The 56522-nt window shown below is 32.0% G+C and carries 66 protein-coding genes, 2 pseudogenes and 1 other annotated feature (2 of these 69 cut by a window edge); of the genes and pseudogenes, 64 read left to right on the top strand and 4 right to left on the bottom strand.

The genetic code is table 11. From position 1 onward, the window contains the following. The 50 genes and pseudogenes from rplC to GEMHA0001_RS09155 all read left to right on the top strand — a co-directional run. Positions 1 to 626, top strand: partial view of a 50S ribosomal protein L3 gene (gene rplC / locus GEMHA0001_RS03010; RefSeq protein ID WP_003144195.1) — the 3' portion only. Its footprint begins 37 nt before the window's first position; the window shows 626 of its 663 coding nt (coding positions 38-663); the start codon falls outside the window, past its left edge; its stop codon occupies positions 624 to 626. Positions 627 to 658: 32 nt separating this feature from the next. Further along, positions 659 to 1282 (top strand): 50S ribosomal protein L4, encoded by a 624-nt coding sequence (gene rplD, locus GEMHA0001_RS03005; RefSeq protein WP_003144388.1) that lies wholly within the window; start codon positions 659 to 661, stop codon positions 1280 to 1282. Next, a complete protein-coding gene (rplW, locus tag GEMHA0001_RS03000) occupies positions 1282 to 1563 on the top strand; it encodes a 50S ribosomal protein L23 (RefSeq protein ID WP_003144216.1) in 282 nt (93 codons plus the stop codon). The genes rplD and rplW overlap by 1 nt, the downstream gene beginning before the upstream one ends. A 35-nt stretch (positions 1564 to 1598) precedes the next feature. Continuing rightward, positions 1599 to 2429, top strand: a complete 831-nt coding sequence (gene rplB, locus GEMHA0001_RS02995) for a 50S ribosomal protein L2 (protein WP_003144367.1) — start codon at positions 1599 to 1601, stop codon at positions 2427 to 2429. A gap of 87 nt (positions 2430 to 2516) precedes the next feature. Continuing rightward, on the top strand, positions 2517 to 2795 hold the full coding sequence (gene rpsS, locus GEMHA0001_RS02990) for a 30S ribosomal protein S19 (protein ID WP_003144310.1): 279 nt from the start codon (positions 2517 to 2519) through the stop codon (positions 2793 to 2795). A gap of 33 nt (positions 2796 to 2828) precedes the next feature. Beyond that, positions 2829 to 3164, top strand: a complete 336-nt coding sequence (gene rplV / locus GEMHA0001_RS02985; protein WP_003144105.1) for a 50S ribosomal protein L22 — start codon at positions 2829 to 2831, stop codon at positions 3162 to 3164. Positions 3165 to 3215: 51 nt separating this feature from the next. Then, positions 3216 to 3869: a 30S ribosomal protein S3 gene (gene rpsC / locus GEMHA0001_RS02980; protein ID WP_003144348.1), complete on the top strand. Its 654-nt coding sequence runs from the start codon at positions 3216 to 3218 to the stop codon at positions 3867 to 3869. A gap of 3 nt (positions 3870 to 3872) precedes the next feature. Beyond that, positions 3873 to 4298 (top strand): 50S ribosomal protein L16, encoded by a 426-nt coding sequence (rplP, locus tag GEMHA0001_RS02975; RefSeq protein WP_003144099.1) that lies wholly within the window; start codon positions 3873 to 3875, stop codon positions 4296 to 4298. Next, positions 4298 to 4507: a 50S ribosomal protein L29 gene (gene rpmC, locus GEMHA0001_RS02970; RefSeq protein WP_003144404.1), complete on the top strand. Its 210-nt coding sequence runs from the start codon at positions 4298 to 4300 to the stop codon at positions 4505 to 4507. Before rplP ends, rpmC begins: the two co-directional genes overlap by 1 nt. Before the next feature lie 14 nt (positions 4508 to 4521). Then, positions 4522 to 4785 (top strand): 30S ribosomal protein S17, encoded by a 264-nt coding sequence (gene rpsQ, locus GEMHA0001_RS02965; RefSeq protein ID WP_003144356.1) that lies wholly within the window; start codon positions 4522 to 4524, stop codon positions 4783 to 4785. Between the two features lie 39 nt (positions 4786 to 4824). Continuing rightward, positions 4825 to 5193 carry a 50S ribosomal protein L14 gene (gene rplN / locus GEMHA0001_RS02960; RefSeq protein WP_003144098.1) on the top strand — a complete coding sequence of 123 codons (369 nt, stop codon included), beginning with the start codon at positions 4825 to 4827 and terminating at the stop codon, positions 5191 to 5193. A 36-nt stretch (positions 5194 to 5229) separates the two neighbouring features. Next, positions 5230 to 5535 (top strand): 50S ribosomal protein L24, encoded by a 306-nt coding sequence (gene rplX / locus GEMHA0001_RS02955; RefSeq protein WP_003144415.1) that lies wholly within the window; start codon positions 5230 to 5232, stop codon positions 5533 to 5535. Positions 5536 to 5566: 31 nt separating this feature from the next. Continuing rightward, entirely contained in the window at positions 5567 to 6106 is a 540-nt protein-coding gene (gene rplE, locus GEMHA0001_RS02950) for a 50S ribosomal protein L5 (RefSeq protein ID WP_003144426.1), read from the top strand. Between the two features lie 21 nt (positions 6107 to 6127). Beyond that, positions 6128 to 6397, top strand: coding sequence for a 30S ribosomal protein S14 (gene rpsN / locus GEMHA0001_RS02945; RefSeq protein WP_003144337.1), 270 nt, complete (start codon positions 6128 to 6130; stop codon positions 6395 to 6397). A 32-nt stretch (positions 6398 to 6429) separates the two neighbouring features. Beyond that, a complete protein-coding gene (gene rpsH / locus GEMHA0001_RS02940; protein WP_003144084.1) occupies positions 6430 to 6825 on the top strand; it encodes a 30S ribosomal protein S8 in 396 nt (131 codons plus the stop codon). Positions 6826 to 6848: 23 nt separating this feature from the next. Further along, positions 6849 to 7385 (top strand): 50S ribosomal protein L6, encoded by a 537-nt coding sequence (gene rplF / locus GEMHA0001_RS02935; RefSeq protein ID WP_003144256.1) that lies wholly within the window; start codon positions 6849 to 6851, stop codon positions 7383 to 7385. 27 nt (positions 7386 to 7412) lie between these two features. After that, positions 7413 to 7769: a 50S ribosomal protein L18 gene (gene rplR / locus GEMHA0001_RS02930; protein WP_003144424.1), complete on the top strand. Its 357-nt coding sequence runs from the start codon at positions 7413 to 7415 to the stop codon at positions 7767 to 7769. 19 nt (positions 7770 to 7788) lie between these two features. Next, on the top strand, positions 7789 to 8286 hold the full coding sequence (rpsE, locus tag GEMHA0001_RS02925) for a 30S ribosomal protein S5 (RefSeq protein ID WP_003144191.1): 498 nt from the start codon (positions 7789 to 7791) through the stop codon (positions 8284 to 8286). Positions 8287 to 8302: 16 nt separating this feature from the next. Beyond that, entirely contained in the window at positions 8303 to 8479 is a 177-nt protein-coding gene (rpmD, locus tag GEMHA0001_RS02920; protein ID WP_003144406.1) for a 50S ribosomal protein L30, read from the top strand. A gap of 31 nt (positions 8480 to 8510) precedes the next feature. After that, positions 8511 to 8951, top strand: a complete 441-nt coding sequence (gene rplO, locus GEMHA0001_RS02915) for a 50S ribosomal protein L15 (RefSeq protein ID WP_003144255.1) — start codon at positions 8511 to 8513, stop codon at positions 8949 to 8951. 3 nt (positions 8952 to 8954) lie between these two features. Beyond that, positions 8955 to 10259 carry a preprotein translocase subunit SecY gene (secY, locus tag GEMHA0001_RS02910; protein WP_003144402.1) on the top strand — a complete coding sequence of 435 codons (1305 nt, stop codon included), beginning with the start codon at positions 8955 to 8957 and terminating at the stop codon, positions 10257 to 10259. Positions 10260 to 10264: 5 nt separating this feature from the next. Then, positions 10265 to 10918: an adenylate kinase gene (locus GEMHA0001_RS02905; RefSeq protein WP_040464342.1), complete on the top strand. Its 654-nt coding sequence runs from the start codon at positions 10265 to 10267 to the stop codon at positions 10916 to 10918. 15 nt (positions 10919 to 10933) lie between these two features. Continuing rightward, positions 10934 to 11149: a translation initiation factor IF-1 gene (infA, locus tag GEMHA0001_RS08920; RefSeq protein ID WP_003144387.1), complete on the top strand. Its 216-nt coding sequence runs from the start codon at positions 10934 to 10936 to the stop codon at positions 11147 to 11149. Between the two features lie 26 nt (positions 11150 to 11175). Beyond that, a complete protein-coding gene (gene rpmJ / locus GEMHA0001_RS02895) occupies positions 11176 to 11289 on the top strand; it encodes a 50S ribosomal protein L36 (RefSeq protein WP_003144208.1) in 114 nt (37 codons plus the stop codon). 22 nt (positions 11290 to 11311) lie between these two features. Beyond that, positions 11312 to 11677, top strand: a complete 366-nt coding sequence (gene rpsM / locus GEMHA0001_RS02890; RefSeq protein ID WP_003144419.1) for a 30S ribosomal protein S13 — start codon at positions 11312 to 11314, stop codon at positions 11675 to 11677. Between the two features lie 25 nt (positions 11678 to 11702). Then, positions 11703 to 12092 carry a 30S ribosomal protein S11 gene (gene rpsK / locus GEMHA0001_RS02885; RefSeq protein WP_003144405.1) on the top strand — a complete coding sequence of 130 codons (390 nt, stop codon included), beginning with the start codon at positions 11703 to 11705 and terminating at the stop codon, positions 12090 to 12092. A gap of 35 nt (positions 12093 to 12127) precedes the next feature. Beyond that, positions 12128 to 13069 (top strand): DNA-directed RNA polymerase subunit alpha, encoded by a 942-nt coding sequence (locus tag GEMHA0001_RS02880; protein ID WP_003144079.1) that lies wholly within the window; start codon positions 12128 to 12130, stop codon positions 13067 to 13069. A gap of 21 nt (positions 13070 to 13090) precedes the next feature. Beyond that, on the top strand, positions 13091 to 13459 hold the full coding sequence (gene rplQ / locus GEMHA0001_RS02875; protein WP_003144119.1) for a 50S ribosomal protein L17: 369 nt from the start codon (positions 13091 to 13093) through the stop codon (positions 13457 to 13459). 777 nt (positions 13460 to 14236) lie between these two features. Continuing rightward, positions 14237 to 14635: a hypothetical protein gene (locus tag GEMHA0001_RS02870; protein ID WP_003144304.1), complete on the top strand. Its 399-nt coding sequence runs from the start codon at positions 14237 to 14239 to the stop codon at positions 14633 to 14635. A gap of 135 nt (positions 14636 to 14770) precedes the next feature. Then, entirely contained in the window at positions 14771 to 15511 is a 741-nt protein-coding gene (locus GEMHA0001_RS02865; RefSeq protein WP_003144140.1) for a hypothetical protein, read from the top strand. Positions 15512 to 16148: 637 nt separating this feature from the next. Further along, the gene (locus GEMHA0001_RS02855; RefSeq protein ID WP_003144319.1) at positions 16149 to 16751 is read left to right on the top strand and encodes an ABC transporter ATP-binding protein; all 603 of its coding nucleotides are present in this window, start codon (positions 16149 to 16151) and stop codon (positions 16749 to 16751) included. 459 nt (positions 16752 to 17210) lie between these two features. Continuing rightward, complete coding sequence (locus GEMHA0001_RS02850) at positions 17211 to 17981, top strand: threonine/serine exporter family protein (RefSeq protein WP_003144103.1); 771 nt, start codon at positions 17211 to 17213, stop codon at positions 17979 to 17981. Then, complete coding sequence (locus tag GEMHA0001_RS02845; protein WP_003144308.1) at positions 17981 to 18454, top strand: threonine/serine exporter family protein; 474 nt, start codon at positions 17981 to 17983, stop codon at positions 18452 to 18454. Before GEMHA0001_RS02850 ends, GEMHA0001_RS02845 begins: the two co-directional genes overlap by 1 nt. A 194-nt stretch (positions 18455 to 18648) precedes the next feature. Continuing rightward, positions 18649 to 19017, top strand: a complete 369-nt coding sequence (locus tag GEMHA0001_RS02840) for a GntR family transcriptional regulator (RefSeq protein ID WP_003144371.1) — start codon at positions 18649 to 18651, stop codon at positions 19015 to 19017. Between the two features lie 2 nt (positions 19018 to 19019). Beyond that, complete coding sequence (locus tag GEMHA0001_RS09055; protein ID WP_003144365.1) at positions 19020 to 19166, top strand: hypothetical protein; 147 nt, start codon at positions 19020 to 19022, stop codon at positions 19164 to 19166. Continuing rightward, the gene (locus GEMHA0001_RS02835; protein ID WP_003144221.1) at positions 19141 to 20007 is read left to right on the top strand and encodes an ATP-binding cassette domain-containing protein; all 867 of its coding nucleotides are present in this window, start codon (positions 19141 to 19143) and stop codon (positions 20005 to 20007) included. The genes GEMHA0001_RS09055 and GEMHA0001_RS02835 overlap by 26 nt, the downstream gene beginning before the upstream one ends. Next, positions 20000 to 21409 (top strand): hypothetical protein, encoded by a 1410-nt coding sequence (locus GEMHA0001_RS02830; RefSeq protein ID WP_003144068.1) that lies wholly within the window; start codon positions 20000 to 20002, stop codon positions 21407 to 21409. The genes GEMHA0001_RS02835 and GEMHA0001_RS02830 overlap by 8 nt, the downstream gene beginning before the upstream one ends. Before the next feature lie 142 nt (positions 21410 to 21551). Further along, positions 21552 to 21803, top strand: a binding site (T-box leader). A 98-nt stretch (positions 21804 to 21901) separates the two neighbouring features. Further along, a complete protein-coding gene (locus GEMHA0001_RS02825) occupies positions 21902 to 22642 on the top strand; it encodes a cyclase family protein (RefSeq protein WP_003144400.1) in 741 nt (246 codons plus the stop codon). A gap of 215 nt (positions 22643 to 22857) precedes the next feature. Further along, positions 22858 to 23229: a GFA family protein gene (locus GEMHA0001_RS02820; RefSeq protein WP_003144271.1), complete on the top strand. Its 372-nt coding sequence runs from the start codon at positions 22858 to 22860 to the stop codon at positions 23227 to 23229. A 52-nt stretch (positions 23230 to 23281) separates the two neighbouring features. Further along, the gene (locus GEMHA0001_RS02815) at positions 23282 to 24445 is read left to right on the top strand and encodes a 5-methyltetrahydropteroyltriglutamate--homocysteine S-methyltransferase (RefSeq protein WP_003144408.1); all 1164 of its coding nucleotides are present in this window, start codon (positions 23282 to 23284) and stop codon (positions 24443 to 24445) included. 320 nt (positions 24446 to 24765) lie between these two features. After that, positions 24766 to 26325 (top strand): ABC transporter substrate-binding protein, encoded by a 1560-nt coding sequence (locus tag GEMHA0001_RS02810; RefSeq protein WP_003144429.1) that lies wholly within the window; start codon positions 24766 to 24768, stop codon positions 26323 to 26325. A 195-nt stretch (positions 26326 to 26520) separates the two neighbouring features. After that, positions 26521 to 27477, top strand: a complete 957-nt coding sequence (locus tag GEMHA0001_RS02805) for an ABC transporter permease (protein ID WP_003144182.1) — start codon at positions 26521 to 26523, stop codon at positions 27475 to 27477. Position 27478: 1 nt separating this feature from the next. Next, complete coding sequence (locus GEMHA0001_RS02800; protein WP_003144238.1) at positions 27479 to 28303, top strand: ABC transporter permease; 825 nt, start codon at positions 27479 to 27481, stop codon at positions 28301 to 28303. Between the two features lies 1 nt (position 28304). After that, positions 28305 to 29171, top strand: coding sequence for an ABC transporter ATP-binding protein (locus GEMHA0001_RS02795; protein ID WP_003144246.1), 867 nt, complete (start codon positions 28305 to 28307; stop codon positions 29169 to 29171). Beyond that, positions 29171 to 30064 (top strand): ATP-binding cassette domain-containing protein, encoded by an 894-nt coding sequence (locus GEMHA0001_RS02790; RefSeq protein ID WP_003144091.1) that lies wholly within the window; start codon positions 29171 to 29173, stop codon positions 30062 to 30064. The genes GEMHA0001_RS02795 and GEMHA0001_RS02790 overlap by 1 nt, the downstream gene beginning before the upstream one ends. 145 nt (positions 30065 to 30209) lie before the next feature. Further along, positions 30210 to 30701, top strand: coding sequence for a Cys-tRNA(Pro) deacylase (gene ybaK / locus GEMHA0001_RS02785; RefSeq protein WP_003144224.1), 492 nt, complete (start codon positions 30210 to 30212; stop codon positions 30699 to 30701). Between the two features lie 157 nt (positions 30702 to 30858). Then, the gene (locus GEMHA0001_RS02780; RefSeq protein ID WP_003144150.1) at positions 30859 to 31236 is read left to right on the top strand and encodes a hypothetical protein; all 378 of its coding nucleotides are present in this window, start codon (positions 30859 to 30861) and stop codon (positions 31234 to 31236) included. A 249-nt stretch (positions 31237 to 31485) separates the two neighbouring features. After that, a complete protein-coding gene (locus GEMHA0001_RS02775; protein WP_003144389.1) occupies positions 31486 to 32274 on the top strand; it encodes a TatD family hydrolase in 789 nt (262 codons plus the stop codon). A 3-nt stretch (positions 32275 to 32277) separates the two neighbouring features. Next, positions 32278 to 32880, top strand: a pseudogene (locus GEMHA0001_RS09160) (resuscitation-promoting factor); the annotation flags it as partial. 105 nt (positions 32881 to 32985) lie between these two features. Continuing rightward, a pseudogene (locus tag GEMHA0001_RS09155) lies at positions 32986 to 33300 on the top strand (transglycosylase SLT domain-containing protein); the annotation flags it as partial. A gap of 402 nt (positions 33301 to 33702) precedes the next feature. On the opposite strand, the gene GEMHA0001_RS02765 reads toward GEMHA0001_RS09155, so the two are convergent. Together GEMHA0001_RS02765 and GEMHA0001_RS02760 are read right to left on the bottom strand one after the other, a co-directional pair. Beyond that, positions 33703 to 34866, bottom strand: a complete 1164-nt coding sequence (locus tag GEMHA0001_RS02765; protein ID WP_003144234.1) for a multidrug effflux MFS transporter — start codon at positions 34864 to 34866, stop codon at positions 33703 to 33705. Positions 34867 to 35093: 227 nt separating this feature from the next. Continuing rightward, the gene (locus GEMHA0001_RS02760; RefSeq protein WP_003144277.1) at positions 35094 to 35354 is read right to left on the bottom strand and encodes a hypothetical protein; all 261 of its coding nucleotides are present in this window, start codon (positions 35352 to 35354) and stop codon (positions 35094 to 35096) included. Between the two features lie 178 nt (positions 35355 to 35532). On the opposite strand from GEMHA0001_RS02760, the gene GEMHA0001_RS02755 reads away from it, so the two are divergent. From GEMHA0001_RS02755 to GEMHA0001_RS02745, 3 genes are read left to right on the top strand one after another with little or no spacing between them, the layout of a single operon-like run. Then, positions 35533 to 36333, top strand: a complete 801-nt coding sequence (locus tag GEMHA0001_RS02755; RefSeq protein ID WP_003144303.1) for a DUF1444 family protein — start codon at positions 35533 to 35535, stop codon at positions 36331 to 36333. A 35-nt stretch (positions 36334 to 36368) separates the two neighbouring features. Next, positions 36369 to 36974: a YtpR family tRNA-binding protein gene (gene ytpR, locus GEMHA0001_RS02750; RefSeq protein WP_003144292.1), complete on the top strand. Its 606-nt coding sequence runs from the start codon at positions 36369 to 36371 to the stop codon at positions 36972 to 36974. A 25-nt stretch (positions 36975 to 36999) separates the two neighbouring features. Continuing rightward, the gene (locus tag GEMHA0001_RS02745) at positions 37000 to 39648 is read left to right on the top strand and encodes a hypothetical protein (RefSeq protein ID WP_003144085.1); all 2649 of its coding nucleotides are present in this window, start codon (positions 37000 to 37002) and stop codon (positions 39646 to 39648) included. 114 nt (positions 39649 to 39762) lie between these two features. Here GEMHA0001_RS02745 and GEMHA0001_RS02740 read toward each other — a convergent pair whose 3' ends face one another. Next, positions 39763 to 40530 carry a MurR/RpiR family transcriptional regulator gene (locus GEMHA0001_RS02740; RefSeq protein ID WP_003144428.1) on the bottom strand — a complete coding sequence of 256 codons (768 nt, stop codon included), beginning with the start codon at positions 40528 to 40530 and terminating at the stop codon, positions 39763 to 39765. Positions 40531 to 40768: 238 nt separating this feature from the next. Here GEMHA0001_RS02740 and GEMHA0001_RS02735 point away from each other — a divergent pair, with 238 nt between their 5' ends. Next, positions 40769 to 42475, top strand: coding sequence for a PTS transporter subunit EIIC (locus GEMHA0001_RS02735; protein WP_003144067.1), 1707 nt, complete (start codon positions 40769 to 40771; stop codon positions 42473 to 42475). Between the two features lie 4 nt (positions 42476 to 42479). Next, entirely contained in the window at positions 42480 to 43238 is a 759-nt protein-coding gene (locus GEMHA0001_RS02730; protein ID WP_003144295.1) for an HAD-IIB family hydrolase, read from the top strand. 42 nt (positions 43239 to 43280) lie between these two features. Here GEMHA0001_RS02730 and GEMHA0001_RS02725 read toward each other — a convergent pair whose 3' ends face one another. Then, positions 43281 to 44714, bottom strand: a complete 1434-nt coding sequence (locus GEMHA0001_RS02725; RefSeq protein WP_003144073.1) for a bifunctional folylpolyglutamate synthase/dihydrofolate synthase — start codon at positions 44712 to 44714, stop codon at positions 43281 to 43283. 928 nt (positions 44715 to 45642) lie between these two features. Between GEMHA0001_RS02725 and GEMHA0001_RS02720 the strand changes: the two genes are divergently transcribed. The 9 genes from GEMHA0001_RS02720 to GEMHA0001_RS02680 form a co-directional block, all read left to right on the top strand. Then, positions 45643 to 47142: an MATE family efflux transporter gene (locus GEMHA0001_RS02720; protein WP_335930859.1), complete on the top strand. Its 1500-nt coding sequence runs from the start codon at positions 45643 to 45645 to the stop codon at positions 47140 to 47142. Between the two features lie 144 nt (positions 47143 to 47286). Continuing rightward, positions 47287 to 48090 (top strand): dihydropteroate synthase, encoded by an 804-nt coding sequence (gene folP, locus GEMHA0001_RS02715; protein WP_003144355.1) that lies wholly within the window; start codon positions 47287 to 47289, stop codon positions 48088 to 48090. A gap of 20 nt (positions 48091 to 48110) precedes the next feature. Next, on the top strand, positions 48111 to 50924 hold the full coding sequence (locus tag GEMHA0001_RS02710; protein WP_003144257.1) for a DEAD/DEAH box helicase: 2814 nt from the start codon (positions 48111 to 48113) through the stop codon (positions 50922 to 50924). Positions 50925 to 51162: 238 nt separating this feature from the next. Beyond that, the gene (locus GEMHA0001_RS02705; protein ID WP_003144363.1) at positions 51163 to 52398 is read left to right on the top strand and encodes an MFS transporter; all 1236 of its coding nucleotides are present in this window, start codon (positions 51163 to 51165) and stop codon (positions 52396 to 52398) included. A 267-nt stretch (positions 52399 to 52665) separates the two neighbouring features. Then, on the top strand, positions 52666 to 52953 hold the full coding sequence (rpsF, locus tag GEMHA0001_RS02700) for a 30S ribosomal protein S6 (protein ID WP_003144346.1): 288 nt from the start codon (positions 52666 to 52668) through the stop codon (positions 52951 to 52953). A 13-nt stretch (positions 52954 to 52966) separates the two neighbouring features. Beyond that, the gene (locus tag GEMHA0001_RS02695) at positions 52967 to 53539 is read left to right on the top strand and encodes a single-stranded DNA-binding protein (RefSeq protein ID WP_003144376.1); all 573 of its coding nucleotides are present in this window, start codon (positions 52967 to 52969) and stop codon (positions 53537 to 53539) included. A gap of 23 nt (positions 53540 to 53562) precedes the next feature. Next, a complete protein-coding gene (gene rpsR, locus GEMHA0001_RS02690; protein ID WP_003144201.1) occupies positions 53563 to 53811 on the top strand; it encodes a 30S ribosomal protein S18 in 249 nt (82 codons plus the stop codon). A 105-nt stretch (positions 53812 to 53916) separates the two neighbouring features. Next, a complete protein-coding gene (locus GEMHA0001_RS02685) occupies positions 53917 to 55134 on the top strand; it encodes an HD domain-containing protein (protein ID WP_003144265.1) in 1218 nt (405 codons plus the stop codon). Between the two features lie 353 nt (positions 55135 to 55487). Continuing rightward, a protein-coding gene (locus GEMHA0001_RS02680; RefSeq protein ID WP_003144369.1) for an iron-containing alcohol dehydrogenase family protein crosses the window boundary here: on the top strand, positions 55488 to 56522 show its 5' portion. It continues 42 nt past the right edge of the window; 1035 of the gene's 1077 nt are visible here — the first part of the coding sequence; it begins with the start codon at positions 55488 to 55490; the stop codon falls past the right edge of the window.

Below are 56522 nucleotides of genomic sequence, written 5' to 3'. Positions count from 1 at the left end.
CTCAAATCTTCGCTGAAAATGGAGAATTAATCCCAGTAACAGTAGTTGAAGCGAAAGGTAACGTCGTATTACAAAAGAAAACAGAAGAAGTTGAAGGATACAACGCAATCCAATTAGGATTCGACGATAAACGTCCTTACGATAAAGAACGTAAAGACCGTTTAGTAAAAGTTGCGAACAAACCTGAACAAGGTCACGCAGATAAAGCTAACACTGCTCCAAAACGTTTCGTACGCGAAATCAGAGATGCAGAAGTTGCTAATTATGAAGTAGGTCAAGAAGTCCAAGTTGATATTTTTGCAGCAGGGGACTTAGTTGACGTAACAGGAGTAAGTAAAGGTAAAGGATTCCAAGGGGCAATCAAGCGTCATGGACAAAGCCGCGGACCAATGGCTCACGGTTCTCGTTACCACCGTCGTCCTGGGTCAATGGGACCTGTAGCACCTAACCGTGTATTCAAAGGTAAAGCATTACCAGGTCAAATGGGTGGAGTTACAGTTACTACTCAAAACTTAGAAATCGTAAGCGTAGATGTAGAAAATGGATTAATCCTAGTTAAAGGATGTATTCCAGGATCTAAGAAAAGCTTCGTAAAAATCCAATCAGCAGTTAAATCTGGTAAATAATCGGAAAATATACGGAAGGAGGAAATTAGATAATGCCACAATTAGATTTATTTAAACAAGACGGTACTAAAGTTGGTGCAGTTGAAGCTAATGAAGCAGTATTCGGAATTGAACCAAATCAACACGTTTTATTCCAAGCTGTAACTTTACAAAGAGCATCACTTCGTCAAGGTACACACAAAACAAAAGGACGTTCTGAAGTTTCAGGTGGTGGTCGCAAACCATGGCGTCAAAAAGGAACAGGTCGTGCTCGTCAAGGATCTATCCGTTCACCACAATGGCGTGGAGGTGGAATCGTATTCGGACCTACACCACGTAGCTACAGCTTCAAAATGCCTCGTAAAATGCGTCGTTTAGCATTACGTTCTGCTTTATCTTCTAAAGTAGCAGCTAACGAAGTATTTGCATTAGAAAGCTTATCATTTGATACAATTAAAACTAAAAACTTTAAAGAAATGTTATCAAACCTTAGCCTAGAGAAAAAAGTATTATTCGTAGTTACTGAACTAGAAGAAAATACTGTTTTATCAGGAAGAAATATTCCAGGAGTTGAATTCGTAGAAACAACTGGTCTTAACGTATTAGACATCTTAAGAAGCAACAAAGTTGTATTTACTAAAGATGCAGTAGAAAAAGTTGGGGAGGTATTAGCATAATGGAAGCACGCGATATTATCAAACGCCCAGTACTAACTGAAAAAAGTTATTTATTAATGCAAGAAAATAAATACACTTTCCTAGTAGACACACGCGCTCACAAAACTCAAATTAAACAAGCTATCGAAGAAATCTTCGGAGTTAAAGTTGAGAAAGTAAACGTAATGAACTACAAACCAAAATTCCGTCGTGTTGGAAGATACGGTGGTTACACTAACAAACGTAGAAAAGCAATCGTTAAGTTAGCAGAAGGACAAACAATCGAAGGATTATTCGCTTAAGAATAACAAATACCATTAAGGAGGAAAAATGACAAATGGCAATTAAAGTATATAAAGCTATAACTAACGGTCGTCGTAACATGACATCATTAGATTTCGCGGAAATTACAACTAACAAACCAGAAAAGTCATTATTAGCGCCGCTACCGAAAAAAGCGGGAAGAAATAACCAAGGTAAAATCACTGTTCGTCACCACGGTGGAGGACACAAGAAACAATACCGTATTATTGACTTCAAGAGAAATAAAGACAACGTACCAGCAAAAGTTGCTACTATCGAGTACGATCCAAACCGTTCAGCGAACATCGCTCTATTACACTATGTAGATGGAGAAAAAAGATACATCATCGCTCCTAAAGAACTTAAAGTAGGACAAATCTTAGTATCTGGTGAAACTGCTGATATTAAAGTTGGTAATGCATTACCACTAGCAAACATCCCTGTAGGGACATTAATTCACAACATCGAACTTAAACCTGGTAAAGGTGGACAATTAGTACGTTCTGCTGGAGCAAGTGCTCAAGTACTTGGTAAAGAAGGTAAATACGTATTAGTACGTCTTAAATCAGGAGAAGTAAGAATGATCTTAGCAACTTGCCGTGCTACAATCGGTGAAGTTGGTAACGAACAACACGGACTAGTAAATATCGGTAAAGCTGGTAGAACTCGTTGGTTAGGTAAAAGACCAACTGTACGTGGATCTGTTATGAACCCGAACGATCACCCACACGGTGGTGGTGAAGGACGTACTTCAATCGGACGTAAATCACCTATGTCACCATGGGGTAAACCTACTCTTGGTAAGAAAACTCGTTCTAAAAAAGCTCGTTCAAACAAATTTATCGTACGTGCTAGAACTAAATAATAAATTTAAACAAAGGTTAGTTGGTGAGGAGCAAGTGCTCTTTACCAAACCCTTAAGTATGCAAAGTATCGGAAAGGAGATAACACAATGGCTCGTAGTTTAAAAAAAGGACCATTCGCTGATCACCACTTATTAGCAAAAGTTGAAAAAATGAACGAACAAGAAAAGAAACAAGTAATTAAAACTTGGTCTCGTCGTTCAACAATCTTCCCAACATTCATAGGACTTACTTTTGCAGTATATGACGGAAGAAAACATGTACCTGTATATGTGACTGAAGATATGGTAGGACACAAATTAGGTGAGTTTGCACCAACAAGAACTTACAAAGGTCACGTTGCAGACGACAGAAAAACAAGAAGATAATTTAGAAATTAGTAAAATCAAGGAGGCACATTCATGGAGTCAAAAGCAATCGCTAAGACAGTCCGCATCGCTCCTCGTAAAGTAAGACTAGTATTAGACTTAGTACGTGGAAAAAAAGTGGGCGAAGCATTAGGAATTTTAGAATTCACAACTAAATCAGCTTCTTTACCAGTAGCTAAAGTTATTAAATCAGCTGCTGCTAACGCTGAACACAACTATGGAATGAATGTAGAAGACTTAGTAGTATCACAAGCATTTGCAAATGAAGGACCAACTCTTAAAAGATTCCGTCCAAGAGCAAAAGGTGCTGCAAGTTCAATTAACAAAAGAACAAGTCACATCACTATCGTTTTAAGTGACAACAAATAATAAAAATTAAGAAATTATAAAAGCTAAACTAGTTAAAGGAGGCTACAAACTGTGGGTCAAAAAGTACATCCAATAGGCTTACGTGTTGGAGTTATTCGTGATTGGGATTCAAAATGGTATGCGGAAAAAGATTTCGCTGCTAACTTACACGAAGATTTCAAAATCCGTGAGTTCATCAGTAAACAATTAAAAGACGCTTCAGTTTCTAAAGTAGAAATTGAAAGATTTGATAAGAAAGTAAACATTTCAGTACACACTGGTAAACCAGGTATGGTTATCGGTAAAGGTGGTTCTGAAATCGATAAATTAAGATTAGAATTAAACAAATTAACTGGAAAAAGAGTACACATTAATGTAGTTGAAATCAAAAAAGTTGATATCGACGCTAAATTAGTAGCTGAGAACATTGCTCGTCAATTAGAAGCTCGTGTATCATTCCGTCGTGCTCAAAAACAAGCTATCCAAAGAGCTATGAGAGCAGGAGCTAAAGGAATTAAAACTCAAGTATCAGGACGTCTTGGTGGAGCAGATATCGCTCGTGCAGAACACTACTCAGAAGGTTCAGTGCCACTACACACATTAAGAGCAGACATCGACTACGCTCACGAAGAAGCAGATACAACTTATGGTAAACTTGGAGTTAAAGTTTGGATTAACCGTGGTGAAGTATTACCAACTAGAAAATCTGAAAAAGGAGGTAACTAATTTATGTTAATGCCTAAACGTGTTAAATATCGTCGTCAACACAGACAATCAACAAAAGGTAAATCTAAAGGCGGAAACGTAGTAGATTTCGGTGAATTTGGATTACAAGCTACTACTGCAGCAAGAGTTACTTCTCGTCAAATAGAAGCTGCTCGTATAGCGATGACTCGTTATATGAAACGTGGTGGTAAAGTTTGGATTAAAATCTTCCCTCACATGCCTTACACTAAAAAACCATTAGAAGTACGTATGGGATCTGGTAAAGGTGCAGTAGAAGGATGGGTTGCAATCGTTAAACCAGGTAGAGTGATGTTCGAAGTTGCTGGAGTAAGTGAAGAAGTTGCACGTGAAGCTCTAAGACTTGCATCTCACAAGTTACCTGTTAAATGTAAATTTGTAAAACGTGAAGAAACAGGTGGTGAAGCATAATGAAAACAAATGAATTCAAATCAATGATTAGAGAATTAACTTCACAAGAGTTAGAAACAAAAATCAAAGAATTAAAAGAAGAGCTTTTCAACTTACGCTTCCAATTGGCAACTGGTCAATTAGAAAATACAGCTCGTATTAGTCAAGTTAGAAAATCAATCGCTCGTATGAAAACTGTTATTCGCGAAAGAGAATTAGCGAATAAATAATATAGGAGGCAAACATGACTGAGAGAAATGATAGAAAAGTTTACGTTGGAAAAGTAGTTTCTGATAAAATGGACAAAACAATCACAGTTTTAGTAGAAACTTACAAAAAACACCCTCTATACGGTAAACGTGTTAAATATTCTAAAAAATTCAAAGCACATGATGAAAACAATGTTGCTAAATTAAATGATATCGTTAAAATAATGGAAACTCGTCCATTATCTGCAACTAAAAACTTCCGTTTAGTAGAAGTAGTAGAAGAAGCAGTTATAATCTAATAAAACTAGGATAAACCCTAAGAAGGAGGCAAAAAGCGCATGATTCAACAAGAAACACGCTTAAAAGTGGCTGATAACTCAGGAGCAAAAGAAGTTTTAACAATCAAAGTTCTAGGTGGTTCAGGACGTAAAGTTGCTAACATTGGTGACGTAATTGTATGTTCTGTTAAAAAAGCAACACCAGGTGGAGTTGTTAAAAAAGGTGAAGTAGTTAAAGCCGTAATCGTTCGTACAAAAACAGGAGCTCGTCGTAACGACGGTTCATATATTAAATTTGATGAAAATGCTTGTGTAATTATCCGTGATGATAAGAGCCCACGTGGTACACGTATTTTCGGACCAGTTGCTCGTGAATTAAGAGACGGTAACTACATGAAAATCGTATCACTAGCTCCAGAAGTATTATAATATAAAAAGTACAGTAAAGAAGGAGGTTAACAAGAAATGTTCATTAAAAAAGGTGATAAAGTTGTAGTAATTACTGGTAAAGACAAAGGTAAAGTTGGTACAGTAATCGAAGCTCAACCTAAAAAAGATCGTGTTGTTGTAGAAGGTGTTAACATCATCAAAAAACACGTTAAGAATTCTCAAGATGCACCTCAAGGTGGAATCGTTGAAAAAGAAGCAGCAATTCACGTATCAAACGTAATGTTACAAGATCCTGAAACTGGAAAAGCGACAAGAGTACGTTTCGAAACAAAAGATGGTAAGAAAGTACGTATCGCAGTAAAATCAGGAAAAGAAATATAATAATAGTTGAAGAAAGGAGGCACTATTTTAGATGGCTCGTTTAGAAGATAAATTTAAATCTGAGATAACAAAAGAATTAATGACAAAATTTGAGTACAGCAGTGTTATGCAAGTACCAAAAATTGAAAAAATCGTAATTAACATGGGTGTAGGTGATGCTGTGCAAAACTCTAAAGCCCTAGACAACGCAGTAGCAGAATTAGCTTTAATTTCTGGTCAAAAACCATTAGTAACAAGAGCTAAAAAATCAATCGCTACTTACAGACTTCGTGAAGGTATGCCTATCGGGGCTAAAGTTACTTTACGTGGAGAAAGAATGTATGAATTCTTCGATAAATTAGTAACTGTAGCACTTCCACGTGTACGTGACTTCCACGGTGTTTCTAAAAAAGCATTCGATGGTCGTGGTAACTACACACTAGGTGTTAAAGAACAATTAATTTTCCCTGAAATTGATTACGATAAAGTAAGTAAAGTACGTGGTATGGACATCGTTATAGTAACAACAGCTAACACAGATGAAGAAGCTCGTGAGTTATTAACACAATGTGGAATGCCATTCGCAAAATAAGAAAGGTGAGGTAAAAGACACATGGCTAAAAAAGCAATGGTAGAGCGTGAATTAAAACGCCAAAAATTAGTTGACAAGTATGCAGCTAAAAGAGCGGAATTAAAAGCTAAAGGTGATTACATCGGACTTAGCAAACTTCCAAAAAACTCAGCTCCAGCTCGTTTACACAATCGTTGTAGCATAACTGGACGTCCTCACGGATACATTGGAAAATTTGGAATCAGCCGTATTAAATTCCGTGAATTAGCTTACAAAGGACAAATTCCTGGAGTTAAAAAAGCAAGTTGGTAATATATTAGTAGAAGAAAGGAGGATTTATCCTAATGACAATGACAGATCCTATCGCAGATATGCTAACACGTATTCGTAACGCTAACATGGTTAAACACGAAACATTAGAATTACCTGCGTCAAATATTAAAAAGCAAATTGCAGAAATCCTAAAACAAGAAGGATTCATTAAAGATGTAGAATACATCGAAGATAACAAGCAAGGAAAACTTAAACTTACTCTTAAATACTCAAAAGGTGAAAGAGTAATTAAAGGAATTAAAAGAATTTCAAAACCTGGTTTACGTGTATACGCTAAAGCAGATGAACTGCCAAGAGTATTAAACGGACTAGGAATAGCAATCATATCAACTTCAACTGGAGTTGTAACTGATAAAGTTGCTCGTAAAAATAACACAGGTGGAGAAGTATTAGCTTACATCTGGTAATATTATAAGGAGGTGCCAATTAAATGTCACGTATAGGTAATAAAGTTATTACAGTACCTGCAGGGGTTGAAGTTAACATCGTTGATAACTTCGCAACAGTTAAAGGACCTAAAGGTGAATTAAAACAACAATTTGATAAAGACATGACTTTCAACATTGAAGGAAGTGAAATCACAGTAGTACGTCCATCTGACTCTAAACGTCACCGTACAGTACACGGAACAACTCGTGCTATCTTAGCAAACATGGTTGAAGGTGTATCTGCTGGATTCAAAAAAGAACTTGAATTAATCGGGGTTGGATACCGTGCTCAAATGCAAGGTAAAAAATTAGTACTAAGTGTTGGATACTCTCACCCAGTTGAATTCGAAGAAATCGAAGGAATTACATTAGGTGTTGAAGGAAACACTAAAGTTAGTATCGAAGGTATTAACAAAGAAGTAGTAGGACAATACGCAGCTAAAGTTCGTGCAGTACGTCCTCCAGAACCTTATAAAGGTAAAGGTATTCGCTACGTTGGTGAATATGTTCGCCGTAAAGAAGGAAAAACTGGTAAATAATAGATAACAGAAAGGAGTGTTTCAAATATGATTACGAAACTTGACAAAAATAAAGTTCGTAAAAAAAGACACGCAAGAGTACGTGTTAAAGTTCAAGGGACTCCAGAAGTTCCACGTTTAAACGTATACCGTTCAAACACAAACATTTACGCACAAATTATTGATGACACTAAAGGTGTTACATTAGCACAAGCTTCTTCATTAAAACTTGAGAACGTTTCTAAATCAAGTGTAGAAGCAGCTAAAGAAGTTGGAAAATTAATCGCAGAAGTAGCTAAAACTAAAGGAATTGAAAAAGTTGTTTTCGACCGTGGAGGATACCTATATCACGGACGTGTTAAAGCATTAGCTGAAGCAGCACGTGAAAACGGACTTGTATTCTAATAAGGAGGGAAATAAGTAGATGCGTCAAGAAGAAATCAAAAAAGAATTTGAAGAACGCGTAGTTGCCATTCGCCGTGTAGCTAAAGTTGTTAAAGGTGGACGTCGTTTCCGTTTCTCTGCTTTAGTAGTAGTTGGTGACAAAAATGGTCGCGTAGGATTTGGTACAGGTAAAGCTCAAGAAGTACCAGATGCAATCAGAAAAGCAGTTGAAGCTGCTAAACATAACTTAATTACTGTACCAGTAGTTAATGGAACAATACCTCACGAAATCATCGGACAATTTGGAGCAGGTTCAGTATTAATCAAACCAGCTGCACCTGGTACAGGGGTTATCGCTGGTGGACCAGTTCGTGCCGTATTAGAATTATCAGGTATTTCAAATATCTTATCAAAATCTCTAGGTTCAAACACACCAGTAAACATGGTTCGTGCTACAATCGAAGGATTAACAAGATTACAAACAGTAGAACACGTAGCAGCTTTACGTGGTAAATCTGTGGAAGAATTATTAGGATAAGAGGAGGGAAAAGAACATGACATTAAAAGTAACCCTAACTCGTAGTACTATTGGTCGTCCAAAGAATCAAAGAAAAGTTGTTGAAGCTCTTGGTCTTAAAAAAATGCACCAAACAGTTGAACACAAAGATAACGCTGCGATTCGCGGAATGATCAACAAAGTTTCACACTTAGTAACAGTAGAAGAAAAATAAGAATTATTAATACAAGGAGGTGCTAGTCTAAATGAAATTACATGAATTACAACCAGTTGAAGGTTCTCGTAAAGAGCGTAACAGAGTAGGTCGTGGGATTGGATCAGGAAATGGTAAAACTTCAGGACGTGGTCAAAAAGGACAAAAAGCACGTAGTGGTGGTGGAGTTCGCCCAGGATTCGAAGGTGGACAAAACCCATTATTCAGACGTATTCCAAAACGTGGATTTAACAATGTAAACAGAAAAGAATTTGCAGTTGTAAATCTTGACGATCTAAATAAATTTGAAGATGGTACTGTAGTATCACCTGCTCTATTATTAGAAACTAAAGTTATTAAAAAAGAACTTTCAGGTGTTAAAGTATTAGCTAACGGTAAATTAGAGAAAAAATTAACTGTACAAGCTCACAAATTTTCATCTTCAGCAAAAGAAGCTATCGAAGCAGCTGGAGGAGTTTGCGAGGTGCTATAATATATGTTTAGTGCATCGCTAAATTTATTTAAAGTTAAAGAAACTCGTAACAAAATTTTATTTACCTTATTTGGTATATTCCTATTCCGTATCGGTTCTTACTTACCGATACCTGGAGTAGATGCAGATGTTCTTAAAAGTCAAGATGCATCTGGATTATTCGGAATATTCAATACATTTGCAGGAGGTGCTTTACAACAGTTCTCTGTATTCGCTATGGGTATTATGCCATACATTACAGCATCTATCGTAATTCAACTTATGCAAATGGATGTTATTCCTACATTAACTGAGTGGTCAAAACAAGGTGAAGTAGGTCAAAAGAAAACACAAAAATTAACAAGAGTCTTAGCAATTATCTTAGCGTTTATCCAATCGCTTATTATGTCTTATGGATTTAATAAAGCGTATCAAGGATTAATTAAAGATACATCTGTTATAGGATTCATTACAGTAGCTTTAGTTTTAACTGCTGGAACAGCGTTATTACTTTGGCTAGGGGATCAGATATCACAATATGGTGTTGGTAATGGTGTTTCTATCATTATCTTAGCGGGTATTATTGCTCGTTTACCAATGGAGTTCATTCAAATTTATGAATCTCAAATTAAAGATGCTGAAAACCTTACATTAGCAATTTTAAAAATTGTTATTGTAGCAATCATTGTTATAGGAATTGTTGCTGCTGTTGTTTACATGCAAGAAGCAATCCGTAAAATTCCTATTCAATACTCTCAAGCGAGAGCAGGTCGTAGAATGTTAGGAGCAAGATCAACTTACTTGCCTCTTAAAGTGAACAGTGCCGGGGTTATCCCAGTAATCTTCGCTATCGCATTCTTACAATTACCTAGAACTATTGCGATATTCGCACCTAATAACGAAAAGTTACAAAGAATTGTATCATATTTCGATTTCAGTCATGTTCTAGGATTAACATTATACGTAGTATTAATTATTGCGTTCTGTTACTTCTATGTAATGGTTCAAGTTAACCCAGAAAAAATGGCTGATAATTTAAGAAAACAAGGAAGTTTTGTTCCAGGGGTTAGACCAGGTAAAAAAACTGAACAATACATTACAGGTATTTTATACAGACTAACGTTTGTAGGTTCAATATTCCTAGCAGCTGTTTCGGTTCTTCCAACAATATTCACGAGCATTGCTAAATTACCAGCATCTGTACAAATTGGTGGTACAAGTTTAATAATTGTTGTCAGTGTTGCACTAGAGACAGTTAAACAACTTAATACTCAATTAACAGAGAAGAACTATAGAAGTTTTATTACAGGACGTAAAGGTGGTAAATAATTATGATGAATATTATTTTAATGGGATTACCAGGAGCGGGTAAAGGTACTCAAGCAGAGCAAATTAAAGCGAATTATCCAATTCCGCATATTTCTACTGGAGATATGTTTAGAGCTGCTATTAAAAATGAGACTCCGCTTGGAAAAGAAGCAAAAAGTTATATTGATAAAGGACAACTTGTTCCTGACAGTGTAACTATAGGATTAGTTGAAGAAAGATTGAATCAAGAAGATGCAAAAGAAGGCTTTTTACTTGACGGTTTTCCAAGAACAGTAGAACAAGCTGAAGCCCTTGATCAAATTTTAGCAAAAACTAATAGAAAAATCGATAAAGTACTAAATATCGATGTAGATCCAGCTATTCTGTTACCTCGTTTAACAGGTAGAAGAATCTGTAAACAATGTGGAAACACTTATCACTTACTTTTCAATCCTACAAAAGTTGAAGGTGTTTGTGATAATGATGGTGGTGAACTTTACCAAAGAAGTGATGACAACGAAGAAACAGTTGGTAATCGCTTAGAAGTTAACATCAAACAAACAAAACCTCTTTTAGACTTCTATAGTCAAAAAGAAGGTGTAGTTGAAAATGTTAATGGTGACCAAGACATCAAAGTAGTTTTCCAAGACGTACAAAATATATTAGACAAACTGAAATAGTCAGGGAGGAAAAGTATGGCAAAAGATGTCATTGAAGTAGAAGGTTTAGTAGTAGAAAACTTGCCGAATGCAATGTTTAAAGTAGAATTAGAAAATGGTCATATTATTTTAGCTCATGTTTCTGGAAAAATCAGAATGAATTATATAAGAATTTTACCAGGTGATAAAGTTACAGTAGAAATGAGTCCGTATGACCTGACAAAAGGTAGAATAACTTATAGATTCAAGTAAGTTATAAACTCAAGGAGGAAATAACGATGAAAGTAAGACCATCAGTAAAAAAAATCTGTGACAAATGTAAAGTAATTCGTCGTGGTGGTAAAGTATTAGTGATTTGCGAAAACGCAAAACATAAACAAAAACAAGGATAATTAATTAGGAGGTGCAAACTTAATGGCACGTATAGCAGGAGTAGATATTCCACGTGAGAAACGCGTTGTTATATCTCTAACTTATGTATATGGTATAGGTTTAAAAACTTCTCAAAAAATCTTAAAAGAAGCTGGAGTTTCTGAAGATGTGAGAGTTAAAGACTTAACAGAAGATCAACTAGATAAAATTCGTGAAATCGTAGATAACTACAAAACAGAAGGTGACTTACGTCGTGAAGTTTCATTAAACATCAAACGTCTAATGGAAATCGGATGTTACAGAGGAATTCGTCACCGTCGTGGACTTCCAGTAAGAGGGCAAAACACTAAGAACAACTCTCGTACTCGTAAAGGTCCTAAGAAAACAGTTGCGAACAAGAAAAAATAATTAGGATAGGAGGAGAAACACAACTATGGCTCGTAAACAACAATCACGTAAACGTCGTGTGAAAAAAAATATACAAAATGGTGTTGCACACATTCGTTCTACATTCAACAACTCAATCGTAACAATTACAGATGAACATGGTAATGCAGTATCATGGTCAAGTGCAGGAGCACTAGGATTCAAAGGTTCTAGAAAATCTACTCCATTCGCAGCACAAATGGCAAGTGAAGCAGCAGCTAAACAAGCTATGGAACACGGAATGAAATATGTAGATGTAACAGTTAAAGGTCCAGGTGCAGGACGTGAAGCAGCTATTCGTGCATTACAATCTGCTGGATTAGAAGTTACATCAATCAAAGACGTAACTCCAGTTCCTCACAATGGATGTCGCCCACCTAAACGTCGTCGTGTATAATAATAACATAGACAAAATTTAGGAGGTTTAACATAATGTTAGCAATAGAAAAACCAAAAATTCAAATCATTGAAGAATCATCAGATAAAAGATTTGGTCGCTTTGTAGTTGAACCACTTGAACGTGGATATGGAACTACATTAGGTAATTCATTGAGAAGAATGTTAATCTCATCATTACCAGGAGCAGCAGCAAGAAGCATCGATATTGAAGGAGTTCAACACGAATTCCAAGCAATTAAAGGTGTTGTAGAAGATGTTACTGAAATCATTATGAACGTTAAAAACATCGCGTTTGTAGTTCATTCTGAGGAAGAAAAACAAGTATCAATCAGTGTTAAAGGTCCTGCAGTTGTTACAGCAGCAGACATCGCTATCGATTCTGATATCGAAGTAGTAAATACTGATCAACACATTGCAACAGTATCTGAAGGTGGACAATTTGAAATGATTATTTACGTTGGAAAAGGACGTGGATTTGTACCAGCTGATGGGAACAAAAAACGTGACTTACCAATTGGAGTTATTCCAATCGATTCAATTTATACACCAGTATCAAAAGTTAACTATACAGTAGAAAAAACTAGGGTAGGACAAAGCACTGACTTTGATAAACTTATCTTAGACGTAACTACTAATGGTTCAATTACAGCTAACGACGCTTTAGCATTAGCATCTAAAATTCTAATTTCGCACTTAGAATTATTCATGGAAATGTCTGAAGAAGCAAAAGCTGCTGAAATATTGGTAGCTAAAGAAGAAGATAATAAAGTTCAAATGTTAGAAATGACAATTGAAGAATTAGACTTATCAGTACGTAGTTACAACTGCTTAAAACGTGCAGGAATTAACACAGTACAAGAATTAGCTAACAAAACAGAACAAGAAATGATTAAAGTAAGAAACTTAGGTCGTAAATCTCTAGAAGAAGTTAAAATTAAACTTCAAGAGTTAGAACTAGGATTCAAAGAAGAATAATACTAACAAGGAGGCACACTAATGGGTTACAGAAAATTAGGACGTACATCAGCTCACCGTAAAGCGATGTTAAGAAACTTAGTAACTGCTCTACTAGTACACGGTAGAATTGAAACAACTGTTACAAGAGCGAAAGAAGTTCGTTCATTAGCAGAAAAAATGATTACATTAGGTAAAAAAGGTGATCTAGCAGCAAGACGTAATGCAGCTAAATTCATCCAACCTGTTGCAGTAGCAACTGAAGAAGGTAAGAGTCAATTAGCTCTTAAAAAATTATTTGAAGAAGTAGCACCTAAATATGCTGACCGTAATGGTGGATACACTCGTATTCTACGTGTTGGACCACGTAAAGGTGATGGTGCAGAAACAGCTATTATAGAATTAGTTTAATAAAAATTTTTCATACAACAATAACATACTACATACACACACAACTAAACAACACATACAACAAGAATTTAAACTAATTTTTTTGGCAAAAGAGTGCTTGAAATGCGTAGGAAAAGGCTACGTCGTCTAGCTCTAATGTATCCTAGCATATCGCTAGGATACCCTTTTGTCCCTTTAAAAATTAAATCTAATTATACTTTAAAAGATTACCAGGCAAGGTAGTCTTTTTTTGCTTTGTACCTTTCGTTTTAGCAATTCTTCGAATTGCATAAAACGTTAGGTACAAAGTACGCAAGGACGTACCAAGAAGCAAAGCGACAGCTGTAGCTGATTGGAGTACGTCTACTGCGAAGTTGCCAATTGTAATATAGTAAATTATAATGAGATTTCTAGTGCCAAAGGCACGTCGAAATCATTACGTACAACGTACGCAACGAAGACTTACTTTTAGAGGAACGAAGTGACGAAAGAAATTTTTAGTTCCAACTGCGAAGTGACAATGGAATTATAAGAAACCTTATAGGAGTATCATTACGTGCAAAATATGCAAAAGTAACTAAATAAAACGTAGCAAAATTAGTTTTAGGTTAAATTCCAGTTTTTTATTTGAACTGGAATTTACTTTGAGAATTAACAATTTATCATTATTCTACATCTAATTCTGTTTTTATTTGACAGTTATTTTATTTTTTGATACACTTGAGTTGGGAGAACAAAGAAGTCTTTTAGATATATGTATATTTTTTATTTTTTCAGTTATATTAGGAGGACTTCAAAATGAAATTAATTATTAAGAAAATATTGGCAGTCACTTGTCTTTTGGGTATGTTTTTGTCTACTGTATATCCAGTTGCTGAAGCAAGATATTTTGGATATTTTAGTGATTTTTGGGTATATAGATATGGTAATCAAAAAACAGGATATGTTCAAAAAACTGTGTGGAATGGTTGGTATGTCATTAATCTTGGTGCATCTGCTCGTGGAACTACAGTAATTCATCAATTAATAGATACTTATGGTAATGGAAAGAGTGAATGGAATTATACAGAAACAGGAACTCAGAATAACTATTATACTTTTGATTGTAATTCAGGTGGTAAATATGCTTTGCAAATGCATTTAGCAAATAAAGATAGTGATAATTTGTATGGAAATTGGTCACCAGATCATTATTAATTATTATAAATATAACTTTTAAAATACATATATTGTAATTCTTGTTCTCCTTCTATTCTTTTAAAAGGGGGATCTTTTTGTTATGTTTAAAATTCCGAAAAAATATTATTTACTTTTTATTTTACTTTTTTTGTTTTGTATTTTGCACTTATTGATGTTAAAGTTTGGTATGATTTCTTCACGTATGATATTAATGCACAAGATCTTACTATTGATGGACGACTGGCACGTAATAAATATGTACTTTCTTATTATGATGTTCGTATCTTATTTGGTGAGTTATATAGTTATGAACTAATAGTACTTCCTATGACCTTACTTCCTAGTTTATATTATTATAATAAATTCCGTAGAAAAATAATTAAATATATAATTGGGAAAAGTGATAAAATAAAAAAATATCTATTTATATTAAAATTAAAAGTTTCAACAATACCGTTGATTATTTTTAATGTAATATTCTTTTATTACGTATTAATTAGCTATTTATTAAGAGGATTAAAAACACGTCCGGGTGCTAACTTTGAGTTTCTTTTTGCTAAAGATAGTGTTTTAAATTACTTTAATAATTCTACATTTTGGTTTTTATTTTTGTATTGGATAAGTCACATACTGGTTATTTTCTTAACTAGTTTAATTTTAACTGAGATACTTGATTATAATTATAATTACATAAGAGTTTTTATATTTTTCTATTTGATTTTATATATAGGAAATAGATTTATAATTACATATATAGGACAATACTATCAACTTGATATTTCTATTTCTTGGTGTATTAATTCACAAGCTTATTTTTATGAAATAATTAGAACTTATATTTATCTTATTTTTATTTATTTTATATTTAAACTATTTAAAAGAAAAGAGTTTTAAGTATGAAAAAATTATTATCAAAATTTCAGATGAATGTTATACTGGTAATTTTACTTTTTATATTGGAAATAAAAAAATATCATGATTTATCTTACGATATACTTATAAAAAATTATATTAATAATGTATATATTTTGGAACACCAACTTAACATTACACAACTAATTTTTTTGATTAGCCTATATACGTTAATGTTGTGGAATTTTATTAATGTCTTTTCTGTTAGTTTAAATAATTTTAAAGTAATAATAAAATTTCATAGTAGAAACATAATTCAATATTATTTTAAAGTGATACTATATTTATTTAAGAATCTTTTATTTTCTTACTTTGGGTATATATTTATTTTTAATATAATATATATTTATAAATTTAAAGAAATATGTCTTAGAAGTTTGTTAGTAGGTAATTTAGAAATAGTTAAAATATACTTTTTATTTTTTATGATATTATTGATTAATACAGTATTTAATTTTAATAAGGTTATTGTAATGGGTTTTTGTTATTTAACAATAGTTATTTACATTGTATTTTTAAATAATATTTCATTTGTTTATTATTATTTAATTATGATATTAGTGATATTTTTTAGTATTTTTAAAATGTATAGTACGAAAGATCTTTAGGAGGGATTAATATGTTAGAAATAAAAAATGGTTATAAAAGATTTAATGGTAAGTATATATTTGAAAATTATTCGATAAAATTTGAAAATGGAAAAATTTATGGAGTAACAGGAAAAAATGGGAAAGGGAAAACACTTCTTTTAAAGATATTATGCGGATATAGTGTTTTAACTAAGGGTTCTGTTTATCAAGATACTGTAAAACTTCGTAATAAATTTAATTTTATAAAAAATGCAGGAATTGTAATAGAAAAACCAGATTTCATAGAAAATTATACTTTATACGATAATTTAAATACTATTAAGATGTTAAGCGATAATAAAGATATTAATCTTGATTTTTGGATTGAATTTTATGATTTATTCGAGCATAAGGACAAGAAATACAAGGATCTTTCGTTAGGTACAAAACAAAAAGTATTGATTATTCAGGCATTCATGACAAATCCTGATATATTGATACTAGATGAATGTTTCAATGGATTAGATGAAAAAAGTCATACTAAAACTAAAGAATATTTAAAAAACTATATTAACGATAATAGATTGATTATTTTAACTTCACATATCAAAGATGATATAGAGGAGTTATGTGATGAATTTATAGAATTATAATTATATCACTATTAGTAATAAGGATATAAGTACATAAGTACAGTATTAACAAAGTTATAGTGTGAACGCATATAAAAATAATAATTATAAAATTACTCTTTAACCTTTGAATCTGTGAAATTTAATGATTAACTCATAGTCAAGACTGCGAGTTAGTGTTAAGATTTTTAGAATCTAATAAATTTTGAAGGGGTGATTCAACAAAATCTTGTTTCTCTGAAATCAAGATTTTTGAGTCACTCCCTTACTTTTGGAACTAACAGCCTATGATTATTTAATTTGTATAATTGAAAAACTATGTTTTTATACATGGTTTTATGATATAATGATTTTAAAATTTATTTATGGAAGGTAAGATGATTAGATATGTAATGAATTTTAATTTATTTAAAAATATGTAATTATATATGGTTTTTATTTAATTTGATTTTTATATCTAATCTTGAATGGAGAAGAGTAATGTATGAGAAGTTATTGATGAAAACAGCGTTACTTGCGGGAAAAATATTAATGGAAAATGGTGCCGAGGTATATAGAACTGAAGATACGCTTGAGAGAATCATTAAGCATGGTGTTGGCGATAATCGTATTGATGAATATTATACTCATGTTACTCTTACAGGTATATTTATTAGGATAGAAAAACTAGGGACTGATTTCCGAAGAGTAGGGGACAGAACCTACAATCTAACAAAAATATCGGAAGTTAATTCGCTATCGAGGGCATTTACATCAGGAAAAATAAGTTTACCAGATATGTATAAGGCACTAAAAAGAGTTCAAGAAGAAAAGAGTCCTATAAAGGATTGGTTTAAAGTTCTTTGTTCAGGGGTTCTTAGTGGTAGCATTGTCTTGATCTTTGATGGTACCTTTTGGGATGTTATACCAGGAGGAATAGCTGGAGCAGTAGCATTTTATGTTTATATTAAAGTTATCGACTATTTAAAAGCACCTTTTATTTCTGAGTATATTAGTACTTTTGTCGGTGGTGTAGCTGGCTATATTGGCTATGCGTTATTAAATGGACATTCACTAAGACTCGCGATGATAGGTGCAGTAGTGCCTCTTGTACCAGGTATTACGATAACAAACTCTATGAGGGATATTATCGCCAGACAGTTTATTTCTGGTTCTATTCGATTTATTGAAAGTTTCTGTGTAGCATTTGCGTTAGGTGCAGGAATAGTTACTGTGTACTATATAGTTAGACTACTAGGAGGTGTGGTATAATGCTTGCTGTAATGAGTCATGCCTTGTTGCTACTATATCATTTTATATTTAGTTTTATATCTTCAGTATCTTTTGGAATTGTTTGTGATGTTCCAAGAAAAACTTTGGTAACTGGTGGAATAATTGGGGCTATAGGATGGTGTGGATATTGGGAAATGTGGAGTCATGGACATAGTGTATTTATGTCAAGTTTAGTATGCTCGTTATTATTAGCTAATATAGGTCAAATTTGTGCGATTAAATTTAAAAATCCTGTAACTGTCTATTTTGTTCCAGGACTAGTACCGGTGGTACCTGGAGTAACTATTTATGATGCATTCAGAACATTATTATTAGATGAATATGGAAATTCTGCAAAGATTTTCTTAAATAGTTTTTATGGTGCTATAGGGTTAGCAGTTGGTATAATAATAGCTGATTCGATTTTTAGAGTCGTACTAAAACCATTATTAAATAAAAAGTTAAATAAATAGATTTACAAAAATCGAATTATCGGAAAAAATTGGTACGATTTTATGATAAGCTAAGTAAGAGTAAGATATAATAATTGTTTCTTTGAAATTTATTATTATATCTTATTTTTTTACTTGTAATGTATGGTAATATATGGTACACTTTAAGTAGAAGATGTATGGCGGTATATGGTACACTTAGGAAGGAGGTTACTATGTTTCAAATTGATTCATTATCAGAGAAACCGATTTATAAACAAATAGTAGATCAAATTAAGTCTATGATAAGCAAAAATTTATTACAGGAGGGAGATAAATTACCATCGGTAAGAGAATTTTCGAAAATGCTTAGTGTTAATGTCAGTACAATTCAAAAAGCATTTCAACAGTTAGAAAGTGAAAAGATAATTACAACGATAGTAGGGAGAGGTACTTTTATTACAAATAATTTTGATAATATTGTTCCAAATTATGAACTAATAGATTCGATAATTGAAGATTTAGTTAGAGAAGTAAAAATAAGAGGAATCTCGGAAGAAGATTTATTAGAAAAAATTAAGTTGGAATTTCGAAAGGGTGATTAATTATGGATAATGAGAAGAAGATTGATGGAAAGTTAAAAGAATTAATCATGGAATGGAAATTTTTAGGATTATCGATGGAGAAATTATGCGAAGTTATTTCAGAAAAGATTAAGGAGAAAAATTATGAAACTTACGATAGAAAAAATTAATAAAAAATTTTCTAAAAAGATAGTATTAAATAATGTTAGTTTTTCCGTAAGTACAGGAGAAATTGTAGCACTTGTTGGTAGAAATGGAAGTGGGAAAACAACTTTATTAAAGATACTATCAGGAATATATAGTCAAGATTCTGGTGAAATAGGAATTGAAGGCATAGATAATAAAAATATAAGAAAACAACTGATTTATATACCAGATAGATTCGATTATTTTAAAAATTCTAAAATTAAAAAGGTTTTTGAGTTTTATAAGTTAGCTTATGAAAATTTTGATGAACAATATTTTAAAACAGAATTAGAAAAAATTAAATTATCACAAACCAGCAGATTATCTGAATTATCAAAAGGACAACTAGCTATTTTTAGTTTGATTTTGGGGATTTCATGCCGAACTAAGTTTATCCTCTTAGATGAACCACTAGATGGGATAGATGTAATAAATACTAAAAAGATAGTTGATTATATTTTGGATGCTCAAAGTGATGGGATTGGGCTATTAATTAGTAGTCACCAATTAAATGCTCTAGAAAATATAAGTGATAAGGTTGTCTATTTAGATGATGGAGTTGGAGTTAGTGAAGAAATTAATAAGGATGAGTATAGTAAATATCAATTAGTGTATCAAGAGAAAATACCAGAGGAGTTACGTAACAATCCTGATGTAAGAATGATTAGTAATATTGGAAGAGTCTATGTAGTTATTATAAGGGGAAGTTATGATGCTACTCATGACATTATTCAAGATAAAGATCTTCTTCAATATGATAAACTCCCTATTGCATTAGAGGATATCTTTTTATTAAATAGTAAGGGGGAAGATGAAAATGTGTAAAGATATTTTAAAGATTATGCGCATATATTTAAAACAATATTCAATTATGTTAGTTATACTATTAATTGCCTTCTCGACATTTGCGGCTACGACTACTAATAAACAACTAAATCAATTGAAAAATGGGATTGCAGTTTATGATTTTCAATTAACTACAGGAATAGCAAAGGAATTGGAAATTAGAAAGGGCGCATCTAATGAAGAATTAAATAAAAAAACACATGAATTGTATAAGTTGAAAGAAGAATATCAAAAAAATTATAAAGAAAAACTGTCAAAAGAAAAATTAGATGAGATGAAACATTCTTATGCGGTTGGAGCATATTTACATAATTTTCCAAGTTCTCCATTATGGACATTTTATACTAATAATGAGAATCTAAATGTACTTACAGGTGGAGGAAGTGAAAAATTCAAACAATACTTAACTGAAGAAGAACTGAATAACGTTCCTAAGTATAAAGAATGGTCACTAATGCAGCCAGGTAGCAAGGAGTACTTTGATAAACAAGAGGAATTAGATAAAGTATATCCTCCTGCACTAGATATTAGTAATATAAAAACATTAACCTTCTTAAAAGAAAATCTAGAAGCTAGTAAAGTTAAATTGAAAGAAACTATGTTTAACGAGGGGACTAATATTGGTTATTATATTTTGATAACTTTAATCCCATTGTTAATCTTTGGAGTTGAATACCATACTAATTTTGGTAAATTTGTAGCTAGCTTACCATATGAAAAAGAAAAAGTATATTTTGCAAAAGTAATTCTATCGTTCTTAACTTTAATGGTTACTTATATTCTAACAGGACTAGCTAATATAGCGGTTATAAGTAATAGTTTGTTAGGAAAAATTTATAACGTGTCAGCGGTACTTGAAATAAATAATAAAATATATATACTGGGAATAGGTTTAGTATTACTAGGAGCTATCTTATCAAGTTTTTGTGGAAGTATATTAAGCATAGGTGCGATGTATATTCCGGCTCTTACACTGATATATTATCCATTGGGAGTGTGGGTTGCTATAGGAAGATTGTTCTTTGTAAATTATCTTCCAGAAGGACTGTTTATTGATAATATACCAAGGATGCCAATATTTTATTATTTCGGTTACACACCTTGGAAGAATATTATTATTTACCTAGTTATTTTAACAATAATTATGCTGTTAGCAAGTAAGGTTTATAAAGTACATAATGTAGAAAAAGAAGGTGAATTTTTCATAATAGAAAGAGTTTCATTAGTGGGATATTTAATATTATTAATGGGAGTATTTGCTTTTTCACTGGTAGTGCTAACAGAAGTGTTTACTATTAGCCAGGGTGTATCCTTAGCATTAACGATATTATTAATACCAGCTATAGTTTGGAAATTAGTTGGAACAAAAATAAGAGTATAAAATTAAAAACAATTATAAATCATTCTTTATTTTCTGACTATTTTATGGAGTTTTGTGAAGTTTTCAAAAGGAATTACACAATTTTTCAAAAAAACGGTTGACACATAAAAAATTTACTGATATACTAAATAACAAGTTAATGATTCACACGTTGATAAGATAAGTAAAAGTGAAAGATGGTAAAGAGAGTCTCGGTTGGTGAAAAGAGATCGTATTGGAAACTTTGAAAATGGTCTTTGAGTGTTAATGGTCGAATAATTAGACCTTTACGGGTGAGCCCGTTATAGCTTCAGGGTATAACACCATTGTATTTTGGTGCGTACTTTTTGAGTTGATATTTGTGAGAATATCATAAAGTAAGGTGGTAACACGTAAATTATTAGACGTCCTTGCAGAAGCAAAAGCTTCTGTGAGGACTTTTTTTATTTCTCAAAATAATCACAAGAATTCTTAACTTAAAGAAATAATATAAACATTTCGGAGGAAAGAAACATGTCAGAATTACTAAATATCTATAAAACTTTAAAAAACAAAAAATGGGTTAACTTAAGCCACAAAATTGATGAAAATTCACCTAAGTTTCCAGCGTTACCTGCGTTAGAAAAAGAAAATGTCTTTACTTTAAAAGATGGATTCTATGTTCAAAAATTCTCAGTTGTTGGACAATATGGAACACACATCGATGCGCCAATTCACTTCGTTGAAGGTGGACGTTGGTTAGATGAAATTGAACTTAAAGATTTACTATTACCTTTATACGTAATTGATAAGAGTAAAGAAGTAGCGGAGAATAATGACTATGTAATTTCTAAACAAGATATTCTTGATTTTGAAGCTGAACATGGAGAAATATTACCAGAATCATTCGTAGCATTCAGAAGTGATTGGTCTAAGCGTTGGCCAAGTTATGATGAAATTAGAAATCTAGATGAAAATGAAGTTCAGCACACTCCAGGATGGGGGAGAGATGCACTAGAATTTTTAATTAAAGAAAGAAAAGTTAAAGCTGTAGGCCATGAAACACTAGATACTGATTCAGGTGTTACAGCCGCAGCTGAAGGACTTATTCAAGAGTATTACTTACTAGAACAAGATATTTACCAAATCGAAGTTTTAGCAAATCTTGACCAAGTACCAGCGACTGGAGCATTAATCTCAATTGCTTATCCAAACTGGACAGAAGCAACTGGATCACCGGTAAGAGTAGTAGCGATACTACCAGAAGACGAATAGAACGGTCTTTATAAAAAAGTTTTAGTTTATGAGAAAAAAATCGCCCTAATAAAAGAAATCGTAGAAGAAGTTTGGGGTCAAAATTAATTAGCAATTTATAATAAAGTCAAAATAATAAAGTCAGAAGAGTAAAGTTAAAAGAGAAAATAAATTAGTTAAATAAAAGGATATCTGTCAAGGATGTCAAAATAAAGTAGTAGAAAGGAGCATACATAATGCTTAAAGGATCTTGTTTATGTAAAGCAGTGACCTACACTCTAGATGAGGAATTATCGGAATTAGTTTTTTGTCATTGCTCATTTTGTCGGAAAGCAACTGCGTCTGCCTATACAGTTAATGCTAAAGTTAGCAGTAAAAAGCTAGTATTGCATGGAAAAGAAAATCTTGTTTCCTATAGTTCTTCTCCAGGAAAACAGCGTTATTACTGCCAGAACTGTCATAGTCAAATTTTTACTGTTCAAGAAAATATACCAGAAGTCTGTGCTTTGAAATTAGGGACAATAGATGAATGCGATCAGAATTTACAAACTGTTCCTAAACGTCATATTTTTCAGGATCCAGCCTTTTCTTGGTTGCTTGATAAATAGATTTAAGAAGATAGAGAAAATAAATTAGTTAAACAAAAGGAGAAAAAATATTATGTGTCAAGGATGTCAAAATAAAGTAGTAGAAAGAGCAGCATACAGAGTAGATCACGTGGGCTCATTTTTAAGACCTAAGGAGTTAGTAGAAGCTCGTGAGAAATTCTCAAAAGGAGAATTATCACAAGAAGAATTAACTAAGGTAGAAGATAAAGTAATTACAGAATTAGTTGAAAAACAAATAGCAAATGGACTAAAAGGAGTAACAGATGGAGAGTTTCGTCGTGCATACTGGCACCTAGACTTCTTTTGGGGACTTAACGGTGTAGAACATGTTCAAGGAGAAAAAGGTTACCCATTCAAAGGTATCGAAACTAAACCAGATACAGCAAAAGTATCAGGAAAAATCAGTGGAGAAAATCACCCATTTGTAGAACACTACAAATTCTTAAGAGACTTAGTAGCGGATAAAAAAGATGTGACTGTAAAATTAACAATTCCATCACCATCACAACTATACTTCGAGTTAATCCGTACTGAAGATCACATTAAAGGATATGAAAAATTCTACCCAACATTTGAAGAATTAAAAGCTGCGATTGTAGCAGCTTATAAACAAGTAATTGCAGACCTTTATAAAGAGGGATTACGAGTATTACAATTTGATGATTGTACATGGGGAGCATTAGCTGATGATGGATTTGCGAACCGTTTCCGTGACGCGCGTCCATTAGAAGAAGTTCGTAGAGAATATGCAGCACGTTGTCTAGCTCTTAACAATGAAACAATAGAAGGAAAGCCAGGAGATTTAGCAATTAATACACACGTTTGTCGTGGTAACTTTGCTTCTAAATGGATTTCTCAAGGTGGATATCAAAATGTTGAAGATGAGCTACTTGCGGGAGAAAACGTAGATGCATACTACTTAGAATACGATACAGATCGTGCAGGAGATTTCAAGCCACTAGCAAAAGTAGGAAAAGATAAAAAAGTTGTTTTAGGATTAATTACATCTAAATTTGCAGATTTAGAAGATAAAGAAGAAGTAATCGCAAGAATTAAAGAGGCTAGCGAATACGTACCATTAGAAAATATTTACTTAAGTACTCAATGTGGTTTTGCTTCTACAGAAGAAGGAAACGTGATTACTGAAGAAGATCAATGGAAAAAAATAGCCCTAATTAAAGAAATTGTAGAAGAAGTTTGGGGATCAGAAGAATAATAATATTTTAATATTTATTCGAGTATACTAAATTAAAAGAATTATATAATTAAAGTAAATGATAAAAGTAAGCACATAAATTGACATATTTATATATAATACAGTAAACTAAACTAGCATTGATTTCATTCGTTCAATGTTAAATAATATCTGGTTTTATTATTCTTATTATGAAATATAGTCTATTTAATTAATACATGAGTAGCAATGTAAGTCTCTCACTGTCGAATAGACAAATGTATTTAACCATTATTAAATAGGGGAAACCAAAATAATTTGTAGTTAGAAAAATAGGACTTAAAATCAAGGAGGAAAAAAGAATGAAAAAGAACAAATTGTTTATAGGAGCACTAGCGTTAGTAATGAGTGTTGTAACAGCATGTAGTTCAAAAACGCAAAACACAATTACCACTTCTCAAGATAAAGATACTTTCACGTATGCTATTAGTGATGATCCATCATCAACTAACCCAATCAAGGTAAGTGACCGTTGGGGATTAACAATGACTAATATTATTTACTCACCATTAATCAAAGTTAATGGGGATGGTTCAAAAGAATACGCCTTAGCAGAATCTACTGAACTTGCAAAAGATGGTCTTAGCTTAAAAGTTAACTTAAGAAAAGACGTAAAATGGTCTGATGGACAAAAATTCACAGCTGATGATGTAGTCTTCACTTATCAAACAAAAGCTAAAAAAGAAAATGGAAACTTTAAAAACTTATGGATTGGTGACAAACCGATAACTATTGAGAAAGTAGATGACTATACTGTAGTATTTAAGTTCCCAGAACCAAGTGCAGCTGCGGCAAATAACATTGCGAATGAAACTTACATTATTCCAAAACACGTTTATGGAAATGTATCTGACTTCTCAGCTAAAGAATTAAAAGAAACACCCGTGGGAACTGGACCATACAAACTAGTAGAAAACAAACGTGGAGAATACATTAAATTTGAAGCGAATGAAAATTATTACAATGGTAAACCAAAAGTTAAAAATGTAGTACTACGTATTATTAAAAGTGCTGATACTACAAAAGTAGCATTACAAAAAGGTGAGGTAGATGCAGCATATGTATTACCTGCTGCAATTAAAGATTTAGATTCTAAAAACATCGATACTTACCCATACAGTGAAAACCGTATCGGATACTTAGGACTAAACACAAACACAGATGAATTAAAAGATGTTAAAGTTAGACAAGCTATTTTATACGCATTAAACAAAGAAGACATGAATAAAGCGGCTTACTTAGATAGCAAATACTACCAAAACCCTTATTCATTCTTACCACCGAAAAATCCATTCCATACTGATGATGTAGAGAAATATACTCAAAATATTGAAAAAGCAAAATCACTATTAAAAGAAGCTGGAGTTTCTAACTTGAAACTTAACTTAGGATATGCAAGTAACGATGCTGCAAATACTATCCAAGCAACATTCATCCAACAACAACTACAAGCAGTAGGAATCAATGTAGAGCTTCGTGGTGGAGATGAAACAGCTATCTTTACAGAGTTAAGAAAACCTGGTTCTAAAGCTTACAACCTATTCTTAGGTGGATATATTATGGGTAACGATCCTGATTTATACTCTAAGCTATTTGGATCAAATGGTACTTCAAATTACTTCCAATACAGAAGTGAAAAAATTGATGGATTATTCAAACAAGGTGCAGCTGAATTTGATGAAACTAGACGTAAAGAAGTGTACAAAAACCTTCAACAAGAAATTGCTAACCAAGCATACCTATACCCAATCGTAGATAACCAAAAAATCTTAGCGGTTAACAAACGTGTTGGAAATGTTAACGATGCTAAGTTAGTACCAATCTACACATTTGATGATTTATCAAAAATTACTCTTAAATAGTAATAGTAGTGGAAAATAAAATATAGTGTGAGGGGGAGTACGATAAAATCCTATTTATAATAAGATTTTATAGTATCTCCCTCGCTTTATTAGTTTTAAGGGGAACGTTCATTTATAATTTATATCCAAAAGATTTGTGATAAATTATAAATGAATTTCATAAAAATATAGTAATTAGAATTTAAAGGAGATTGTATGATTCGATATATTTTGAAACGTATATTACAAGTAGTACCATTACTTTTAGTAATATCGTTTATAGTATTTACTTTAATACATTTAGCTCCATATGATGCTATCGATGCACAGATAACGTCGAATATGTCACAAGAAGAAATTAATATTCTTCGTGAGCAAAGTGGGCTTAATAAACCATTCTTAATTCAGTATGTGGATTGGTTAGGACAAATATTGAGTGGAAACTTCGGGCACTCATTAGTAACTCATAATAGTGTAGGAGAGGAAATTCTAGCGAAAATACCTAATACAATATCATTAGTATTACCAGCATATGTAACAGCATTAGTGATTGCGATAGTATTAGGATTATTAGCGGCTGCAAATAAAGGTAAATGGCAAGATAAACTTATCGATGCTGTAGCTTCACTTGGAATAGCTACTCCATCATTTTGGATAGCGATGATATTCATCTATGTTTTAGGATACCAGTTAAACTTATTCCCAATAATAGGAATGCACACAATTGGTAAAGAAGGAGACTTTGGTGATTTATTATCACACTTTGTTATGCCTTATCTAACTTTAACAATTGTATTTTTTGCTGAACTTACACGTTATGTAAGATCTTCAGCTTTAAGTCAAACAAATGAAGAATATGTAGTAGTTCAACAAGCTTTTCAAGCGACAAAAACTCAAGTTTTCACAAGGCATATTATAAAAAACGTACTAATACCGGTAATAACTCAAGTAGGTATGTCACTGCCGATGTTAGTAACTGGAGCGATTATTACAGAAACAGTATTTAGTTGGCCAGGAATTGGACCATATATCACACAAGCAACTAGAGCGTTAGATTATCCTATAATAATGGCTGTAATGTTATTATCAGCTACATTAGTAATAGTAGGTAATTTAATTTCAGATATACTGTATTCAATAGTAGATCCTAGAATTAGAAGAGGAGGTAAGTAAGATGGAAAGATTTATTAAAACTGCTAAAAGTTCAAAGATTTATATTTTTTCACTTATTTTTATAGCGATATTAGTTTTTGTTTCGTTAATTGCTCCTTTAATTCCTATTGATCCAGCGGCTACTGATGTAGCGAATCTATCTCAATCACCAAGTTTACAACATTTATTCGGAACTGATGAGGTAGGTCGTGATTACTTCATTCGTGTAATCTATGGAGGTCGTATTTCTCTTATAGTAGGATTACTGGCAATGGTGACTGCCGTAACAATCGGAACCATAGTAGGACTTATCGCAGGTTATGTTGGTGGAGTTATTGATAGTTTACTTATGCGTTTAGTCGATGTATTGTCATCTATTCCATGGTTAGTATTAGTAATTGTACTTAGTGTATTTTTAAAACCAGGAATTGGTTCGATTATTATAGTAATAGGATGTTTTTCTTGGATGCGTCTTGCGAGATTAGTTCGAGCAGAAACTCTATCAGCAAAAGAATATGACTATGTAGTATATAGTAGATTTAGTGGTGTAAATACTATCTCTATCTTAAAGAAACATATTATTCCAGCTATAATACCAACTTTAGTAGTAGCGACAAGTGCCTCAATAGCTAACGCAATAATGACAGAAGCGGCACTTAGTTTTTTAGGTCTTGGTATTCAACAACCTATGACTTCTTGGGGAACATTGCTACAAAATGCACAACAAAGTCTACAACGTGCTCCTCATATGGCTATCATCCCTGGATTATTTGTAATGTTAACAATTTATTCATTCAATAATATTGGTAACTTACTTACAAAATATATTCAAAAGGAGGGAGAATAGTATGACAAATATAGTAGAATTAAAAAATCTAACGGTTAATTATAAACCAAATAAAGAAGTAGATAAACAGTTAATACACGGTATCGATATTAATTTTAGAAAAGGTCATATCACTGGTGTTGTTGGTGAATCAGGTAGTGGAAAAAGTATTCTGATGCGTAGCATAATGTCTATTCTCCCTAACAATATTTTTGATAAAAATGATAAGTTTATCTTTGATGGAAAGGAAGTTAAGAAGGGTGAAAAGTTACCAATCTCTATGATTTTCCAAAATCCTATGACTTCATTAGATCCAGTTAGAACGATTGGTTTTCACTTAATAGAAGTAATAGAAAGATTCCAAAATAAGTCTAAAGAAGAAGCAAAAAAATTAGCAATAGAGCAACTTGAAAAAGTAGGAATTCTTAATGCACCGCTTAGAATGGAACAATATCCACATGAATTATCTGGTGGTATGCGTCAAAGAATATTAATAGCTATGGCATTACTTGCAAATCCTAAGTTATTGGTAGCAGATGAACCTACAACTGCTCTAGACGTTACGGTTCAAGCACAGATATTATCTCTTATTAAAAAATTACAAAAAGAAACAGAACTTAGTGTAGCATTAGTCAGCCATGATTTTGGTGTAATAGCTGGAATGTGTGACTATGTGTATATTATGTATAGAGGTAGAGTTGTCGAAAAAGGAAATGTTGAAGAAATTTTTAGCAATGCACAACACCCATATACAAAACAACTTCTTGCAGCGGCAAGATTAGAAAATACTAATAATGAACTTTTGACTGTTGATTATAAGGAAGATGACAAACACTATACTTGGCAAAAACTTAGCGATACTCATGAGTATCTGAAAGAGGTGGAGTAATGAGTAAAGAGTATTTAAAACTAAAAAATGTACGAAAAGTTTATAAGTCTAAAGGAATGGGCAAAGAAGTCAAAGAAACTATAGCTGTTAATGATATTAGTTTAGATATTTATAAAGCTGAGACGCTAGCTGTAGTAGGCGAATCTGGAAGTGGAAAGACTACCCTAGGTAAGGGGATATTAAATATTGATCCATTCACATCAGGGGAAGTTTTTGTAGAAGGTAATGAAAAGTCTTTAACAAAAATGTCAAAAAAAGAACTTGCAGAAGTATATAGCAAAATGCAAATTATATTCCAAGACCCTTATTCATCATTAAATCCGCGAATGAGTGCTTTAGATATAGTTATGGAAGCTTTACACAAAGAGGATAAAGAAACAGCGAAGAAAAAAGCGTTAGAAATACTAGAGTTTGTGGGAATTTCTAATGAGGATGCGTTAAAATTATCAAATGCTTTTAGTGGAGGGCAACGTCAACGTATTGGTATTGCTCGTGCAGTTGTAACAAGACCAGATTTCATTTTATGCGATGAACCGACTTCTGCTTTAGATGCTTCAACACAAGCACAGGTAATTAATTTATTAAAAGATTTACAAGAAAAATTCTCTCTAACATACTTATTCATCTCACATAACTTAGGTGTAGTAGAGTATATCGCAGATAGAATAGCTGTAATGTATAGAGGTAATCTAGTAGAATTAGGAACAACAGCACAGATTATGAAAAATCCGCAGCACGTTTATACCAAACGCCTTCTAAGTTCTATGCCGATTATTGATCCGATAAGAGCTAGACAGATGTTTGAAGAATTCGAAGTTAGTGCAGAGGAAATAGTAATAACTGGCAGTGAAAAATTCGAAGAAGTTGAAGAAGGACACTTTGTATTAAAATAGTAAATTAAAATACCAATCTCAAGGGTTAGAAGGATTAGCTCTTGAGGTTGGTATTTTCTCAAATTATTTAAAAGAGATTTTGACAATAGGCAAACTTTGGAGTAAAATAATAATATTATTATATAATATGGAAAAGAGGGATATTATGGCTAAGAAAAAAGAATTAAAAACAAATGCTATGCGATTTTTAGATGAAAATGGTGTTGAATATAATCATTTTGAATTTGATGCAGAAAGTGAAGCTGCGAAGACTGGTGTAGGAGTAGCTGATATTATTGGGCGAGACCATAATCAAGTGTTTAAAACAATTATGACTACAGATGGAAAAGGTAACTATGTTGTAGGAGTACTTATGAGCGAAGATAGTATAAACTTTAAAAAACTTGCCAAAGCAGCTGGAGTGAAAAGTTTATCAATGTTGCCGCTTAAAGATCTGACAAAAATTACAGGATATGTAAAAGGTGGATGTTCACCATTTGCAATGAAAAAATTGTTCCCGACTTTTATAGATGAGAAATGTCGCGAAGTTGAAACGATTATTATCTCTGCAGGTAAAGTAGGTCACCAAGTAGAAGTAAAACCAGAAGTTTTAGAGCAACTTATCGGCGCTCAAGTAGTAGATTTTAAAGCTGAATAATATAAGAAGAATGACTTTAGATAATGATGTGCTTTCTAAAATTTAGGGCAGATTTATATTTAAAGTCTTTTTTTAAAAAACATCGAGAAAAAGTTTGCATCGATAAAAAAAAGGAGTATAATATTAGTAAAATAAGTAGTTGGGGAGGTGCATGCTTATGAAAAAAAATATTAAAATAGGAGCAATGAGTTTATTATTAGTACTGCTTCCAGGAAGCTTAGGAGTTGGTACAGTCTATTCTTCATCAGGTGTAAGTAATAATGTGAATGAAGAAAATACAACATATCAAGAAAATAATGCAGTTGGAGTAGATAAAAGTACAATTGTGAATAATTCTGAAGATACTGGAGAGAAGATTTCTAAAAGTATTCCTTATGACTATCCTGTAGGTTCAGAGTATCCAACAAGTGTAAATTATAGTCAATTTTATGATGGGCGTGGTTGGGCTTCGGGTACATTATACTTCAGTGATATTTATCCAATAGGGAATGGTAAAGTACGTGTTTGGTATCATGGAGAATTAAGCTTAAAATAATATAATAAAGTCATTTACTAAAGGTGTCTTAGAGTGTTTAAATGCTCTAAGGCATCTTTTTTAGTCAGCTCCTTAAATATTTAGAAATAATTATTGAAAAAAGACAATAATTCTCCCGAAATATTGATGAAAACGCATAAAGTAACAATATTTACGTTAATTGAAAATGTATTGTAACATAATTGAAATAGTTTAGATATTCTAATGAAACGTTGTTTTGATATAATCTTAAGAGTAAGGAGGCGTGGTATGTTATTTGATACACATGCGCATCTAAATGATGATGCTTATTTAGAAGACTTAGAAGAAACTATTGCTCGTGCGAAAGAGGCGGGAGTAAAATTAATAAACATAGTTGGTTTCGATGATAAAAGTATAGAAAAAGCACTGGAAATCACAGCTAAATATGACTTTTTATATTTAACGGTAGGTTGGCACCCAGTAGAAGCAATTGACTTTACAGAAGAAAAATATGAAATGATAAAAAAAATTGCTTTAACTAATGATAAAGTAGTAGCCATCGGTGAGATTGGTCTAGATTATCACTGGGATAAAAGTCCAAAGGATGTTCAAAAGGAAGTATTTAGAAGACAAATTCAACTAGCAAAAGAAGTTAATAAACCAATAGTAATTCACACACGTGATGCTATGGCAGATACAATACAAATACTTCAAGAAGAAAAGGCTAGTGAAATTGGTGGAATAATGCACAGCTTTTCTGGTTCTGTAGAAAGTATGAATATAATGTTGAAAGAGAACTTCTATATTTCATTAGGTGGACCAGTAACATTTAAAAATGCAAAAACACCAAAAGAAGTAGCAAAAGCTTGTCCGTTAGATAAGTTGTTAATTGAAACGGATTGTCCGTACTTAACACCAACACCATATAGAGGAAAAAGAAATGAACCTGCATATGTGCATTATGTAGCACAAGAAATTGCAGATCTTAAAGAAATGTCATATGAACAACTAACAAAACAAACATTCAATAATGCATGTACGTTGTTCGGATTAGAAGATAAAAAGGAGATTGATTAATACATGAAATTAGGTAGAATTATAGCCGCAGCGGCAACATCGGGATTATTATTATCAGGAGCTTTCGTAGTAGCGGAAGAGTACACAGGGCACAATGTTTTTGCCGTAAACTTAGATAATAGTAACAAAATTGAGTTAAAAACTAAAAAAGGAACAGTAAGAGAAGTTCTTATCGCTAATGATATTCCTTTTGGTGCAGATGATAGAGTAGAACCAGGATTAGATACAAAAGTAAATGGTGGGGAAACTATCAGTATTTATAAAGCTCGTGAAATAACAATCGTTGATGGAGATACAACTACGGTAAGAAAAACTACTTACAAAAAAGTTGGAGATATTTTAAAAGAATTAAATATCGCTCTTAGTGAAAAAGATGAAGTTACACCAGGATTAAACAGTGAAGTAGCGACAGTTGATACAATTAAAATTGCTAGAACTGGAAAAACTACTGAAACTAAAAAAGAAGTAATTAAATTTGAAACTAAAGAAGAAAAAGATGATTCTAAATATGTAGATGAGAAAGTTACAAAAGTTGAAGGTAAAAATGGTGAGAAAGAAGTTACTTACAACGTTGTAAGAGAAAAAGGGAAAGAAGTATCTAGAGAAGTTGCTTCTGAGAAAGTAATCACTGAAGCTACAGCAAAAGTTGTAGTAGTGGGAACTAAACAACGTACAGCAGCTCAACAACAAGAAGTAGCAGCAGCGAAACAATCTTACGCAGCACCAGCTCAATCATATTCAGCACCAGGCGGATCTGTTGTATTATCAAACGGTAACACTGCAGGGGCAGAAGGAGCTGCAGCAGCTCAAGAGATGGCTCGTCGTACAGGAGTACCAGCATCAACTTGGGAACACATCATCGCTCGTGAATCAAATGGTCAAGTAGGAGCTAGAAATGCTTCTGGGGCTAGTGGATTATTCCAAACAATGCCAGGATGGGGATCTACAGCAACAGTTCAAGACCAAATCAATGCAGCTACTCGTGCATATCAAGCACAAGGCTTATCAGCTTGGGGAATGAGATAAATAAGATAAAGAAGACGATTAATCGTCTTCTTTATTTTTTCTTTTTTATTCTTTTTTGTAAGATAATAACCTATAGTTCCACCTATACCACCACATACCATACAAATTATTACTATTGTTGGAATATACATTTTTATGCCCCCTTATTTATAATGACTCAATAAAATCGATTATTTGAAATCATGATTTATGAGTTTCGCCTTAACACATATGCTATTACTTTTCACTTACAACCTACCATGAATAAAGGCATAAAACAAGTCTTATAATAACTAGAAATATATGATATAATAAAATAATAACGCATTCGAATGAAGAAGAAAAATCTAAGTTATATTGGATAAAATTATCTTAAAAGTAGATGTTTTTAGTATCCGAATCTATAACTTAGATTTTTTTATTTTATATTTTCTTTTCAACTAGTTTGAATGTTACGAATGATATAGCTGAACAAATTACGATTGCTATTGCACTAGAGTGAAAGATATTTCCAATTCCTACTAATGGTGAAACAACACCACCTAAGAAGAATGGCACAAATCCAAAGAAAGCTGAGGCACTTCCAGCACGCTCGCGTTCTAAACTCATAGCGATAGCAGAACCAGCAGGTAAAATAAATCCTAATCCTAGTAAAAGAAGGAAGAATCCTACTTCGATAAATAGGAAAGGTAGTGTAAGAGTTAGTGCAACTGCAAGGTAGATGCTAACTAATAACATAAGGGATAATCCTAGTTTGATACTAACTTTCTCTTTGAAATTACCAGCGCTCTTGCTTCCTAAAACTATAGCAAAACCATTCAGACCAAAGCATAAGCTATACATTAATGGACTTAAGCTATAATGAGTTTGTAAGATAAATGGAGATGCCGCAATATAGGCGAACATAGCAGCTAAGGCAAACCCTTGAATAATAACAAGAGAAAAGAATAGTTTGTTTTTCGCAACATAGACAATAGAATAATATGTCTTAGTTATTGGAAGATCTAAGCGTTTTTCAATGGCTAAAGATTCTTTGAATTTAAAGCTTACAGCTAATAAAACTACACCGATTAATGCAAGTGTAACAAAAATTCCTCTCCAGTCTGTAAGTTCTAGTAATAAACTTCCTAGGATAGGAGAAAGAATAGGTGCTAAGCCGTTAACAGCCATAAGTAGGGCAAAGAAAGCAGCTAATTCACGTCCGTGGTATAAATCTGTAGAAATAGCACGAGAAATAACTACAGCTCCTGCAGAAGATACACCTTGGATAAATCGTAATACTATCATTGCGTATATATTAGGAAAAATTATAATAGCAATAGTACTTATTAAATAAACTATTAAGCTGATTATTAATGGATTCTTACGACCGTATTTATCACTAATAGGTCCGATAAGTAGCTGTCCTAATGCAAGGCCGACCATACTACCTGTTAGAGTAAGTTGAATTGTTGATGTATTAGAATTGAAATACGAACTCATAGTAGGTAGTGCTGGTAAATATAAATCTGTAACAAATGGCCCAAAAGCCGATAACGTTCCTAGAAAGAGCACTAGAAACAATTTAGAATTTCTTTTTAATGTCATGTTGATTCCTTTCGATTTTTTGAGAAATATGAACAGATTATAGCATAAAAAAATTTTTTTCGTAAGTTTTTTTTCGTTTTTTGAAAAAATTTTTTATATTTTTTCAGTTTTTCATTTTTAAAAATATAAAGGTATATTTTATAAAAAATTTAAAAATAGAATCTATAATAATATACAGAAAATAACAAAAGTACTTAAATAATCTTATATGATTAATTTAAGTACTTTTATTTTACATCGAAATCAACAGAATCGATATTTGCGATTAATTTATTTTTTATAAACCAAATTAATGATAATACATAAACTGTATATGTGAAAAATAAGAAGCTAGAAAAAAGAGTAATCTTAGGTTTTTTTAATAGTAAAAAATTTATAAGGATAATTACTATATAAGCTATAAAAGAAATTACTAATCTTCTTGTATTCTTCTTAATCCAGTTATTGTATTTTGTTTGTAATTCGGCTCTTTTTATCTCTATATCCATAAAAAATCCTCCGAAGTATATATATAAAATTATAACAAAATAAAAGAAAAGCTGCAATAAAATATATATAGTGTAAAATAGTGAATAATATTTGTATATATTGCTTAATTATGTTGATTGAATGCGAATAAATATGGTATAATTAAGTTGCCATATTATACACAAAATAGGAGGCATTATGTCTTATTCAAGAGATTATATATTTGAAAAAATAATAGAAAAACTACCTACTTTAAAAATTCATGAGAGGCGAGAAAAAGAAAGCAGTGTTTTTATTTTAGAATATGAAAATCGCCGTGCTAAGATTGATATAGATAGTTTTGTAAGGAAGCTAGGAGATAAGAAAACTAGCGAAAGTGACAAGAAGATAGAAGAATTTGTTTACTACATAGTAGGAAACTTTAATGCACAAAAAAAACTTTCTATAGATGATATAACTGAGGATGAATTATTGGAAAATATTTTTCCAGTGGTTAGAGCTAGTAGTTTTAACAAAGATAATGAGAAAAATCTTGTTAGCTTTGATCATACAAATGAAACTAGAATATATTTAGCTTATGATTTTAAAGATGGTTATAAATTATTAGACGGTAGTTTTTTGAGTAGATTTTCTAAAACTGAAGAAGAATTTTTAGGGTTTGCTAAAGATAATTTAGAAAAATTACTACTTAAGTATAATGTGGATGAAGTTGCAGGAAATAAATTCTATTTCTTAAATGCGAAAGACGGTTACGATGGGGCGAGAATAATCGATAAAAATGTCTTGAATTACTTTTATGATAAAATAGGTGATTCATTCTATGTAGGTTTACCTCATCAAGATACATTGATAATTGCAGATGTACAGAATAAGCAAGGACTAGAAGTTTTACAAAAAATGATGGTTCATTTTTTTACAGAAGGACTAGTACCGATAACAACAATAACGTTTAAATACGATGGAAAAGAACTAGAGAGTTATTTTATTTTTGTAGAATAACTTTAAAATTAAAATTTATTATAGGAGAGAGATTCATGTTATTTTTTTACAATAAGAAGATGTTAGGAGAAACATTATTAATTACTATTCAAAGTAAGGAAGAGGTAACATACGAAGACAAGAAGAATATTACACTAATTAAAGATGAGAATGGAGCTTTAGTTGGACTAAATATTTTTAATGTTGAGAACTTAAAATTAGATGGAGAAGGTAGTATCGACTTAACAGAAGATCAAAAAGAAATCCTTCAAAAACGATTAGAAAAAAATGGAATCAAAATTGACCTAGAAGGTAATAATGATGAGTTCTTCGTAGTTGGGGAAGTTTTAAGTTGTGAAAAACACCCAGATGCAGATAAATTAAAAGTAACAGAAGTAAAAGTTAATGAAGAAGAAACACTACAAATCGTATGTGGTGCTCCAAACGTAGAAGCAGGACAAAAGGTAGTAGTAGCTCTAAGTGGAGCAATGATGCCAAGTGGTCTATTAATTAAAAAATCAAAACTACGTGGAGTTGAATCAAATGGTATGCTATGTTCAAAACGCGAACTAGGTTTACCACAAGAAGAAGCAAGAGGTATTTTAGTATTAGACGCGGATACTAAAGTAGGAACACGTGTGAAAGATTTAAATCTTAAATAAAAAATCTAATTAGGAGGTGTAAAATATGGTGAATTGGAAAAAGTGGTTTTTAGAAGAAGATGAAGATGAGATATACGAAGAAAGTACAGCTAAAAAAGAGAAAAAAGATGATTTAGCTGAAAGTAGGGAAAAAAGAGCTGAAAACAGAAGAAGAGAGAGAGTTTATCTTGAAGATGATGAGGATTTCGAAATAGATTTTAGTTCTAATAAATCTAAAAAATCATTTGATGAGGATGAGTTTAGTTCACAACGTAGTACTAGAAAACGTGATGAGAAAGAGGAAGAAAAAATTGAGGGTTATGAGGAAGTTAATCTTGATGATTTCGAAGTAGATAACTACGATGACTTTGAAGATTACGAAGACGACTACGAAGAAGAATTAGAACAAGAGAAAAAATCTAAAAAAGAAAATGGCTTTATTTCTAAATTTAAAGGATTATTCAGTTCTAAGAAAAAAGAAGATGAAGAATTTTTAGATGATGAATATCTAGATGAAGAAGACGATGATGAAGCTGAGGATTATAAAACATATCTAGAACGTCAGAAACGAGAACAAAGAGAAAAATCTAGAGTAATTGAGAAAAAATATGATGAGTCTGATTATGAAGATGAAGAAGATTATGAAGAAGAAAATGAGAAAAAAGTAGGATTCTTCTCAAGACTAAAAGACAAATTGTTCAATGTAAGTGACGATGAAATTGATCAAGAGGAATTAGATGCAGTATTAGATGATTTCGAAGAAGAATTAGAGGATGAGAAAAAATCTGATAAGAAAAAATCTCAATTTAAAGAAGAAAAAATCGAAGAAAAAGTTATAGAAAAAACTGAAGATGAGTTAGAAATCGAGTTTATAGAAGAAGAAAAAGAACAAAAAGCTACACCTGAATTTGAGGAAATTGATATTACAGTATATGAAGAAAAAGAAGAAGTAGCACCAGTAGGGAAAGTAACAGACTTAGGTGATGCACTGAAAAAACTTGGAGTGGAAAATTCTGAAATCCGCGATGTTGATATCTTTGATGCAAATCCATCAAGAAGAACTCACCCAACTCTTGCAGCTGTAAGAACTAAGAGATTAAAACAAGATCATAAGATTGATGCTCTTGGAGATAGTGTAGTACTAGGTAAAGACAGTAGTGAGTTAAAAGAAGAAGTAGCAAGTTCGTTCAAAGGACAAGCTAAAGAAGAAACTCCAGTTAAAGAAGAAAGAGTCACTAAGAATAGAGAAGCGCGAAGAGAATTTGAAGAAAACTTCAATACACTTGAGAGAAGAAGTGATAAAATCGAAAAAGATAATCCTCTATACACTAAGAAAAACGAAAAATTAGATGGTATTTTCGATGAAATTCGCGATAAAGAAAGTAAAACTCATGAGAAAGAGACTCCTGAACTAGAAGTTAGAGAACTTGATGCAGAAGGAAGTCGTCGTGAAAAACTTAAATATACGTCTGTAAATGATGTATTAGAAGGTGCTGAAGATTTATTTGAAGATGATATCGATAGAGTTAGTAAAAAACTTGTAGGTGACAGATTTGAAGGAAGTCAAGAAGCTACAGAAGATGTAGAAAACTTTAGAAAAGGTTTATACGAAGGTAAAAAAGCAGATAGTTCACAAGAAAGAACAGCATTAGATGAGCTAATTGAGACTGAAAATATAGATGTTTCACCGAAAAAAGAAGAAACTCTACCAGAAATCGAAGAATTAAATGAAAATCTAGAAGATTTAAGAAAAGACAAGAAAGAAGAATTTTATGTTGATTTAGTTCAAGAAGCGGCTAAGATAGAAGATATCGAAGTTGAAGACTATGAAGAACTTAAAGAAGCCAAAAAAGATAGATTATCAGGTTATAGTGATTACCACTTAGATGAAGAGGAAATCGAAGAACTTGAAGAGCAAAATTACCTTGAAGAATCAGCTGATTCAGTGAACATCGATAGCTTATTAAGAGAAGTTTCACCAAATAATAAGGTTGTTAAAGTTACTAATGATGTAGATAAGTTCACCGATGAGAAAGTTGTTCCTAAGGAAGTTGTAGAGAAGAGATTAGAAGACGTTAAAGCTCATCAAGAAGTAAAAGAAGAGGATGAAGTAGAACGTGGAATCGATTATACAGAAAAATTATATACTAATGATGTTTTTGAATACTTTGATAAAGGTAATGGTACTAAACTAGGGGAATATAAAACAGTTGATCACGGTTATAGACCTGTAAGTAAAGAAAAAATAGAAAATAATCAAAAAATACTTGATGCTATTTTTGAAAAATACTCTTCATCAGGATTATCGACATCAACTAAATCAGTAACGAGCCAAATGATGAGTTCAAATACTATTACACCAAAAACTCGCAATATAGGTAAATTTAAACCTTCACCAGTATATTCATCTGTATATGGTTCAGCAACACGCAATACTGCTGAAAGTTCAAATAAACAGGTAGGTATATCAACTACAGGGCTATCTATTAATGATCCTGTAAAAACTACTACTCCAGAAGTAAAAAAAACTGAAACACAATCAGTAGAAAAAAAAACAGTAGAAGCTAAAAAAATAGAAAATTCAGCGCAAAGTAATGCAAATATATATAAAGAAATAGCTTCACAAGAGGAGACTGTTTGGAATATAGGTTCATCAAAACGAGTGCCTAAAAATAAAGTAAAAAGTAAAAAATAATAATTTTAAAAGGAGGTGAGATTAGCTCACCTCCTTTTTGGGATTTATTGTTTAATTCGATAGATGTAAAAACTATAAATCAAAAAGTTTTAAGAAAAATATCTTGAAGCTTTTTTAATCAATTACATATTCCCCAGGACTAATAGTGTTGACGATAGTTTCAAATAAAATTATTCCAACTACGTTTAACATAAGTCGAGAACGAATTTTTTTTCTGTTTTTTGGAGCATCGTAGACTTTTATTAGGTGATCGCTCATTTTAGCAAGAGGGCTATTCGCAAGGCTAGTGATTGATAAAACAGTTGCACCGTTTTGTTTCGCAGCTAAGACGCAATCATTAATTACGTCTGTATTTCCCCCTAGAGAAAATACTAGAATTACATCATCTTTTGTACAAATATCGGGAATTCTTTTAATAGAATAATGTTCAAAATAGTCATTTGACCAAAGGTTAATAAGTTTAAGCTTTCTATTAAAATCACTCATAACCATATAACTAGAACCACTACCTAAGCAAAAAATACGACGTGCATTAATTATTTTATCAGCAAAAATATCAAAATCATCTTGATTAAGAATAGACATAGTACGTGAAAATTCGACGCTAAGCTGTTCTTTTAAAGTAATAAAGTTAGAAGAAGTAGCGTTATTATTTTTAGCTAATTCTTTACTCATTTTTAAATCATATTTTAAATCGATAAATGTGTTATATCCCAGCTTTTTACAAGCTCGAATTACAGTAGAAGAAGAAACAAGGATTTCTTGTTTAATTTCTTTTAGAGTAGTAAGCTCAATATTATCTTGTTTCATTAGATAATCAATAGCTTGTTGTTCCGAAATGGATAGTCTATCATAGTTTTCTTTTAAATTCTCAAAAAACATAAAAAGTTCCCCCTATAGTAAAATTTACTAAAGATTTTCATTTGATTACTCAGCATTAAGTATCATATCACAAAAAATTTAAAATGAAAAGTTATTTTATAAACGTTTTCTAGAATTCAGTAAAATTTTACTAAAATAGTAATAAATTACAAAACAAGAAACTTTTAGGCGAAATCGGAAAAACCGTTTTCAAATTTGTTATAATGTACCTATAAAAAATAACAAAGGAGAAAAGGTAATGGCAAAGAAAAAAAATAAATTCGTCTCTGCTTTTGAGCAATTTGGACGTTCGTTCTTATTACCAGTATCTGTACTTCCTGGTGCAGGTATTATTAAAGGGATTGGGACAGCCTTCAGTAATTCAAACACACTGAAAATGTTCCCAGTATTAAAAAATGATATTGTTCAGTTTATTATGAAATTCCTAATCGTATTAGGGGATACAGCATTCAATAACTTACCAATTATTTTTGCGGTTGGGGTTGCTGTAGGTTTAGCAAAACGTGAAAAAGGTTCTGCTGCACTTTCTGGTCTACTAGGATTTATCGTATTACATTACGTACTTAACTTCTTATTAGTACAAAGTCACAAATTAGTAGACACTAGTAAATTATCAAGTAACGAAGCAAAATTAGCATTATCTAATGCCATGCAAACAAAAGTACTTGGTATTCAAACAATGGACCTTAGTGTATTTGGTGGTATTATCGTAGGTATAGTGGTATACTTCGTTCATAAGTGGGCTGTTAAAGTTCAATTACCAACAGTTATTGGATTCTTCAGTGGACCACGTTTCGTACCTATCGCAACTATCGTAATTATGTCAGCAGTAGCTACTGGATTATTCTTCGTATGGCCTCCAGTACAAAAAGGTATTAGTGTATTATCAATCTTCATCCTTAAATCAGGACCTATTGGAACGTTCCTGTATGGTTTAGTAGAAAGAGCATTATTACCATTCGGTCTTCACCACGGTTTAAACTGGCCAGTTCGTACAACAGAATTAGGTGGAGCTTGGGAAATTGGGGGACAACGTGTAGTTGGTACAATCAATGCTTACTTAGCTTCATTAGCTGATCCAAACGTACAACACGTAGATCCAAGTATTACAAGATTCAACGGTGGTAAATTCGTTTACTTCATGTTCGGTCTTTCTGGTGCAGCTTATGCAATGTACAAAACTGCCGATGAGAAAAAACGTAAAGTTGTAGGTTCATTATTATTCGCAGCAGCTGGTACTTCATTCTTAACAGGTATTACAGAACCAATTGAATTCACATTCTTATTCGTAGCACCAATTCTTTATGTAGTACATGCATTCTTAGCTGGATCAGCATTATTTGTAATGCACATGTTAGGCGCAGGGGTAGCAACTCCAACTGGACATGGATTTATTAACTGGGTAATCTATGGAGTACTTCAAGGTCCTAAAACAGCTTGGTGGTTAGTACCAATCGTAGGTGTAGTTTACTTCTTCATTTACTATATCGTATTCAGATTTATGATTGTTAAATTTGATCTTAAAACACCTGGTCGTGAAGATAGTGATGAAGTTAAATTATCTAATAAACATGAGGCTCGTGCTAAACTTGGTGTAGAAATTGCTACAATTGGTAAAGAAGAACCAAAAGCAACTGATATAACAGTTGCTGGTGATGATGAAGTAATGGAAACAGTACAAAAAACACCAGAAGGAATTAGAAAACAAGCTACTGAATTAATTAAAGCACATGGTGGTCCAGATAACATCGAAGCTGTAGATGCTTGTATAACTCGTTTAAGAATTAATGTAAAAGATAAGAGTGTAGTAGACCAAGAACGTATTACAACGAAACTTGGAGCTATGGGATTTGCAGAAAGTGATATGCAAATGCAATCAATTTATGGATCTCATGCTAATGTATTAAAAATGGAAATCCAAGACATGCTTGGTATGGAGGAATAGTTTCATGAAGAATTTGTTTGTTACGGACTTAGACGGAACATTTGTAAAAAATTCAGTATTCGTCGAAAAAGAAGATTTAAAAGCGTATCATGATACAAAAAATTACGGGGATTTCTCAGTTGCGACTGGGCGTTCTGTTGAAGAAATCAAATACATTGCTGAAGGTAATGATATGGATGTTACACACATGATAGGGTTTAACGGAGCAGTCGTAACAAGACAAGATGAAGTTCTTTTTGAAAAACACATTCCTACTAAAGATTTAACTGGAATATTCGAATATCTAAAAGAAAGCAAATTAATATTTGATGCTTTAGATGGGAAACAGCGTATCGGTAACTTTGACCATGAGAAAAAAGATAGATTATGGAATATGGAACTCATTTGTGTTGATAATCCCTTTGAACTGTTAAAAGGAAAAACAATTTATAAAATAAATGTAAGACCAACCAAAGAACAATTAGATTATCATTACGATGTAATGAAAGAGAAATTTCCAGAAGTAGAAATTTATAAATCAGGTTCAACACGTATGGAAATCACAGCAAAAAATATTTCTAAAGCTAGTGGTATTGAAGCTATCAGTTCAGGGTATGATAGAGTAATAGCTTTAGGAGATTCAGGAAATGACGTGGATATGTTTAAGGTAGCTGATGTTTCATACTGTATGAACAGCGCGCCACAAGAAGTAAAAGGACAAGCTACACATGTAGTAGAAGACTTTGCAGCGGCGATAAAACATTTTATAGAAAACTATGAATAGTAGAAAAGAACCGGCAGAGATGCTGGTTCTTTTGTTATGTATTTAATATTTTTCTAATATTTCACCTCTTACCGCTGAGATAAGATAAAGTGAACCTGTGATTAGAAGAGTTTCATCATCTTTCAGATTTGGAATAATATTGTTTAAAGCAACTTCATAATTCTCATATTTAGTAACATGAGTATCACCAAAACTTTGAACTAGGTTATCAAGATTTGATTCTTTAATCTCAATTGGAACTTTTGTCGCTGAAAATTCAGCAGGGATAGTTTTTAATTTTTCAATCATATCTTTGTAGTCTTTATCTTCCAGAATACCAAGTAGAATCTTCAGTTTAGGGAATTTTTGCTTATCTAGGTAGGCTACTAAACTATCTATTCCATCATTGTTATGAGCGCCATCTAAAAGAATATTGTCACGAATCCATTCTAAACGTCCTACCCAAACTGATTTACTTAAGGCTTCTTTTATTACACTATCTTCTATATCGATAATATTGCGTTTTTTCAGATTTGATAATGCTTCTAGAGCTAAAGATGCGTTAAAAGTTTGGTGAGCACCGACCATTTTTGTAGAATAATCTACACCTTTATACAAAAATTCATTACCTCTAGCTTCGACTTTGTTCACAACGATATCTTCTTCGTTTAGTATGCTTAAGTTAGCATTTTTATCCTGGCAGATATCTTTTATTACATTTACGATACCTTCAGATGCAGGATAAATTAGGGCATTATCATTTTCTTGGATAATTCCACCTTTTTCATAGGCGATTTTTTCAAGAGTATCGCCAAGAATCGCAGTGTGATCTAGTCCGATTTTTGTAATAATAGATAATACTTTTTCTTTAAAAATATTTGTTCCATCATATCTTCCGCCAAGACCAACTTCCATAATAACGAAATCTGTTTTTTGCTCTCTAAAGTATAATAGAGCTACACCGGTGATGATTTCAAAGAATGATAGTTTATCACTTGGATCAGGATTGTTTTGGTCGTAAGTCTCTTGAACTAGTTTGAATAAACGATAAGCTTCCTTATATGAAATAAAATCATCATTAACACGAATTCTATCGTTAAAACTCAGCATACCAGGACTTGTGTATAATCCAACTTTATACTTAGTTTTTAAGACATCTTTCAAATAAGAGCAAGTAGATCCCTTACCATTAGTACCAGCAACATGGATTACCTTAAGATCTTTTTCAGGATGATCGAAAAGTTCAAGAATATGTTCCATTCTGTGAAGCCCAAGTTTCATACCAGTACGTTCTATTTTATATGATGAAGTAATAAGAAGCTCTTCACAAACACACTCAATTGCGTAGTTTACAATTTCATCTTCATCTAAAGTTAGAAGTTTTTCAGCAAGTTGTTCTAAAGTTAACTGACTGAAAAGCTCTAATAAGTTATTTTTATCTTCTAAATTATTTTCTTTTAAATATTTCTCAAATTTTATTTTGCAATTCAAATTCATAATAAACACCAACATTTCTAATAATATACACTTAATTTTATAATGATAAAGATGAATTGTAAAGGATATAATTTTGGTAAAGGGATTTAAGTTAAAACCAAAAATAAGATATAAATAATCCTTATAGATTATTTGTGGTTATATTGATAAGTAGATTTATATGGTATTATTGAAATTAATTATGAAAACTAATAACTTTAGTTTCATTTTAGTTATAGTCTAAAGTTCGCGTAAGGTAAGTAGGATATAATATAAATATAACAAAACTTAATAATATTTTTTTTCATAATATAATGGTCCATCGAAAGATGGGCCTTTCTCCATTTCTGGGAATAATTTTCAAAATTTTTCAACTTTAATTACATTTTAATTATAGTCTAAAGTTCATGTAAGGTAAGTGAGATATAATATAAACATAACAAAACTTAATAATATTTTTTTCATAATATATGGCTCATCGAAAGATGAGCCTTTCTCCTTTTCAGGGGAAATTTTTAATTTCAAATTTAAAATATTTAGATAATAGATATTTTTTTCATCGGTTAGTCGTAATTCTATCAAGTCCAAAGGAAGCAGATAGAATGTACGAATAACACATGCTACAGAAAGTAGAATTTTTAGGACGAAAGAACGAGAAAATTCTTAGTTTCGAATCAGTATAATATAAATGGCTCATCGAAAGATGGGCCTTTCTCCATTTTAGGGGATTATTTTCAAGATTTTTCAACTTTAGTTTCATTTTAATTATAGTCTAAAGTTGATGTAAGGTAAGTGGGATATAATATAAACATAACAAAACTTAATAATATTTTTTTTCATAATATATGGCTCATCGAAAGATGAGCCTTTCTCCATTTCAGGGGATTATTTTCAAGATTTTTCAACTTTAGTTTCATTTTAATTATAGTCTAAAGTTCATATAAGGTAAGTGGGATATAATATAAATATAACAAAACTTAATAATATTTTTTTTCATAATATAAATGGCTCATCGAAAGATGGGCCTTTCTCCGTTTTCAGAATAGTTTTCAGGTTTTTTCTTGAAACTTTATTTCAAAGTGCTATAATATTATTTATGAAAAAAATATCAGTAAATTTATTAGAAGGTCCGATTTTACGGGCGATGATTGCTTTTGCGATACCGATTATGATAGCAAATATTTTTCAGCAACTCTATAATACGGTTGATATTATGATTGTTGGTAGATTCCTTGGAGAAGAGTCCCTTGCTGCTGTTGGAGCTACTGCTGCGATATTTGAACTTGTAGTTGGTTTTGCATTAGGTATAGGAAATGGTATGGGTATAGTTATTGCTCGTCATTACGGTGCTGAGGACTATGAAAAGTTAAAGAGCGCTGTAGCTGCCACGTTTGTTATAGGTGGAGTTATGAGTATTGTGATTGCTGTATTAGGTAATTTTACTTTATATCCATTACTGAAATTACTAGGGACACCAAGTAATATTATTGATCAATCTTATGAGTATAGTTATCTTATAGTAGTATTTGTAGGTGTTACTCTTGCGTATAATTTGTGTGCGGGACTACTTCGAGCAGTTGGAGATAGTAAGGCTGCATTATATTTCTTAATTTTTTCAGCAATTATTAACACTGTATTAGATATATATTTTATTGCGTATTTACATATGGGTGTACGTTCGGCTGGAGTTGCAACAATTATCTCACAAGGTATTTCTGCAGTATTATGTTTTAACTATATTCGTAGAAAAACGCCATTTCTAATTCCAACAAAAAAACATTTTACATGGAATAAAAAACTTTATTCTGATTTATTTAGCCAAGGGTTGGCAATGGGACTTATGTTTTCTGTTGTTTCAATTGGTACAGTAATCTTACAAACATCGATTAATACCTTAGGTCCAGTAATTATCAGTGCTCAGACGAGTGCTAGAAGAATAATGATGTTCGCACTGCTTCCTGTGGGGTCTATGAGTGCGACTATAACGACTTTTACATCGCAAAACTTCGGAGCAAGACAGTATCGTCGAATAGTTGAAGGATTACGTAAGGGTGCGCTTGTTACGATAATTTGGTCAGTCTTCATCTGTATTACGCTATTTTTTGCAAGTCCATATTTAAATGAACTTATTACAGGGAGTAATGATGAAGAATTAATTTACCAGGCTTCATTATATCTTAAGATTAGTTCTGCATTCTATCCATTTTTAGCCATACTTTTAGTATTGAGAAATGCTCTGCAAGGATTAGGGCAAAAGATGATGCCACTTGTTTCAAGTATTATAGAAATGCTAGGGAAAATATTATTTGTAATATTTATTATTCCAAGTGCAGGATATTTAGGAGTAATATTTGTAGAACCTATTCTATGGGTTGTAATGGCAGCTCAATTGTATTATGCATTTAGAAAAGAACCAGTTATTCGTTCGTTGAAGAAAAAGAGTGAATAGGAAGTTGGGAAGTCACACCCAATCAGCAAAATAGAGAAGTAATTCTAAAATCATAATTTTAGGGTTGCTTCTTTTTTTACTGCAAACACCACAATCACATGATATAATAGTAAGGTATGTAAAATAAAACTATAAGGTGATAGAATGAATAAATTAAAACAATTATTAAATGAAAAAAAATATTTAATTATGGGAATATTGAACTTTACTCCGGATTCTTTTTCGGATGGTGGAGATTTTTATGATGTTGAAGCTGCGATAGAAGGTGTTCGTGAGATGGTAGCTGAAGGTGCGGATATTATTGATATCGGTGCTGAATCGACTCGTCCAGGTTCTACTGTAGTTAGCGAGGAGGACGAACTTGCTAGATTACAAAGCGTATTTCCAACATTAAGAAAAACATTTCCTGATATGTGCTTTAGCGTTGATACGTATAAGCCTAATGTTGCTGAATACATGGTTGAAGCAGGAGTAGATGTACTAAATGATGTGAATGGTGCTAAAGGAAGTACTATGGCAGAAGTAGCTGCTAAATATGATATTCCTATCTTTATCATGCACAATGGTGGTGTAGAGGAAGGGCAAGAGATTGAGCAAGTTGTGCGTGAATTAGGTGAGAGTGTTGATATTTGTCTAAATGCAGGTGTGAAGAAAGAAAATATTATCGTTGATCCTGGAATGGGGTTCGGTAAAACTGCAGAAGCTAACTTGGAAATCACACGAAAATTAGAGTTACTTAATTCACTAGGTTGTGAAATCTTATATGCGGTAAGTAGAAAGAGAACGACAGATTATGTATTAGGTGGTAATAGTAATCCTAAGGATAGAGATATAGTAAGTGCTACTTTATCATTAGAAGCGGTGAAACGAGGAGCTAGAATGGTACGTGTTCATAATGTAAAAGTTATGAAAGAAGCCCTAATAACATATGAAATAATTAATGGGTAATCTAACAGAAGGAGGTTAAAATGAAGAATACATTTGTTTATAATAATCATGTAGAAGCGAAGAAAGTTCTTAGTACGCTTGAGAGTGAATTAGAAATGTGCGATGAATTTATTTTCAGCGTGGCATTTATTTCAGAAAGTGGTTTAACAAGTTTACTTCAAACTTTGAAGAATTTAGAAGAAAAAAATATCCGTGGAAAGATTTTAACGACGAATTATTTATATTTTAATACTCCTAAAGTATTAGAGAAATTGTCTAATTTTAAAAATATCTCTCTAAAGATTTATGATTGTGTAGAAAATAAACACGGCTTCCACACTAAAGGTTATTTATTTAGATATGGCGATTCATGGAAAGTGCTGGTGGGAAGTTCTAACTTAACGAGTGCAGCACTGACGATAAATAAAGAATGGAATACCTTTATTGAAGGAGATAGGATTCTAACTGATAATATCTTAGATGAGTTTAATAGTTTATGGGAGAAATCCAAGTCTTACTCTGAAATAAAAGATAAGTATGTTGAAGAATTCGCTAGTAATCAGATTGAGACTGTTACTAAGAAAATTATTTCCGAGGAAATTAAACCGAATAAGATGCAAAGGAGTTTTATAGAAAATTTCGAAAAACTTCGTAATCAAGATAACAAGGGTCTTCTTATTTCTGCGACAGGAACTGGTAAGACATTTGCGGCTGCTTTTGCGATGAAGAGTATAGGCGCCAAGAGATTGTTATTTATCGTTCATAGGGAACAGATTGCTCGTCAGGCGTTGGAGACATTCAAGACTATTTTTGGAACTAGCCGTAGCTATGGTCTACTTACAGGTAAAGAGAAAAATATAGAAGCAGATTTCATTTTTTCTACAGTTCAAACTATGTCTAAAGAAGATATTTTTAAGAGTTTTAACGATAGTCATTTTGATGAAATTATAATAGATGAGGTACATAGGGCAGGGGCTGACAGTTATCTTAGATTGATGGATTATTTCAAACCGACATTTTATCTAGGGATGACGGCAAGCCCTGATAGAACCGATAGTTTTAATATTTATGAATTATTTAACAATAATATCGTTTATGAAGTTCGTTTAAAAGAAGCAATGGAAAATTCATTATTATGTCCGTTTCATTATTTCGGGATTAGTGATCTAGAAGTTGATGGTAAGGTTATTGACGAACTGAGCGAGTTTTCAAATCTAGTGTCTAATGAACGTGTTGAGCATATTATAAGTAAAATCAATTATTACGGCTATTCAGGAGATAGAGTAAAGGGTCTAGTTTTCTGTTCGTCAAAACAAGAAGCTAAGGTACTGAGTGAAGAATTTAACACACGTGGGTACAATACTACTAGCTTAACAGGGGAAGATAGTCAGGAACGACGTGAACATGAGATTTCTAAGTTAGTTGCGAATGATGGTGATATGTTAGACTATATATTTACCGTAGATATTTTCAATGAAGGGGTAGATATACCAGAGGTTAATCAGGTAATTATGTTGAGACCCACTCAAAGTTTTATTATTTTTATTCAGCAGTTGGGTCGTGGTTTACGAAAATCTGCGAATAAAGATTTTGTTGTAATAATAGATTTTATAGCCAATTATAAAAATAACTTTTTAATCCCAGTGGCTCTATCTGGAGACAATAGTTATGATAAAGATACTGTAAGGAAATTTTTATCTCAAGGGACTAGGTATATTCCGGGGATGTCGACTATTCATTTTGATGAAATCTCTAAACAAAGAATTTATAGTGCGATAGACAATGTGAAGTTAAACACGTGGCTGTTTGTTGCTGATGAATATAATAAGCTAAAAAATAAACTAGGAAAAATACCTACGTATTCAGACTTTGAGAATTATGATGCCATAGATGTTAGAAAGATTTTCGAAGTAGCTGGAAGTTATTATTCATTTTTAACTAAGAAGGAAAAACAGTTTGAATATAGTGGAAAACTGACAAAGACCGCAGAGAATATGCTAAATTTTGTCTCTACTAATTTAATCTTGAGTAAAAAGATAGAAGAACTTATAATTCTACGTTTGTTATTAGATGATAAGAAGCGTAATATTCTTACAGCTTTTGAAGAAATTATGCTAAGAGACTATAATAAATTTATTGCAGATTATGAGTTGGATGTTAGTAGAAAGATACTTACTAATAATTTCGTAACTAGTAGTGTCACTAAGAAGAAGTTTCATGATTGTATATTTATTGAAGAGAATGTTGCCGAGATAAAAATGTCTAAAGAATTTGAAGAACAGCTACAATCAGAGATTTTTAGGGAATTGTTACAAGATTTGGTAGAATATGGAATTTACAGATATAATAAATATTACAAAGATAATTTATACAAAGATACTAATTTTGTATTGTATGAGAAATATAGTTTCGAAGATATTTGTAAATTATTCTCATGGGGCATAAACTACGTGCCACTAGCTATAGGTGGCTATAAGTATGATGAAAGAACAAAGACTTTGCCAGTGTTTATTAATTATGATATTGATGAAAATTCATTTAACCGAGATTATACACATGGATTTTTACCGGATAATGGATTTACTTCGATGTCAAAGCCGAGAAGGAATTTAGAATCGAAAGAGTGCGACTATTTTTATAATGATGAAACAAAAATCTATCTATTTATGAGGAAAAATAAAGATGATAAAGATGGAGCACGAATATTTTATTTCCTAGGTGAGATGAAGACGACAGGAGAGCCTAAGCTGGTAGCTAGAGAAAGAAGCGGAGATACTGTAATTCAGTTCTTTTACAAAATACAGACACCAATTCGTGAAGATATGTATGAATATTTCACGAGGGATAGAATATAATATATATATAAATAGAGAGTAACTAAAAAGGTTGGGCTTGCCTCGACAAAATCTTGTTTCCCCGGAATCATGATTTTTGAGTCATATCCGAATGCAGAATAGTTACTCTTTTTTATTAATCGTGAGTAATTTAAAGTTGGACGAAAAATATTTTAAATTTTCAAAAAAAATTACACAATATATTGAAAATTTAACCGTATCAATGTAAAATATAAAATAATATAGGAGGTGGTATTTGATGAATATTTTCTTGAAAAATAAACTCTATAGGTTATTCACTATTTCATCGGCATTTGGGAATGCTGGTAGAACGTTATTTGATATTGCGTTTATTATTTATGCGATAAGTTTATCGAATCCAGAATTAGCTGTGAGTATAGTGTCAATAGCCACGACATTACCTTATATTATCTCGTTTATCCTAGGGTATTTCGCAGATCAGACAAAAGATAAGTACAATAGAATATTATCGACAAGATTTTATCAGTTTTTATTATTTTCGTTATTCGCTTTGGTGTGTATTTATGGAGTTCAATGGTGGATTTTTATTGTATTAGTATTTGTAAATGTAGTTGCTGATATTCTAGGTGGATATAATAGCTATTTATCAATGTCAATAAATACTAGATTGGTGCGTAAAGAACAGTTAAGTGAAGCATTAGCATTTATCAGTTCTATAAACAATACAATCTCACTTGCTGGAAAAGCCGTTGGAGTATTCGTTTTAGGGCTCCTAAGTTATAATTACTCATACTTTGGTATGTTAAATGCAGCGCTATTCTTGATAGCATTTTTAATACTGGCAAAATATAAAAATGAGATGAAAGCAGAGATTGGCAGTTTTAAAGTGGATAATAAAGAGAAGGTGAGTACTAAAAGATTTTTAAAGGACACTATTGAAAACTTTAAAATACTTCGTGAGATAAAGAAAATATATAATTTTGTTATACTATTTTTAGGGATGAATTTTTACTCATCTGCAATGTTCGCTTTACTTCTAGTAATTCTAGTAAAAAATGAGACCTTACTATTTGGGAATGTAGCCTATACAATTACTTTATTAGAAATAGTGGAAGTAGTTAGTACAATTGTCGGAGGAGTTTACCAAATTAGTTTTTATAAAAATATGAGTTTGAGAAATAATGCTATATTAGAAATAATTTTATTCATTATGTATGTAGGGAATCTATTGATACTTCAAAATAAATTTATACTTATTATTTTAACTGTAATAATAGGTTACTTCGCTGGAATATCGAATCCAAAACTAGATGCATTGATTTTACAATCAGTCCCTGAGGAAAAACAAACGTCAATATATAGTATTTTTAGCACTATTATTACTATTTCAGTACCAATAGGAACAACAGTAATATTATTTTTTGCTAACGCTATTAGTGCATCGTTTGCACTATATAGTTTATTACTATTATTAATTATAGTTTTGATGTATTCATTTAAAGTAAAAGAGTAATTTCCAGATATCCCCTTAGAGTTTTCTAATGGGATATTTATTTTTCTTGTTTAGTAGAGGAGGATTGAATAGTTACATAAAAGATTTTTTTAGTGATTAAATAATGAAGAAGATTCGAAAAAATTATTCGAAAAAATTCCCGAAAAATATAGTTATTAGTTGCTTTTTATTTCTATACTTGATATAATAGTCGCTAGAGTAATTTTATTACTCCTTACTCTCTAATAGATTAGGGAGTCGCAAAGACCAAAAGGAGGTAACACACACATGAGAAAATATGAAGTAATGTTTGCTGTTCAACCACGTATCGATGAAGAAGCTAAAAAAGCTGTGGTTGATAGATTCGTAAATATTCTTTCAGAAGGTGCAGAAGCAGTAGAAGTTAAAGATTTAGGTAAAAAACGCCTTGCTTATGAAATCGAAGACTTCAGTGATGCTTACTACTATGTAGTAGAATTAACTTCAGCAACAGATGCGTCTACAAAAGAATTCGATCGTTTAGCAAAAATTAGCGATGACATCATCCGTCACATGGTAGTAAGATTAGAAAAATAAGGGGTGAAATACTATGGTAAATCGTGTAGTATTAGTAGGTAGATTAACTAAAGATCCAGAATTGAGATATTCTAGTTCGAATATTCCAATGCTTTATTTCTCAGTAGCTGTAAATAGAACATTCACTGACCAAAATGGTCAAAGACAAGCAGACTTTATTAACTGTGTAGCTTTTAGAAAGCAAGCAGAAAATATGGCACGTTTCTTAGGACGTGGAAGTCTGATTTCTGTTGAAGGTAGAATACAAACGAGAAATTATCAAGGTAAGGATGGAAACACAGTGTATGTTACTGAAGTAGTAGCAGAAACTGTTCAATTCCTTGAATCTAAAAATAGCTCACATAGTAGACAAAACAATGGTTTTGACTCAATGAGTTTTAATCAACCTCAATCACAACCAGCGTATAATAACAATAATCAAAATTATTATAACAACAATACTAATCAAAACTTTGGACAAGCTAATTCAGCTATGCAAGATTTTATTAATGATAGTTCATCATTCTCTGATTTTGGGGAAAACTTCCCGAGTAATCTAGATGATGACTTCATGCAGGATGTAGTAAATCCGTTTAAAGAAGACTAAAATTACATAGGAGGACATGCACAATGGCAGTAACTAACAATCGTCGTAACAACATGCGTCGTCGTAAAAAAGTATGTTATTTCACTAAAAATAACGTAGAATTTATCGACTACAAAGATGTAGAATTACTTAAAAAATTCATTTCTGAACGTGGAAAAATCTTACCACGTCGTGTAACAGGTACTTCAGCTAAGTACCAAAGAATGTTAACTACAGCAATTAAAAGAGCTAGACACATGGCACTTTTACCATACGTAGTAGACGAAAAATAAGAATAAAATTGAAAAAGATGAGCTTAGGCTTGTCTTTTTTTTGTGCTTTGATATAATAAGAGAGAAATATAGTAAAAATTATCGGTTATGATAGGGGGAAAAGTGATGGAATTAAAAAGATTAGACGAAACTAAAGTGCTAAAAGATCCGGTACATAGTTATATTCATATTCATTATGAAGTAATTTGGAATTGTCTTGATAGTAAGGAGTTTCAAAGGTTACGTCGTATAAGACAATTAGGGGGAGATTTTCAAGTATATCCAACAGCGGAACATTCTAGGTTTTCTCATTCTCTAGGAGTTTATGAAATTGTTAGAAGAATGGTTACTGAGGTTAAATCACTTTGTGTAGAATTAACTGAATATGAAAAAGTATGTGTGATGCTTGCGGGACTTCTGCACGATGTAGGCCATGGTCCGTTTTCGCATGCATTTGAGCATATTACTAATCATAGTCACGAAGAATATACAGCAAAAATAATATTAGGTAATACAGAACTTAATGCTATTTTAAGAGCTGTTTCAGAAAAGTTGCCACAAGATATAGTATCTATTATTCAACATACTCATGAAAATGATATACTTAATCAGATTGTGTCAGGTCAACTAGATGCTGATAGAATGGATTATTTATTACGTGATTCTTATTTTACAGCTACTAGTTATGGGCAGTTTGATCTTGAAAGAATATTACGTACAATGCGCGTAAGAAAAACAAATGAAGGTAGGAAGGTAATTGTAGTTAAATATACTGGTATTCACAGTGTAGAAGATTATATTATGGCAAGATATCAAATGTACTGGCAAGTTTATTATCATCCTGTAGCTAGAAGTTATGAGGCGGTATTCATTCAACTATTTAATAGATTAAAGGATATTTTCAAAGTCGATAAAGATTATTTTGAAGATATGAAGGTGTTGATTCCATTCTTAGAGAAATCTGAAGTGAGTGTAGATGAATATTTTAAACTGGATGAAAATTCACTATTATATTGTTGTGCTCTTATTCAAGATAAAGAAGATAAAATTGCTGCTGATTTAGCAAAAAGATTACAAAACAGAAGATTATTCGAGTATGTAGATTATAATGAAGAAAATTTAGCACAGATAAAAAATATGCTTAAGGAAAATAACTTTGATGAACGTTATTATTTAAAAATTGAGAATATAGAAGCGAGTGTTTATAGTCCATATAAAGGAAGAAAGATATTAATTGAAAAATTAAATGGTGATATAGTGGCCTTAGAAAAAGCTAGTACTATAGTGGAGTCTATAACTAAAGGGCAGACTAAGAAAGAGGGGACTATATTTTTCCCGAAATAATATAAAGATTAAGGTAATTGATATGGGAGTGACTCAAAAATCGTGATTTCAGAGAAATCGATTTTTTAGAGTCACCCCCGCACAGTTTATTAGACATCTAAAAAGCTTTTATAAAGCGATTTTAGATGTCAATAAATCACTGCGTCTATGAGTTCTTATATACACTTTGTTAAAATTTAGGACTTTTGGGTCAGCCCCTTGATTTTTAAATTTTAGATATTTATAAATTACTCTTGTTTAAATTGTCAGAAAATGAAAAGGTTTTAATTTACTATTGATTTTAATTTTCTGAAATGGTATAATTTTATTTAAACAATAAAATTATAAATTTAACAACAAAGGAGAGATGTAAAATGTTTGAATTAGCAAATGTAGCAAGACCAGGGGTAAGTGAATATATTTCAGGAAGTGGGGCATTGTCTGCACTTGATAATAGATTAGAAGGGTTTAAGACTCCTTTGATTGTTACTGGAGAAAAATCTTACGCAGCGTTTACGAAGTTTTACAAAGGTAATAGAGAATTTAGAGTAGCTAAATATGATGGTTCTGCATCTTTTGAGGATATGCAACGTATTGCTGATGAATATGGAGAAGGTGTTGATGTCGTCCTTGGAGTAGGTGGTGGTCGTGTTATCGATACTGCTAAAGGAGTAGCACAGAACTTAAATGTTGAGTATATGACAGTACCAACTGTAATCGCAACTTGTGCACCATATGCGCCAGTAGCGGCAGTTTATCACCCAGATCACACATTTAGAGAGGTTGCATATTTTAAACGTACAGCTTATGCTTGTGTTGCAGACTTAGACTTATTATTAGAATCACCAAAAGAATACTTCGTAGCGGGAATTGGAGATACTTTAGCTAAATGGTATGAAGCAGTAGTATTAGTAGAGAGAAATAACAAGTTTAATGATCCTTTTGTAAGAATGGGATTAGAAGCAGCTAAAATCACTCGTGATGTTCTTTTACGCGATGCTAATGGAGCGTTAGAAGCTATGGAAAAAGGTGAAGTAACTGAAAGCTTCAAAAATGCTGTAGATACAGTATTTGCTATCTCAGGATGTGTTGGATGTTTCGGTGTTCACTATGGACGTATGGCGGGAGCTCACGCAGTGCACAATGGTATGAGTTTAGTTAAAGAAACACATTCTGTATTACACGGAACAAAAGTATCTTATGGTATCTTGGTTCAATTACTTGCTGAAGGTAAGAGAGAAGAAGTGGAGAAACTTGTTCCATTCTATAAAGCTAATGATTTAGCTTATAACTTAGCTTGTGTTAATGTAACAGAAGATGTAGAAGAAAAAATGCAAAAAATTGCTGAATTTGCAGCTAGTGAAAAAGAAACATTTAAACTTGCATTTGATGTTTGTACCCCAGAAGTT

Origin of the sequence: Gemella haemolysans ATCC 10379, assembly GCF_000173915.1 — a bacterium.
Classification (GTDB): Bacteria; Bacillota; Bacilli; order Staphylococcales; family Gemellaceae; genus Gemella; species Gemella haemolysans.
This window is presented reverse-complemented; position numbering and strand designations above follow the sequence as displayed.

What these genes read in the sequence shown, in the direction of transcription:
- rplD (WP_003144388.1), top strand. Translation starts at nt 659, where the DNA reads ATGCCACAATTAGATTTATTTAAACAAGACGGTACTAAAGTTGGTGCA.
- rplW (WP_003144216.1), top strand. Translation starts at nt 1,282, where the DNA reads ATGGAAGCACGCGATATTATCAAACGCCCAGTACTAACTGAAAAAAGT.
- rplB (WP_003144367.1), top strand. Translation starts at nt 1,599, where the DNA reads ATGGCAATTAAAGTATATAAAGCTATAACTAACGGTCGTCGTAACATG.
- rpsS (WP_003144310.1), top strand. Translation starts at nt 2,517, where the DNA reads ATGGCTCGTAGTTTAAAAAAAGGACCATTCGCTGATCACCACTTATTA.
- rplV (WP_003144105.1), top strand. Translation starts at nt 2,829, where the DNA reads ATGGAGTCAAAAGCAATCGCTAAGACAGTCCGCATCGCTCCTCGTAAA.
- rplP (WP_003144099.1), top strand. Translation starts at nt 3,873, where the DNA reads ATGTTAATGCCTAAACGTGTTAAATATCGTCGTCAACACAGACAATCA.
- rpmC (WP_003144404.1), top strand. Translation starts at nt 4,298, where the DNA reads ATGAAAACAAATGAATTCAAATCAATGATTAGAGAATTAACTTCACAA.
- rpsQ (WP_003144356.1), top strand. Translation starts at nt 4,522, where the DNA reads ATGACTGAGAGAAATGATAGAAAAGTTTACGTTGGAAAAGTAGTTTCT.
- rplN (WP_003144098.1), top strand. Translation starts at nt 4,825, where the DNA reads ATGATTCAACAAGAAACACGCTTAAAAGTGGCTGATAACTCAGGAGCA.
- rplX (WP_003144415.1), top strand. Translation starts at nt 5,230, where the DNA reads ATGTTCATTAAAAAAGGTGATAAAGTTGTAGTAATTACTGGTAAAGAC.
- rplE (WP_003144426.1), top strand. Translation starts at nt 5,567, where the DNA reads ATGGCTCGTTTAGAAGATAAATTTAAATCTGAGATAACAAAAGAATTA.
- rpsN (WP_003144337.1), top strand. Translation starts at nt 6,128, where the DNA reads ATGGCTAAAAAAGCAATGGTAGAGCGTGAATTAAAACGCCAAAAATTA.
- rpsH (WP_003144084.1), top strand. Translation starts at nt 6,430, where the DNA reads ATGACAATGACAGATCCTATCGCAGATATGCTAACACGTATTCGTAAC.
- rplF (WP_003144256.1), top strand. Translation starts at nt 6,849, where the DNA reads ATGTCACGTATAGGTAATAAAGTTATTACAGTACCTGCAGGGGTTGAA.
- rplR (WP_003144424.1), top strand. Translation starts at nt 7,413, where the DNA reads ATGATTACGAAACTTGACAAAAATAAAGTTCGTAAAAAAAGACACGCA.
- rpsE (WP_003144191.1), top strand. Translation starts at nt 7,789, where the DNA reads ATGCGTCAAGAAGAAATCAAAAAAGAATTTGAAGAACGCGTAGTTGCC.
- rpmD (WP_003144406.1), top strand. Translation starts at nt 8,303, where the DNA reads ATGACATTAAAAGTAACCCTAACTCGTAGTACTATTGGTCGTCCAAAG.
- rplO (WP_003144255.1), top strand. Translation starts at nt 8,511, where the DNA reads ATGAAATTACATGAATTACAACCAGTTGAAGGTTCTCGTAAAGAGCGT.
- secY (WP_003144402.1), top strand. Translation starts at nt 8,955, where the DNA reads ATGTTTAGTGCATCGCTAAATTTATTTAAAGTTAAAGAAACTCGTAAC.
- GEMHA0001_RS02905 (WP_040464342.1), top strand. Translation starts at nt 10,265, where the DNA reads ATGAATATTATTTTAATGGGATTACCAGGAGCGGGTAAAGGTACTCAA.
- infA (WP_003144387.1), top strand. Translation starts at nt 10,934, where the DNA reads ATGGCAAAAGATGTCATTGAAGTAGAAGGTTTAGTAGTAGAAAACTTG.
- rpmJ (WP_003144208.1), top strand. Translation starts at nt 11,176, where the DNA reads ATGAAAGTAAGACCATCAGTAAAAAAAATCTGTGACAAATGTAAAGTA.
- rpsM (WP_003144419.1), top strand. Translation starts at nt 11,312, where the DNA reads ATGGCACGTATAGCAGGAGTAGATATTCCACGTGAGAAACGCGTTGTT.
- rpsK (WP_003144405.1), top strand. Translation starts at nt 11,703, where the DNA reads ATGGCTCGTAAACAACAATCACGTAAACGTCGTGTGAAAAAAAATATA.
- GEMHA0001_RS02880 (WP_003144079.1), top strand. Translation starts at nt 12,128, where the DNA reads ATGTTAGCAATAGAAAAACCAAAAATTCAAATCATTGAAGAATCATCA.
- rplQ (WP_003144119.1), top strand. Translation starts at nt 13,091, where the DNA reads ATGGGTTACAGAAAATTAGGACGTACATCAGCTCACCGTAAAGCGATG.
- GEMHA0001_RS02870 (WP_003144304.1), top strand. Translation starts at nt 14,237, where the DNA reads ATGAAATTAATTATTAAGAAAATATTGGCAGTCACTTGTCTTTTGGGT.
- GEMHA0001_RS02855 (WP_003144319.1), top strand. Translation starts at nt 16,149, where the DNA reads ATGTTAGAAATAAAAAATGGTTATAAAAGATTTAATGGTAAGTATATA.
- GEMHA0001_RS02850 (WP_003144103.1), top strand. Translation starts at nt 17,211, where the DNA reads ATGTATGAGAAGTTATTGATGAAAACAGCGTTACTTGCGGGAAAAATA.
- GEMHA0001_RS02845 (WP_003144308.1), top strand. Translation starts at nt 17,981, where the DNA reads ATGCTTGCTGTAATGAGTCATGCCTTGTTGCTACTATATCATTTTATA.
- GEMHA0001_RS02840 (WP_003144371.1), top strand. Translation starts at nt 18,649, where the DNA reads ATGTTTCAAATTGATTCATTATCAGAGAAACCGATTTATAAACAAATA.
- GEMHA0001_RS09055 (WP_003144365.1), top strand. Translation starts at nt 19,020, where the DNA reads ATGGATAATGAGAAGAAGATTGATGGAAAGTTAAAAGAATTAATCATG.
- GEMHA0001_RS02835 (WP_003144221.1), top strand. Translation starts at nt 19,141, where the DNA reads ATGAAACTTACGATAGAAAAAATTAATAAAAAATTTTCTAAAAAGATA.
- GEMHA0001_RS02830 (WP_003144068.1), top strand. Translation starts at nt 20,000, where the DNA reads ATGTGTAAAGATATTTTAAAGATTATGCGCATATATTTAAAACAATAT.
- GEMHA0001_RS02825 (WP_003144400.1), top strand. Translation starts at nt 21,902, where the DNA reads ATGTCAGAATTACTAAATATCTATAAAACTTTAAAAAACAAAAAATGG.
- GEMHA0001_RS02820 (WP_003144271.1), top strand. Translation starts at nt 22,858, where the DNA reads ATGCTTAAAGGATCTTGTTTATGTAAAGCAGTGACCTACACTCTAGAT.
- GEMHA0001_RS02815 (WP_003144408.1), top strand. Translation starts at nt 23,282, where the DNA reads ATGTGTCAAGGATGTCAAAATAAAGTAGTAGAAAGAGCAGCATACAGA.
- GEMHA0001_RS02810 (WP_003144429.1), top strand. Translation starts at nt 24,766, where the DNA reads ATGAAAAAGAACAAATTGTTTATAGGAGCACTAGCGTTAGTAATGAGT.
- GEMHA0001_RS02805 (WP_003144182.1), top strand. Translation starts at nt 26,521, where the DNA reads ATGATTCGATATATTTTGAAACGTATATTACAAGTAGTACCATTACTT.
- GEMHA0001_RS02800 (WP_003144238.1), top strand. Translation starts at nt 27,479, where the DNA reads ATGGAAAGATTTATTAAAACTGCTAAAAGTTCAAAGATTTATATTTTT.
- GEMHA0001_RS02795 (WP_003144246.1), top strand. Translation starts at nt 28,305, where the DNA reads ATGACAAATATAGTAGAATTAAAAAATCTAACGGTTAATTATAAACCA.
- GEMHA0001_RS02790 (WP_003144091.1), top strand. Translation starts at nt 29,171, where the DNA reads ATGAGTAAAGAGTATTTAAAACTAAAAAATGTACGAAAAGTTTATAAG.
- ybaK (WP_003144224.1), top strand. Translation starts at nt 30,210, where the DNA reads ATGGCTAAGAAAAAAGAATTAAAAACAAATGCTATGCGATTTTTAGAT.
- GEMHA0001_RS02780 (WP_003144150.1), top strand. Translation starts at nt 30,859, where the DNA reads ATGAAAAAAAATATTAAAATAGGAGCAATGAGTTTATTATTAGTACTG.
- GEMHA0001_RS02775 (WP_003144389.1), top strand. Translation starts at nt 31,486, where the DNA reads ATGTTATTTGATACACATGCGCATCTAAATGATGATGCTTATTTAGAA.
- GEMHA0001_RS02765 (WP_003144234.1), bottom strand. Translation starts at nt 34,866, where the DNA reads ATGACATTAAAAAGAAATTCTAAATTGTTTCTAGTGCTCTTTCTAGGA.
- GEMHA0001_RS02760 (WP_003144277.1), bottom strand. Translation starts at nt 35,354, where the DNA reads ATGGATATAGAGATAAAAAGAGCCGAATTACAAACAAAATACAATAAC.
- GEMHA0001_RS02755 (WP_003144303.1), top strand. Translation starts at nt 35,533, where the DNA reads ATGTCTTATTCAAGAGATTATATATTTGAAAAAATAATAGAAAAACTA.
- ytpR (WP_003144292.1), top strand. Translation starts at nt 36,369, where the DNA reads ATGTTATTTTTTTACAATAAGAAGATGTTAGGAGAAACATTATTAATT.
- GEMHA0001_RS02745 (WP_003144085.1), top strand. Translation starts at nt 37,000, where the DNA reads ATGGTGAATTGGAAAAAGTGGTTTTTAGAAGAAGATGAAGATGAGATA.
- GEMHA0001_RS02740 (WP_003144428.1), bottom strand. Translation starts at nt 40,530, where the DNA reads ATGTTTTTTGAGAATTTAAAAGAAAACTATGATAGACTATCCATTTCG.
- GEMHA0001_RS02735 (WP_003144067.1), top strand. Translation starts at nt 40,769, where the DNA reads ATGGCAAAGAAAAAAAATAAATTCGTCTCTGCTTTTGAGCAATTTGGA.
- GEMHA0001_RS02730 (WP_003144295.1), top strand. Translation starts at nt 42,480, where the DNA reads ATGAAGAATTTGTTTGTTACGGACTTAGACGGAACATTTGTAAAAAAT.
- GEMHA0001_RS02725 (WP_003144073.1), bottom strand. Translation starts at nt 44,714, where the DNA reads ATGAATTTGAATTGCAAAATAAAATTTGAGAAATATTTAAAAGAAAAT.
- folP (WP_003144355.1), top strand. Translation starts at nt 47,287, where the DNA reads ATGAATAAATTAAAACAATTATTAAATGAAAAAAAATATTTAATTATG.
- GEMHA0001_RS02710 (WP_003144257.1), top strand. Translation starts at nt 48,111, where the DNA reads ATGAAGAATACATTTGTTTATAATAATCATGTAGAAGCGAAGAAAGTT.
- GEMHA0001_RS02705 (WP_003144363.1), top strand. Translation starts at nt 51,163, where the DNA reads ATGAATATTTTCTTGAAAAATAAACTCTATAGGTTATTCACTATTTCA.
- rpsF (WP_003144346.1), top strand. Translation starts at nt 52,666, where the DNA reads ATGAGAAAATATGAAGTAATGTTTGCTGTTCAACCACGTATCGATGAA.
- GEMHA0001_RS02695 (WP_003144376.1), top strand. Translation starts at nt 52,967, where the DNA reads ATGGTAAATCGTGTAGTATTAGTAGGTAGATTAACTAAAGATCCAGAA.
- rpsR (WP_003144201.1), top strand. Translation starts at nt 53,563, where the DNA reads ATGGCAGTAACTAACAATCGTCGTAACAACATGCGTCGTCGTAAAAAA.
- GEMHA0001_RS02685 (WP_003144265.1), top strand. Translation starts at nt 53,917, where the DNA reads ATGGAATTAAAAAGATTAGACGAAACTAAAGTGCTAAAAGATCCGGTA.